The organism is Halomonas organivorans (genome assembly GCF_014192055.1).
GTDB classification, from domain to species: Bacteria; Pseudomonadota; Gammaproteobacteria; order Pseudomonadales; family Halomonadaceae; genus Halomonas; species Halomonas organivorans.
In genome coordinates this window covers 1-57,336 of sequence record NZ_JACHXM010000002.1, presented here as the reverse complement: position 1 = coordinate 57,336, position 57,336 = coordinate 1, and the positions used below count along the sequence as shown (strand labels likewise).

At 63.0% G+C, this 57,336-nt stretch carries 48 protein-coding genes and 1 pseudogene (1 of these 49 only partly in view); 27 read left to right on the top strand and 22 right to left on the bottom strand.

Annotated features, from left to right (window positions below):
- The 9 genes from FHR96_RS02815 to FHR96_RS02775 all read left to right on the top strand — a co-directional run.
- A protein-coding gene (locus tag FHR96_RS02815; protein ID WP_221195679.1) for a quaternary amine ABC transporter ATP-binding protein crosses the window boundary here: on the top strand, window positions 1–405 show its end. Its footprint begins 744 nt before the window's first position; the window shows 405 of its 1,149 coding nt (coding positions 745–1,149); the start codon falls outside the window, past its left edge; it ends in the stop codon at window positions 403–405.
- 33 nt (window positions 406–438) lie between these two features.
- A complete protein-coding gene (proW, locus tag FHR96_RS02810; protein ID WP_183386147.1) occupies window positions 439–1,392 on the top strand; it encodes a glycine betaine/L-proline ABC transporter permease ProW in 954 nt (317 codons plus the stop codon).
- Window positions 1,393–1,461: 69 nt separating this feature from the next.
- Complete coding sequence (gene proX / locus FHR96_RS02805) at window positions 1,462–2,475, top strand: glycine betaine/L-proline ABC transporter substrate-binding protein ProX (protein WP_246392754.1); 1,014 nt, start codon at window positions 1,462–1,464, stop codon at window positions 2,473–2,475.
- A 245-nt stretch (window positions 2,476–2,720) separates the two neighbouring features.
- Window positions 2,721–3,611, top strand: a complete 891-nt coding sequence (gene dapA, locus FHR96_RS02800) for a 4-hydroxy-tetrahydrodipicolinate synthase (RefSeq protein WP_183386145.1) — start codon at window positions 2,721–2,723, stop codon at window positions 3,609–3,611.
- A gap of 24 nt (window positions 3,612–3,635) precedes the next feature.
- Entirely contained in the window at window positions 3,636–4,964 is a 1,329-nt protein-coding gene (locus tag FHR96_RS02795; protein ID WP_183386144.1) for an NAD(P)/FAD-dependent oxidoreductase, read from the top strand.
- 37 nt (window positions 4,965–5,001) lie between these two features.
- Window positions 5,002–6,507 carry an aldehyde dehydrogenase gene (locus FHR96_RS02790; RefSeq protein ID WP_221195678.1) on the top strand — a complete coding sequence of 502 codons (1,506 nt, stop codon included), beginning with the start codon at window positions 5,002–5,004 and terminating at the stop codon, window positions 6,505–6,507.
- Between the two features lie 84 nt (window positions 6,508–6,591).
- Window positions 6,592–7,707: an FAD-binding oxidoreductase gene (locus tag FHR96_RS02785; protein ID WP_183386143.1), complete on the top strand. Its 1,116-nt coding sequence runs from the start codon at window positions 6,592–6,594 to the stop codon at window positions 7,705–7,707.
- A 192-nt stretch (window positions 7,708–7,899) separates the two neighbouring features.
- Window positions 7,900–9,561, top strand: a complete 1,662-nt coding sequence (locus FHR96_RS02780) for a BCCT family transporter (RefSeq protein WP_183386142.1) — start codon at window positions 7,900–7,902, stop codon at window positions 9,559–9,561.
- Between the two features lie 163 nt (window positions 9,562–9,724).
- Window positions 9,725–9,877: a hypothetical protein gene (locus tag FHR96_RS02775; RefSeq protein ID WP_183386141.1), complete on the top strand. Its 153-nt coding sequence runs from the start codon at window positions 9,725–9,727 to the stop codon at window positions 9,875–9,877.
- A gap of 70 nt (window positions 9,878–9,947) precedes the next feature.
- On the opposite strand, the gene FHR96_RS02770 is transcribed toward FHR96_RS02775, so the two are convergent.
- Window positions 9,948–10,877: a LysR substrate-binding domain-containing protein gene (locus tag FHR96_RS02770; protein ID WP_183386140.1), complete on the bottom strand. Its 930-nt coding sequence runs from the start codon at window positions 10,875–10,877 to the stop codon at window positions 9,948–9,950.
- A 181-nt stretch (window positions 10,878–11,058) separates the two neighbouring features.
- Here FHR96_RS02770 and FHR96_RS02765 point away from each other — a divergent pair, with 181 nt between their 5' ends.
- The 3 genes from FHR96_RS02765 to FHR96_RS02755 are packed head-to-tail and all read left to right on the top strand — an operon-like array spanning window position 11,059 to window position 13,647.
- Complete coding sequence (locus tag FHR96_RS02765) at window positions 11,059–12,162, top strand: mandelate racemase/muconate lactonizing enzyme family protein (protein ID WP_183386139.1); 1,104 nt, start codon at window positions 11,059–11,061, stop codon at window positions 12,160–12,162.
- Window positions 12,125–12,916, top strand: coding sequence for an SDR family NAD(P)-dependent oxidoreductase (locus tag FHR96_RS02760; protein ID WP_246392753.1), 792 nt, complete (start codon window positions 12,125–12,127; stop codon window positions 12,914–12,916). The genes FHR96_RS02765 and FHR96_RS02760 overlap by 38 nt, the downstream gene beginning before the upstream one ends.
- Window positions 12,913–13,647, top strand: coding sequence for an SDR family NAD(P)-dependent oxidoreductase (locus FHR96_RS02755; RefSeq protein ID WP_183386138.1), 735 nt, complete (start codon window positions 12,913–12,915; stop codon window positions 13,645–13,647). Before FHR96_RS02760 ends, FHR96_RS02755 begins: the two co-directional genes overlap by 4 nt.
- Before the next feature lie 83 nt (window positions 13,648–13,730).
- Here FHR96_RS02755 and FHR96_RS02750 read toward each other — a convergent pair whose 3' ends face one another.
- The 3 genes from FHR96_RS02750 to FHR96_RS02740 form a co-directional block, all read right to left on the bottom strand.
- Window positions 13,731–14,735 carry an Ldh family oxidoreductase gene (locus FHR96_RS02750; RefSeq protein ID WP_183386137.1) on the bottom strand — a complete coding sequence of 335 codons (1,005 nt, stop codon included), beginning with the start codon at window positions 14,733–14,735 and terminating at the stop codon, window positions 13,731–13,733.
- A 30-nt stretch (window positions 14,736–14,765) separates the two neighbouring features.
- Window positions 14,766–15,119 carry a cupin domain-containing protein gene (locus FHR96_RS02745; RefSeq protein WP_183386136.1) on the bottom strand — a complete coding sequence of 118 codons (354 nt, stop codon included), beginning with the start codon at window positions 15,117–15,119 and terminating at the stop codon, window positions 14,766–14,768.
- A 64-nt stretch (window positions 15,120–15,183) separates the two neighbouring features.
- On the bottom strand, window positions 15,184–17,220 hold the full coding sequence (locus FHR96_RS02740) for an NADH:flavin oxidoreductase (RefSeq protein ID WP_183386135.1): 2,037 nt from the start codon (window positions 17,218–17,220) through the stop codon (window positions 15,184–15,186).
- Between the two features lie 157 nt (window positions 17,221–17,377).
- Between FHR96_RS02740 and FHR96_RS02735 the strand changes: the two genes are divergently transcribed.
- Entirely contained in the window at window positions 17,378–18,166 is a 789-nt protein-coding gene (locus FHR96_RS02735; RefSeq protein ID WP_183386134.1) for a pyrroline-5-carboxylate reductase family protein, read from the top strand.
- Between the two features lie 35 nt (window positions 18,167–18,201).
- On the opposite strand, the gene FHR96_RS02730 is transcribed toward FHR96_RS02735, so the two are convergent.
- The 5 genes from FHR96_RS02730 to FHR96_RS02710 all read right to left on the bottom strand — a co-directional run bounded on the left by FHR96_RS02730 (window position 18,202) and on the right by FHR96_RS02710 (window position 24,188).
- The gene (locus FHR96_RS02730) at window positions 18,202–18,852 is read right to left on the bottom strand and encodes a TetR/AcrR family transcriptional regulator (protein WP_183386133.1); all 651 of its coding nucleotides are present in this window, start codon (window positions 18,850–18,852) and stop codon (window positions 18,202–18,204) included.
- 390 nt (window positions 18,853–19,242) lie between these two features.
- The gene (locus FHR96_RS02725) at window positions 19,243–19,980 is read right to left on the bottom strand and encodes an SDR family NAD(P)-dependent oxidoreductase (protein ID WP_183386132.1); all 738 of its coding nucleotides are present in this window, start codon (window positions 19,978–19,980) and stop codon (window positions 19,243–19,245) included.
- A 245-nt stretch (window positions 19,981–20,225) separates the two neighbouring features.
- Window positions 20,226–21,917, bottom strand: a complete 1,692-nt coding sequence (locus FHR96_RS02720; RefSeq protein ID WP_183386131.1) for a BCCT family transporter — start codon at window positions 21,915–21,917, stop codon at window positions 20,226–20,228.
- 142 nt (window positions 21,918–22,059) lie between these two features.
- Window positions 22,060–23,310 (bottom strand): M24 family metallopeptidase, encoded by a 1,251-nt coding sequence (locus tag FHR96_RS02715; RefSeq protein WP_183386130.1) that lies wholly within the window; start codon window positions 23,308–23,310, stop codon window positions 22,060–22,062.
- A gap of 2 nt (window positions 23,311–23,312) precedes the next feature.
- Entirely contained in the window at window positions 23,313–24,188 is an 876-nt protein-coding gene (locus FHR96_RS02710; protein ID WP_183386129.1) for a HalD/BesD family halogenase, read from the bottom strand.
- Window positions 24,189–24,290: 102 nt separating this feature from the next.
- Here FHR96_RS02710 and FHR96_RS02705 point away from each other — a divergent pair, with 102 nt between their 5' ends.
- The gene (locus FHR96_RS02705; protein WP_183386128.1) at window positions 24,291–25,226 is read left to right on the top strand and encodes a LysR family transcriptional regulator; all 936 of its coding nucleotides are present in this window, start codon (window positions 24,291–24,293) and stop codon (window positions 25,224–25,226) included.
- 99 nt (window positions 25,227–25,325) lie between these two features.
- On the opposite strand, the gene FHR96_RS22550 is transcribed toward FHR96_RS02705, so the two are convergent.
- Window positions 25,326–25,721 (bottom strand): BCCT family transporter, encoded by a 396-nt coding sequence (locus FHR96_RS22550; RefSeq protein WP_343066317.1) that lies wholly within the window; start codon window positions 25,719–25,721, stop codon window positions 25,326–25,328.
- On the bottom strand, window positions 25,636–27,021 hold the full coding sequence (locus FHR96_RS02700; RefSeq protein WP_281378362.1) for a BCCT family transporter: 1,386 nt from the start codon (window positions 27,019–27,021) through the stop codon (window positions 25,636–25,638). The genes FHR96_RS22550 and FHR96_RS02700 overlap by 86 nt, the downstream gene beginning before the upstream one ends.
- A gap of 359 nt (window positions 27,022–27,380) precedes the next feature.
- Between FHR96_RS02700 and FHR96_RS02695 the strand changes: the two genes are divergently transcribed.
- The 6 genes and pseudogenes from FHR96_RS02695 to FHR96_RS02675 all read left to right on the top strand — a co-directional run bounded on the left by FHR96_RS02695 (window position 27,381) and on the right by FHR96_RS02675 (window position 33,510).
- Window positions 27,381–28,571, top strand: coding sequence for an aromatic ring-hydroxylating oxygenase subunit alpha (locus tag FHR96_RS02695; RefSeq protein WP_183386127.1), 1,191 nt, complete (start codon window positions 27,381–27,383; stop codon window positions 28,569–28,571).
- Between the two features lie 57 nt (window positions 28,572–28,628).
- Window positions 28,629–30,071 (top strand): aldehyde dehydrogenase family protein, encoded by a 1,443-nt coding sequence (locus FHR96_RS02690; RefSeq protein WP_183386126.1) that lies wholly within the window; start codon window positions 28,629–28,631, stop codon window positions 30,069–30,071.
- Window positions 30,072–30,081: 10 nt separating this feature from the next.
- Window positions 30,082–30,243: pseudogene (locus FHR96_RS22410) on the top strand (rubredoxin); the annotation flags it as partial.
- Window positions 30,232–31,473, top strand: coding sequence for an NAD(P)/FAD-dependent oxidoreductase (locus FHR96_RS02685; RefSeq protein ID WP_246392769.1), 1,242 nt, complete (start codon window positions 30,232–30,234; stop codon window positions 31,471–31,473). The pseudogene FHR96_RS22410 and the gene FHR96_RS02685, both read left to right, overlap by 12 nt.
- A gap of 97 nt (window positions 31,474–31,570) precedes the next feature.
- The gene (locus tag FHR96_RS02680; RefSeq protein ID WP_183386124.1) at window positions 31,571–32,890 is read left to right on the top strand and encodes an NAD(P)/FAD-dependent oxidoreductase; all 1,320 of its coding nucleotides are present in this window, start codon (window positions 31,571–31,573) and stop codon (window positions 32,888–32,890) included.
- Between the two features lie 257 nt (window positions 32,891–33,147).
- Window positions 33,148–33,510: a cupin domain-containing protein gene (locus FHR96_RS02675; protein ID WP_183386123.1), complete on the top strand. Its 363-nt coding sequence runs from the start codon at window positions 33,148–33,150 to the stop codon at window positions 33,508–33,510.
- A gap of 524 nt (window positions 33,511–34,034) precedes the next feature.
- On the opposite strand, the gene FHR96_RS02670 is transcribed toward FHR96_RS02675, so the two are convergent.
- Together FHR96_RS02670 and FHR96_RS02665 are read right to left on the bottom strand one after the other, a co-directional pair.
- Window positions 34,035–34,679: a cupin domain-containing protein gene (locus FHR96_RS02670; protein ID WP_183386122.1), complete on the bottom strand. Its 645-nt coding sequence runs from the start codon at window positions 34,677–34,679 to the stop codon at window positions 34,035–34,037.
- Window positions 34,680–34,860: 181 nt separating this feature from the next.
- Window positions 34,861–36,312 carry a benzaldehyde dehydrogenase gene (locus FHR96_RS02665; RefSeq protein ID WP_183386121.1) on the bottom strand — a complete coding sequence of 484 codons (1,452 nt, stop codon included), beginning with the start codon at window positions 36,310–36,312 and terminating at the stop codon, window positions 34,861–34,863.
- 1,013 nt (window positions 36,313–37,325) lie between these two features.
- Here FHR96_RS02665 and FHR96_RS02660 point away from each other — a divergent pair.
- A complete protein-coding gene (locus FHR96_RS02660; protein WP_221195677.1) occupies window positions 37,326–38,528 on the top strand; it encodes a hypothetical protein in 1,203 nt (400 codons plus the stop codon).
- On the top strand, window positions 38,528–39,877 hold the full coding sequence (gene qhpG / locus FHR96_RS02655) for a flavin-dependent monooxygenase QhpG (RefSeq protein WP_183386119.1): 1,350 nt from the start codon (window positions 38,528–38,530) through the stop codon (window positions 39,875–39,877). The genes FHR96_RS02660 and qhpG overlap by 1 nt, the downstream gene beginning before the upstream one ends.
- A gap of 47 nt (window positions 39,878–39,924) precedes the next feature.
- Here qhpG and FHR96_RS02650 read toward each other — a convergent pair whose 3' ends face one another.
- The 6 genes from FHR96_RS02650 to peaA form a co-directional block, all read right to left on the bottom strand.
- A complete protein-coding gene (locus FHR96_RS02650; RefSeq protein WP_183386118.1) occupies window positions 39,925–40,578 on the bottom strand; it encodes a S8/S53 family peptidase in 654 nt (217 codons plus the stop codon).
- A complete protein-coding gene (locus tag FHR96_RS02645; RefSeq protein WP_183386117.1) occupies window positions 40,569–42,278 on the bottom strand; it encodes an ATP-binding cassette domain-containing protein in 1,710 nt (569 codons plus the stop codon). The genes FHR96_RS02650 and FHR96_RS02645 overlap by 10 nt, the downstream gene beginning before the upstream one ends.
- A gap of 70 nt (window positions 42,279–42,348) precedes the next feature.
- A complete protein-coding gene (peaD, locus tag FHR96_RS02640) occupies window positions 42,349–43,434 on the bottom strand; it encodes a quinohemoprotein amine dehydrogenase subunit beta (protein WP_183386116.1) in 1,086 nt (361 codons plus the stop codon).
- Entirely contained in the window at window positions 43,431–43,805 is a 375-nt protein-coding gene (qhpC, locus tag FHR96_RS02635) for a quinohemoprotein amine dehydrogenase subunit gamma (protein WP_183386115.1), read from the bottom strand. Before qhpC ends, peaD begins: the two co-directional genes overlap by 4 nt.
- A complete protein-coding gene (gene peaB / locus FHR96_RS02630) occupies window positions 43,802–45,229 on the bottom strand; it encodes a quinohemoprotein amine dehydrogenase maturation protein (RefSeq protein ID WP_183386114.1) in 1,428 nt (475 codons plus the stop codon). The genes qhpC and peaB overlap by 4 nt, the downstream gene beginning before the upstream one ends.
- 9 nt (window positions 45,230–45,238) lie before the next feature.
- A complete protein-coding gene (gene peaA / locus FHR96_RS02625) occupies window positions 45,239–46,807 on the bottom strand; it encodes a quinohemoprotein amine dehydrogenase subunit alpha (RefSeq protein WP_183386113.1) in 1,569 nt (522 codons plus the stop codon).
- 414 nt (window positions 46,808–47,221) lie between these two features.
- Between peaA and FHR96_RS02620 the strand changes: the two genes are divergently transcribed.
- The 4 genes from FHR96_RS02620 to FHR96_RS02605 all read left to right on the top strand — a co-directional run bounded on the left by FHR96_RS02620 (window position 47,222) and on the right by FHR96_RS02605 (window position 49,715).
- The gene (locus FHR96_RS02620) at window positions 47,222–47,809 is read left to right on the top strand and encodes a TetR/AcrR family transcriptional regulator (RefSeq protein ID WP_183386112.1); all 588 of its coding nucleotides are present in this window, start codon (window positions 47,222–47,224) and stop codon (window positions 47,807–47,809) included.
- A 73-nt stretch (window positions 47,810–47,882) separates the two neighbouring features.
- The gene (locus FHR96_RS02615; protein ID WP_183386111.1) at window positions 47,883–48,656 is read left to right on the top strand and encodes an MBL fold metallo-hydrolase; all 774 of its coding nucleotides are present in this window, start codon (window positions 47,883–47,885) and stop codon (window positions 48,654–48,656) included.
- A 37-nt stretch (window positions 48,657–48,693) separates the two neighbouring features.
- Window positions 48,694–49,116, top strand: a complete 423-nt coding sequence (locus FHR96_RS02610) for an ester cyclase (RefSeq protein WP_183386110.1) — start codon at window positions 48,694–48,696, stop codon at window positions 49,114–49,116.
- A 50-nt stretch (window positions 49,117–49,166) separates the two neighbouring features.
- Window positions 49,167–49,715, top strand: a complete 549-nt coding sequence (locus tag FHR96_RS02605; protein WP_183386109.1) for a cysteine hydrolase family protein — start codon at window positions 49,167–49,169, stop codon at window positions 49,713–49,715.
- A 104-nt stretch (window positions 49,716–49,819) separates the two neighbouring features.
- On the opposite strand, the gene FHR96_RS02600 is transcribed toward FHR96_RS02605, so the two are convergent.
- On the bottom strand, window positions 49,820–51,718 hold the full coding sequence (locus FHR96_RS02600; RefSeq protein ID WP_183386108.1) for a sigma-54-dependent Fis family transcriptional regulator: 1,899 nt from the start codon (window positions 51,716–51,718) through the stop codon (window positions 49,820–49,822).
- 238 nt (window positions 51,719–51,956) lie between these two features.
- Window positions 51,957–52,838 (bottom strand): LysR substrate-binding domain-containing protein, encoded by an 882-nt coding sequence (locus tag FHR96_RS02595; protein ID WP_183386107.1) that lies wholly within the window; start codon window positions 52,836–52,838, stop codon window positions 51,957–51,959.
- 455 nt (window positions 52,839–53,293) lie between these two features.
- On the opposite strand from FHR96_RS02595, the gene betT reads away from it, so the two are divergent.
- The gene (betT, locus tag FHR96_RS02590; protein ID WP_183386106.1) at window positions 53,294–55,306 is read left to right on the top strand and encodes a choline BCCT transporter BetT; all 2,013 of its coding nucleotides are present in this window, start codon (window positions 53,294–53,296) and stop codon (window positions 55,304–55,306) included.
- Window positions 55,307–55,452: 146 nt separating this feature from the next.
- Here the strand turns inward: betT and FHR96_RS02585 are convergent, their stop codons facing one another.
- A complete protein-coding gene (locus FHR96_RS02585; RefSeq protein WP_183386105.1) occupies window positions 55,453–57,051 on the bottom strand; it encodes a BCCT family transporter in 1,599 nt (532 codons plus the stop codon).
- Window positions 57,052–57,336 lie beyond the last annotated feature (285 nt).

The window sequence follows — 57,336 nt, the reverse complement described above, 5'->3', positions numbered from 1 at the left end:
ACGCCCCAGGAGATCCTCAACAACCCAGCCTCCGATTATGTTGAAGCCTTCTTCAAAGGCGTCGACTCCTCCAAGGTGTTGCGGGCCGGCGACGTGGCCCGTTACGACTCGGATATCGTGATTCGTCAGCCGGTGGGGTCGCCCGACGACATCCAACCCACGCCCTACGCCTACCTGACCGGCGAGGACCGGCGATTCATCGGCTTGATCGACAGCAGTGGGGGAGATGCGCCGCGTCAACTGGCTCCCGAGCAACTGAGCACCGTCACTTTCGACACTCCTCTGCACGATGTGCTGGACCTCGCCGCTTCCGTTCCCTATCCGCTGCCCGTACTGACGTCTGAGGGGGCCCTGCATGGCACGCTCACCAAGGACTCGATTCTTAAGTCGCTCAGCCGGCATTGATCACACAACAACACAGGAGGGTAGGTAGTCCGCATGTCCGAACTGACCATTCTCGACCCGTTTCAGGTACTCCACATCCCGCTGGGCGACTGGGTGGAGGCCAGCCTCAACTATCTCGTCGACAACTTCCGGGGTGTGTTCAGGGCCGTGCGCTGGCCGATCGATCAGGTACTCGATGGCATCGAGGGGCTGCTTCAGTCGATACCTCCCACCATCGGCATCCTGCTCGGCTCCCTGCTGGGCTGGCAGGTGGCGGGTCGGCGCATGGGCATCTTCTGCGCCTTCACGCTGATCCTGCTGGGCTTGATCGGCGTATGGTCCGAATCGATGACCACCCTGTCTCTGGTGCTGACGGCGGTCTTCTTCTGCGGCCTGTTCGGCGTGCCGCTAGGCATTCTGTGTGCCCGCCATGATCGCCTGGAGAAGGTGGTCAGGCCGGTGCTGGATGCCATGCAGACGCTGCCGGCCTTCGTCTATCTGGTTCCTGTCGTGATGCTGTTCGGTATCGGCAACGTCCCGGGAGTGCTGGTCACCATCGTGTTCGCTCTTCCACCCCTGGTGCGCTTGACCAATCTCGGAATCCGCCAGGTGCCGGCCGACAAGATCGAGGCGGCGCGAGCCTTCGGTTGCACGCCGAGCCAGATGCTGCGCCGCGTGCAGCTGCCCCTGGCTACGCCGACCATCATGGCCGGGTTCAACCAGACGCTGATGCTGTCTCTTTCGATGGTCGTGATCGCATCAATGATCTCCGTCGGTGGCCTGGGCCAGATGGTGTTGCGCGGTATCGGGCGCCTGGATATGGGCCTGGCCACCGTGGGCGGTCTGGGGCTGGTGCTGCTGGCTATCTTCCTGGATCGCTTGACCCAGGCGATGGGGGAGCGAAGTGCGATCGCCGGCGATCATCGACGCTGGTTCCAGAAGGGCCCTCTGGGCATCTTTCTGCGTCTGTTCGGGATCGGCAAGTTGGCGCCCCGTGCGGATGCCTGACGCCATGCACGCCGTCACCAGGCGTGCCTCGTTTAGCCATGTAATGACAACAACAGTAAGGAACTCATGATGACAACTGCACTACATCGCAGGGCTTGCCCGCTGGCCGTTTCTCTGCTGGGAGTCTTGGCGGCAACCACCGCCGTGGCGGATGCAGATAAGCCGGGCGAAGGCGTAACGGTCACGCCGATCTTCCCGACCATTACCGAGGAACACTTTCGTGGCCAGGTGGCCGTGATTGGGCTGCAGGAGCTGGGATACGACGTCGAGACGCCCAAGGAGACCGACTATCCGACCATGATGATGGCGCTGTCCTATGGCGATGCCGACTTCACCGTGCACCTGTGGGACAAGCTTCACGAAGGCTTCTACGAGCGGGCGGGCGGTGACGATACCATGGTCAAGGTCGGCGACGTGATGACCGGTGTCAGTCAGGGATATCTGATCGACAAGAAAACCGCCGAGGAGTATGACATCGACTCCCTCGAGGATCTGCGCGATCCGGAGGTCGCCGCGCTGTTCGACACCAACGATGATGGCAAGGCCGATCTCACCGGCTGTAACCCCGGCTGGGGGTGTGAGGTAACGATCGATCACCACCTTGCTGCCTACGACCTGATGGATACGGTCACCCAGAATCGGGGGTCCTACTTTGCCCTGATGGCCGACACCATCACGCGCTATGAGCAGGGACAGCCCATCCTCTATTACACCTGGGTACCGCAGTGGATCACCGCCAAGCTGGTGCCGGGGAAGGACGTGGTATGGCTGGAAGTGCCCTACACGGACCTGCCGGATGGCAACAACGACGTCAATACCGAAGTCGATGGCAAGAACCTGGGCTTCGCCGTCGATACGATCAAGGCGGTCCTCAACAAGGATTTTGCCGAAGAAAACCCGGCGGCTCGTGAGTTCCTGTCTCACCTGTCGATCAGCCCCGATGCCGAGAGTGCCCAGAACCTCAAGATGCAAGAGGGCGAGAGCAGCGAGGAAGACATCCGTCGCCATGCCGAACAATGGGTCGACGCCCACCGCGAGGAGTTCGACGAGTGGCTGAACGAGGCGCGCGCTGCGGCCGAATGAGGTCTGCGAATTGTTCTCGAGTGAATGAAGAGCATGGGAGAGAGAAAGGCAATGGGATGCACGAGGGTGCATCCCATTGTGTTTTCTGACCTCGCACTGGACACAGAGCCGGTCATTCCAGCCATAACGTCCAGTCATGAATTGGCGATAAAAAAGGTTTCTTTCGCGGTGATCCCCTCGCTGTTTACTCTGACGGGCATGGCCAATCGGCTATGCCGACATACTTCATACAACTAGGTGACGATATGAATTTCGATGGTATCTGGACGCCGGTCGTGACTCCCCTCGATGCGCAGGGCGCCATCCAGCTGGATGCCCTGGGGCGCGTGATCGATACCCTGATCGAGCAAGGCGTGCATGGCCTGATCATCGGCGGGACCACCGGCGAGTACTATGCCCTTACCAAGGACGAGCGTAAGCGGGTCTTCGATTACGTCGTGGACCATGCCCAGGGGCGCATTCCGCTGATGGCCGGCGTCAACGCCACCACGACCGAAGACAGCCTGGCACTGGGCCAGCATGCCAAGGCGGCCGGCTTCGACGCCATCCTGGTGGCGGCACCCTATTACTGTCAGCCGGCCCAGGACGAGCTGCTCGCACATATCCAGGCCGTTGACGACGCTCTCGACATGCCGATCATGCTCTACAACTTCCCCGATCGCACCGGCGTTCCGATGGAGTTCGATCTGCTCGACGCCCTGCGCGAGCGTCCGAACATCCAGGCGATCAAGGAGAGCACCGGCTCCGTCGAGCGCATGCATGAGCTGGCCAACGAGCATGCCGACCATATCCAGCTCAGCTGCGGCATGGACGACCAGGTGCTGGAATTCTTCGTCTGGGGCGCTCGGAGCTGGGTGGCCGGAGCGTCCAACTTCCTGGCGCCGGAACACGTTGCCCTGCACAAGGCCTGCGTGATCGATCAGGACTTTGTCGCCGGCCGCCAGCAGGCCGCTCGCCTGCTGCCGATCCTCAACCTGCTCGAGCAGGGCGGCAAGTTCTGCCAGTACATCAAGTACGGCTGCGAGCTCGCCGGCACGCCGGTGGGCAACGCACGCCGCCCTCTGCTGCCGCTGAGTGAGACCGAAAAGGCGGCCTTCAAGCGCGCCTATGAAGCACTGGTCGCACATCGCGGCTGAGCCCTGGCGCCGGAGGCATCTTCCATGCAGCTGACATGCAACAAACTGCCCCAGAATGACGGGCACTGTGGCTGGTACGAGACGCTGCCTGCGCCGGGGCCCTCGACGCCGCTGAAGGGCGAGGTCAAGGCCGACTGGGTGGTGCTGGGCGCCGGCCTGGCCGGCCTGGCCGGCGCCCGGCGTCTGGCCGAGCTTCAGCCGAATGCCTCCATCGCCCTGGTGGACGCGCGTCGGGTCGGCTTCGGGGCCGCCGGCCGCAACTCCGGCTTCATGATCGACCTACCTCATGACCTGAATTCGCACGACTATACCGGCGACCGTACCCAAGACCTGCAGCAGATCTGCCTCAATCGCTCGGCAATCGACTATATGCGGGGCATCGTCAAGGGGCACGGTATCGAGTGCGACTGGCGTGAACAGGGCAAGCTGCACGGAGCGGTGGAAGACCATGGGCTGCGGGCCCTGGAGGCGTTTGCCAAGGGCCTGACGGGGCTCGGCGAACCCTATCGCGAGCTCGATGCCTCGCAGATGAAGGCGGTGACCGGCACCGACTTCTTCAAGGCCGGGGTGCATGCGCCTGGCACCGTGCTGGTCCAGCCGGCGGCGCTGGTGCGCGGGTTGGGCGACACGCTGCCCGAGAACGTGCGGCTGTTCGAGGACAGCCCGGTACGCCGCATCGAGGTCGGCCAGCCGCATACGCTGGTCACCGACCAAGGGCGGCTGCAGGCCCCGAGGCTGGTGCTCGCCAACAATGCCTACGCGTCGCAGTTCGGCGGTTTGGGCCTCAAGGGGCGCATCCTGCCCGTCTATACCTACGGCAGCATGACGCGCCAGTTGAGCGATGATGAGTTGGCCATGCTGGGCGGAGAGCAGAGCTGGGGCCTGATCCCGGCCGACCCGATGGGTACGACCCTGCGCCGACTGGCCAGCGGGCGCATCTGCGTGCGCCACACCTTCACCTATAACGCCTGCATCAGTGCCGATACCGGCAAGATGGCGCGCATCCGTGCGGCCCATCGCCGGTCGTTCGAGCAGCGCTTCCCGATGCTGCCGGGCGTCGAGATGGAATACACCTGGGGTGGCGCCCTGTGTGTCACCCGCAACGGAGGCACGCCCTTCGGCGAGCTCGCCCCGGGGGTGTACAGCGCCCTCTGCCAGAACGGCCTGGGCCTCGCCCGCGGCACCATCACCGGCAAGCTGGCCGCCGAGTATGCGCTAGGCGTCGAGAGCGAACAGCTCGACATCATGCTCAAGCAGCCCAAGCCTGTTGCCAACCCGCCGGAGCCCTTCCTCGGCCTGGGGGTGAGCTCGACCCTCGCCTGGAAAGAGTGGAAGGCCGGCAACGAACTCTGATTTACCCTCACGATTCACGACCCGGAGGAGCAAAACAATGTCCGATATCCTCACCAAGGACGCCATCGCCCAGCAGGTCGAGCGTCTCGAGTTCCGTAATCTAGCCTTTATCGACGGCCGCTTCGTCTCTTCACGCTCTGGCGAAACCTTCGAGACTCTGAACCCAGCCACCGGAGAGGTGCTGACCCAGGTTGCCGCCTGCGGGGAGGAGGACGTGGACCTCGCCGTGCAGGCGGCCCGTCGCGCCTTCGAGGCAGGGGTCTGGTCGGACTTGGCGCCTGCCGAGCGCAAGTCCATCATGCAGCGCTTCGCCGACCTGATCGAGGAGCATTGCCTGGAGCTGGCCGTGTTGGAGGCGCTGGAAGCGGGCAAGCCGATCGGCGAATGCTTCAACGTCGACATTCCCGATACGGCCAACACCATCCGCTGGCATGCTGAGGCCGCCGACAAGCTCTACGAGGCCGTGGCACCCACCGAGAAGGGCGTAGTAGCCACCGTGACGCGTGAGCCCATCGGTGTGGTCGGCGCGGTGCTACCGTGGAACTTCCCCGCCATGATGGCCGGCTGGAAGCTGGGGCCGGCGCTGATCACCGGCAACAGCGTGGTACTCAAGCCCGCCGAGCTGACGTCGCTCAGCACCACTCGCCTGGCCGAGTTAGCGTATGAAGCTGGTATCCCTGCCGGTGTGCTGAACGTGGTAACGGGGCTCGGCCATGTGGCCGGCAAGGCCATTGGCCTGCACCCCGACGTCGACCTGGCTGCCTTTACCGGCTCCACCGAGGTGGGGCGTAAATTTCTCGAATACTCGGCCGCCAGCAACCTCAAGCGGGTGGTGCTCGAGTGCGGCGGCAAGAACCCGCAGGTGGTGATGCCGGACGTCGGCGATCTCAAGGCCGTGGCGGGCGACGTGCTGGCCTCTGCGTTCTGGAATATGGGCGAAAACTGCTCCGCCGGTTCGCGGCTGATCGTGCATCGTTCCATCAAGGATGCATTGCTCGACGAGATGCAGTTGCAGCTTGCCTCGGATTGGAAAATCGGTGATCCGCTGGACCCGGACGTGCAGCTCGGCGCCCTGATCGAGCAGGCCCACATGGACAAGGTGCTGTCTCACATCGAACAGGCCAAGGCCGAGGGGCTCAAGGCGGTTACCGGCGGGGAGCGAGTCCTGCTTGAGAACGGCGGATACTTCGTACCCCCAACCATCTTCGACGACGTCTCGCCCGAGGCCGCCGTGGCCCGCGAGGAGATCTTCGGCCCGGTGCTGGCGGTGATCCCGTTCGATACCGAGGAGGAAGCCATCGCCATCGCCAACGACACCTGCTATGGCCTGGCAGCCTCGCTGTGGAGCGAAGATCTCAACACCGTTCATCGCATGGCCGGAGCGATTCGTGCCGGCACCGTGTCCGTCAACTGCTTCTCCGAGGGTGACATCACGACCCCGTTCGGGGGCTACAAGCAGTCCGGTTTCGGCGGCCGTGACAAATCGGTCTACGCCCATGATCAGTACTGCGAAATCAAGACCACCTGGATCCAGCTCGTTTGATGCGCTGATCCGTCAGTAGAATGACAAGAGCCTGACCCGTCACTCCCAGCCCGGGAGTGGCGGCTTTGCCGTAGGATGTGCCTCATGACTACCAGCTTTGCCAGTTCCGAATTCCTCAATCCCGTCAACACCCAGACCTGGGCAAATGGCCGCCACGTGGTGCGCTGCCTCAAGATCATCCAGGAAACCCGGGATGTCAGGACTTACTGTTTTAGTATGCAGCAGCCCGTGCTGTTCTTCTTCAAGCCGGGCCAGTTCGTGACGCTGGAACTCGAGATCAACGGCGAGCAGGTCATGCGCTCTTATACGATCGCCAGCGCGCCCTCGATTCCCTACAGCTTTTCCATCACGGTGAAACGCGTACCGGGGGGAGCCGTCTCGAACTGGTTGCATGACAATCTTCAGGAGGGGGATGTCATTGCCGTCCATGGTCCGGTCGGTCAGTTCAACTGCATCGACCATCCGGCGGAAAAGGTATTGTTCCTATCCGGCGGCGTTGGTATCACCCCGGTCATGTCCATGGCGCGCTGGTTTTTCAACACCAATTCCGAAGTGGACATGGTGTTTGCCCACAGTGCTCGGACGCCAAGTGACATCATCTATCGTGCCGAGTTGGACTACATGTCCACGCGCATCGACAACTTCAAGCTGCATCTAATTTGCGAACGCAGTGAGACGGGCCAGATCTGGGGAGGTTATCGTGGCTACCTGACCCAGGAAATGCTTCAGCTCATCGCTCCGGACTTCCTTGACCGCGAAATCTTCTGCTGTGGGCCGACGCCCTATATGCGGGCGGTACGTCAGCTTCTTCAGGCGGCTGGCTATGACTTTTCTCACTACCATGAGGAGTCATTCGGGGCCACGCCGGCCTCCGATATCGCCGTGGCCGAAGAGCATGCGGCCGAGGCCCAGGAGCGCGAGGAAGAGGCCGTCGAGAACGCGCACTGGGTCACCTTCCAGGACTCGGGAAAGTCGGTGCAGGTGGCCGATGGCACCACCCTCTACGAAGCCGCTGCCAGTGCCGATCTCAATATACCCAAGGCCTGCGGCATGGGTATCTGCGGCACCTGTCGGGTGCGTGTGCTCGATGGCCAGACGACCATGGATCATAACGGCGGCATCAGCGAGGAAGAAATTGCCGAAGGCTATGTGCTGAGCTGCTGCACCGCCGTGAAGGGCAGTGTGGAAGTGGAATACTGACCATCATGGAATGCCGGGCGCCCTGAGCTTCGAACGCCTCGGGTGCACGAAGGTTCGCCTTCCGCACCCTCCGAGGGTTCATGCCCCTTGTCCATTATCGCGAGGTCGTGCCCATATCCGGGCTAGGGTATTTCTGGTGGGGACCGTCAGGATTGACATATCCACCATTATCGCCAAGAAGGAGAAACTCCAGTGACGAACAACAACAAGGCCTCACAGGCCACGACCGCAGGGGAGGGCATTCCCTCTCCCGAAGGTCCGGCCAATGTCATCGATACCGATTACGTGATCGGACAGGATAACATCGCCTTCAGGCGCTTCGGGTTCGACCTGGATGTGCATGGCAAGGTCTTCAGCATCTCGGCGCTGACCATCCTGTTCTTCGTGATCCTCACCCTGGCGCTGCAGGAAGAGGTGGAGCCGATCTTCGATGCTGCTTTCGGCTTTCTCACCGGCAGCCTGGACTGGTTCTTCCTGCTGTCCACCAACATCATTCTGATCGTGGCCGTCGTGCTGATCTTCACGCCTCTCGGCAAGGTGCGGATCGGCGGGGCCCTCGCCAAGCCCGAGTTCAGCTATGTCGGCTGGTTCGCCATGCTGTTCGCCGCCGGCATGGGCATCGGGCTGGTGTTCTTCGGCGTCAACGAGCCGCTGACCCACTTCGGCACCTCCCTGGCCGGCACCACCGTCGAGAACGGCGTGCGCACCGACTGGGCCCCGCTGGACGGTGCCGCCGGCGATCAGCAGGCCGCCATTTCGCTGGGCATGGCCGCCACACTCTATCACTGGAACCTCCACCCTTGGGCCGTCTACGCGATGGTGGCCCTGTCGCTGGCGCTGTTCTCCTTCAACAAGGGGCTGCCGCTGACCATGCGCTCGATTTTCTACCCGCTGCTGGGCGAACGCGTGTGGGGCTGGCCAGGCCATCTCATCGACATCCTGGCGGTCTTTTCCACCCTGTTCGGCCTGGCCACCTCGCTGGGTTATGGGGCGTCCCAGGCGACGGCGGGGCTTCACTACCTGTTCGACATTCCCGACGGCAACGTCACCATGGTGCTGCTGATCATGGGCATCACCCTGGTGGCGCTGATGTCGGTGATGGCCGGGGTCGACAAGGGCGTCCAGCGACTTTCCATGATCAACATGGTCATGGCCTTCGTGCTGTTGCTGTTCATGATCGCGGTGGGCCCGACCCTGCTGATCCTGACCGATTTCTTCGGCAACCTCGGCTCCTACCTCAGCCACCTGCCGGCCCTGTCCATGCCGTTCGGTCGCGAAGACGACAACTATCGCCAGGGCTGGACCGCCCTTTACTGGGCCTGGTGGATCTCCTGGTCACCGTTCGTCGGCATGTTCATCGCCCGCGTCAGTCGCGGTCGCACCGTGCGCGAATTCCTGATCTCGGTGATGATCGTGCCCACGCTGGTCTCCACGCTGTGGTTCACGGCCTTCGGGACCACGGCCATCGACCAGGTCATCACCGATCACTTCGATGGGGTCAAGAATGCGGTCGTCGAGCTGCAGCTGTTCGTGATGCTCAGCCAGCTGCCTTGGACCGCCATCACCTCCTTCGTCGGTATCTTGCTAGTGATGGTGTTCTTCATCACCTCGTCGGACTCCGGCTCGCTGGTGATCGACTCGCTCACCGCTGGCGGCAAGGTGGACGCCCCCAAGGCGCAGCGGGTCTTCTGGGCCTTGATCGAGGGCGCCATCGCCATCGCGCTGCTGCTGGGCGGCGGCTTGGGGGCCCTGCAGACGGCGGTGCTCGCCACCGGCTTGCCGTTCACCCTGGTGCTGCTGGCGGCCTGCTTCGCGGTGGTCAAGGGGCTGCGCAGCGAGCCCAGGAGCGGCTAGGCGAAAGCAAAGCGTGGCCTGACCGTGGCTCCGTCTCAGGCCTGGCCATCGCCATAAGGCACCGACATCGCGACGATGTCGGTGCCCCAGGTGTTGACCACACCTTTGCTCAAGCTGCTGATTCTGCTGATGGCCAATCTTCCCGATCCTGACGGGAATGATCATGGATGACATGAGCGTCGCCGCCTTCCTCAGCCCGCTGCTGTTGCCGGTCATGGAATGGATCGACATCTATCCGGTGCACTTTGCCTCCAGCGTGGGTACCAGTATCGTCATCGGCTGCTACGGTCTGCCCATGGCCTCATCTTGTCCATGAGCTGCTGGACTGGCTGGTCGGGACGTTCCAGGTTCTTCGGTTACGCCCCGGGGGTGTGGCGCCTTCACGGCTATGCCCTCAGCTCCTGCGTCTGGGCCATCAGCCAGTCGCGGAGTATCTGCATTTCCGGGGAGTTGGCGCGCTCGCGACGGCAGACGAAATAGTGCTTCCTGTCCTGTGCGTCATAGCTTTCCTTGACTGGCCGAACCAGCCGGCCCTCTTCCAACTGCTGCTGCACCAGGTGGCGCCAGGCGAGGCCAACCCCCACTTCCTGATACACGGCGTCCAACAGCATTGTGAAGTGGCTGAAGTTCATTTCTTTTTGTTTCTGTGCTCCATCGATACCAAACAACCCGAGCCAAAAGTCCCAGTCAAGCGGCGTCCACAACCTGGCTTTCCAATGGCCTGCACTCAGGTTCAGCAGCGTAACGTCCAGCAAGCCTGCAAGCGTCGATATATGAGGGTGCTGCTCCAGAAATCCGGGGGTACATACCGGAAATATTTCTTCCGAAAAAAGGTACTCTGCCACGTATTGCGGGTGTTCCTCGAGCCCGAGCATGATGGCGGCATCAAACCCTTCCCGATAGCTGGCGTTGCCTTCGCCACTGATCAGGTGCAACTGCAAGTCCGGATACTGGTGGTTCAGCATCTTGAACCTGGGCATGAACCACAGCTGGCCAAAAGCCGTTGTCGTGACCAAGGAGAGATATCCCTGACTGTGACGACGTAGAAGGTCCCGCGAAACCGCGGCGAGATTCTGCAAGGCGGGCGATGCCGCCAACTGCAATGTCTGTCCCTCCTCTGTCAGTTCAACTGTGCGATTGCCACGGATGAACAACTTCAATCCATAGAAGGTTTCCAGTGTCTGAATCTGGCGGCTCACCGCCGCCTGGGTCACACACAGTTCCTCGGCCGCTGCCTTGAAACTACCGTGGCGGGCAGCCGCCTCGAAAGTGCGCAGGGCATTGAGTGGCGGGAGTCCAAGTCTGGAGCTGTTCATCGCTTTCCACCATCTCAGCCGGCCTTAAACGAAAAGCCATTTTGCCACATTTCTTTCTGTGAATGACGCTCGTATCGCTTAACAAAAGGTTTAGCGAAGCCTACCCATAACTCGTTTGTCCGAATGCCTCGGTATCACTGATCATCGAGATCATCCACAATACAGAAGGGGGATCAGTGAAATGCGACTGCGTGAGATTCATATCTACAAGCATGACCTGCCGGTCAAGAACGGCCCCTATACCATGGCCAATACAAAGGTCTGGTCGCTGGATACGACCCTGGTCAGGTTGGTGGCAGAGGACGGTACCGAAGGTTGGGGTGAAACCTGTCCGGTCGGTTCCACCTATGCCGAAGCTCACGCGGAAGGGGCCCGAGCCGCTCTGAATGTGATGGCGCCGGGCCTGATTGGAGCGGAGCTATGGCCGCTTGTGCTGCAGCGCAAGATGGGCAGCCTTCTGAACGGGCATAACTACGCAAAGGCGGCGATCGATATCGCCGCTCATGATCTTATCGGAAAGCGGCTTGGCGTCAGCGTTGCCGAATTGCTCGGCGGTGTTGTTGTAGATCGAGTGCCCACCTATTACTCGACCATCGTCGGTGACCCGGATGAAACCGCCCGCATCGCTGCCGAGGTTCGCGATATGGGCTATCCGCGTATTCAGGTCAAGGTCGGTGGCCGTCCTGTCGAAACCGATATCGAGACCATCCACAAGGTCTGGGACGTCATCCGAAGCAGCGACATGCGCATGGCTGTCGATGCCAACCGTGGCTGGAATACACGTGATGCGCTGCGCGTAAGCCGTGAGTGTCCCGATATTCCTTTCATAATGGAGCAGCCCTGCAACACCGTGGAGGATCTCAGGAAGATCCGGCCACAGGTATCACGCGGCATCTACATGGACGAGAGCGGCATCGACCTGAATGCCGCAATCACGGCGATAGGAACGGGGCTGGTCGACGGATTCGGTATGAAGATTACACGCATCGGCGGCCTCCAGAACATGCGCACATTCCGGGATATTTGCGAGGCCCGTAACTTGCCGCACACCTGCGATGATGCCTGGGGTGGGGATGTGATCGCCGCCGCCTGCACCCAGATTGCCGCCACAATGCGGCCTGATTTGTGCGAAGGAGCATGGGTCGCCGCTTCATATATCGAAGGAAATTTCGATCCAGAGAACGGGATCAGGATTGAAGGTGGCCACATCAGGCGGCCGACCGGTCCGGGATTAGGTATTCGTCCAGATGAAGCGCTTTTTGGCGCTCCTATCGCCAGTTTCTGATAAGCACGAGGAAATACAAATGAGTTTCTCAGGAAAAACTGCTCTGGTCACTGGCGCGGCGGGCGGAATCGGGGCCGCGGTCGTCGCGAGCCTGCGCGAGCAGGACGTTCGGGTAGCTGTCGCGGACCGCGATGTTTCGGGAATCGAGGCAGAGGTGCATCTCCCCGGCGACCTGCTTGACACGAATTATGCCGATGGCCTACCGCTTGCGGCTCATGCCGCATTGGGCCGTCTGGATATCCTGGTCAACAATGCCGGGGTGATTTCCCGTGGCCCGGTGACCGAAACGACAGATGCCGATTGGCACTTGTCGGTCGGGGTCAATGTCGAGGCGCCCTTCCGAATCTGCCGCGCTGCGATCCCGCTGATGGCCCGTCAGGGAGGTGGTGCCATTGTCAACACGTCCTCTTGCTGGGGCGCTAAGGCGCCGGGGTCGAACCATGCGCTTTACTGCATGACCAAGGCGGCCATTGCCTCGCTCACGCAATGTATGGGTATGGATCATGCCCATCAGGGTATCCGCATCAATGCGGTCTGCCCCAATGAGGTGAACACCCCGATGCTGCGCACAGGCTTCGCCAAACGTGGTTTCGATCCGGACCACGCCATCGCCGAACTGGGAAAGACCGTTCCGCTCGGCCGCATCGCCGAGCCAGAGGATATCGCGGACGTTGTGCTTTTCCTGGCTTCGGATGCGGCACGCTACCTTTGCGGTACTCTGATCGAGATCAACGGTGGGAAGCCTGTCTCATGATGCGTTTCCAAGACAAGATAGCGCTCGTAACCGGTGGCAGATCCGGTATCGGTCAGGCGATTGCACGCCGGTTGAGGGATGAGGGTGCGCGTGTATTTACCGCGCAGCGCAGTCAGGACACCGAGTTTGAATGGCTGCCTGCCGATTTCACCGACCCGACAAGTCCGGCGCAGGTTGTGACTGAGCTGGTCTCGCGTGCCGGGCGGTTGGATGTGCTGGTCAACAATGCCGGCCTGATGCAGGAATCCTCGGTCGAGGCGATGAGCTGTGAGGATTGGCAGCGTAATCTGATGGTGAATCTGACCGCCCCATTCTTGATGATCCAGGCCGCGCTGCCGTACCTGCGCAGAACGCAAGGCAGTATTGTGAATGTAGGATCGATCGAAGCCCTGGGGTCGAACCCGGGACATGCCGCCTACTGTGCCTCGAAGGCGGGACTACATGGCTTGACCCGAGCGGTGGCCGTTGATCACGGGGCCGAGGGAATCCGGTGTAACGCGATCGCTCCCGGCTGGATCGATACGGACCTGAATGTCGACTTCATCGAGAGCATGCCCGATCCGGTTGCATTCCGCCGAGATATCGCGCGTATTCACCCGGTAGCACGGACAGGGAAGCCGGAAGAGGTCGCGTCTCTGGTCGCTTTCCTGGCCGCGGGAGAGGCGGGGTTCTGCACCGGGCAAATCTATACCGTCGATGGCGGTCGGACAGCGAAGCTGAGCCTGCCGTGAAAGCTTAATTTGCCCGCGAGGGCTCCTCTCGCGGGCAAAGGCCGGATTGTGCATCGTTGTCCGGCGAGTGCCCGGGTATTTGATCACTCGGGACCCGGCAAGTAACGACGGATCGCTTCCAGCACCGGCGTATCGATAACCACACCTTCTTCTTCTCTGATGTTGTCGTGCACCGGGCGGCGGCCGGGCACATAGGTTCCCTGGGCACTGAGCCGATCGAGTTGTCGGCTTAGCCGCAACGCAAAATGCTCGTCGATCAACCTGGGTTGGATGGCGATGATCGTCATGCCCGCGTCGACTGAGCGTCGCCCCTCCTGGGGATCCGCCATGTCGAGCGACCATGAGGCACCGGACAGTCCGGCGGCGAGACACTCGACCATCAGTGCCACGTTGGCGCCTTTCGTGCCCCCGAAAGCCAGCAGGGTGCCACGCAGGGCCGCCGTGGCATCGGTGGTGGGGCGCCCCTCGGCGTCGAGGGCCCAGCCCTCGGGTATTCTGCGCCCCGCGTCGGCGGCCTCCGCCAGGTTGACGAGGGCCGTGGCGCTGGAGGCCTGGTCGATGACCAGCGGCGCGTGCGAATCGGACAGGGGCGCGGCAAACGCCATCGGGTTGGTACCGAAGACGGCCTTGCCACCCGTCGTGCCGGCGACCACGGCGGGACTGTTGGACACGGCTAGGGCGATCAGCCCCTCGATGGCGAGACGTCGCACGTAGTAGCCCAGCTCGCCGGTGGTGAAGCCGTTGTGCTGGGTGAAGAGTGACACTCCCAGTTCCCGGGTGCTGGCGACCAGCATGGGCATGGCCAGGTCGAAGCCGAGCTGGGCGGTGCCCCCATCCGCATCCGAGTGGAGGATCGCCGGCAGGGGATGGGTCAGTGTTGGCTCGGCCTCGCCGTTCAGCCGACCCGCACGAAAGCCGGTGAGGTATTGCAGCAGGTGCGGAAATCCCACTTCGGGACGGCCATGCAGCGCGGCCGACACCGTTGCCGTTGCCAGAGAGCGTGCGGTGGCAGGGTTGGCGCCCGCGGAACGGCAGGCCTGCTCGGCCAGTCGTTCCGCCTCACTGGCGGAAAAGGTCAGCTGAACCAAGGAGTGCGTCCTCCTGACGACATGAGTGGATCAACGGGAAAAGATCAGCAGTACCAGCCCGCCGCCATCGCTGCCGGCGATATGGTTGGTGTTCGGCTCTCGCACGATGAAATTCCCGCTCCGGTAGTGGTGGTTCTGGTCGTAGAAGTCACCCTCGATTACGTAGAGCTGCTCACGTCTGTCGTGAGCGTGATAGTCCGAGAAGGCACCGGGTGCCATCCTGATCAGCATGGTCTCGGTGTCACCGCTGTCGTCACAGTAGAGGATCTTGTGCTGGAATCCCGTGATCCCGCTCTCCTGCCAATCCAGTGAGTGGGTGTCGGTGACCTGGAAGCGTTCCTGGTCGGGGCGATTCGAGCGGGGGGCTTCAAAGATATCGTTCACGGCTGCGTCCTCCTCGAGGAAGTGATGAATACGCCGGTCGACTCGTCATTTCCGGTGCCAGGGATCACAGGTCCTTGACCAGTCGCAGGGCATCGTAGATGGCCGCATGGGTGTTGCGGGACTCAACGGCATCGCCGATCCGGAACAGCTGGAAGCCGCCGCTTGGGTTGCGCACCACGGCCTGGGGCCGGCCGGCGATCAGGTCGTCGTAGTTTACTTCGCCGCCATTGGTGGAATGGGGCTTCAGCTCGAAGTAGATGTCGGCCATCGGCACGATGCCGTAGTTGACCACCACCTGGTCGATACGACGTTCGTGATCCAGGTCCAGATAGTCGCTGGTGATGCCGGCGAGCAGCTCGTTGCCGTCGCGCTCCAATGATTTCAGTCGGTAGGTGGGCGTGAAGGTGACATTGGGTCGTTGCAGGGCGCGCATGTAGGGCACGAGGTTCATCGCCATGATGTCCGCCGCGAAGGTTCGATCCGGCGTCATGATCTCTAGCTCGGCGCCAGTCGCGGCGATGATCTCCGCCGCCTGCATGGCGGCGTTGTCGCCGGTCTCGTCGAACAGCAGCACCCGCTTGCCCGGTGTCACGTGACCGGAGATGACGTCCCAGGTGTTGACCACCAGGTCGCTGCCGACCTCCGGCAGGTCGTCCTGCGGATAGCCGCCGGTGGCCACGATTACCGCATCTGGCGATTCGGCGAGCACCTCCTCGGCTTCCGCCCAGGCGTTGTAGCGGATCTCGACGCCCAGGGCCTCGCAGCGCGCCAGGCGCCAATCGATGATGCCCATCATCTCACGACGGCGCTCGTTCTGGGCGGTGAGGCGTACCTGGCCGCCGGCATCGCTGGCGGCTTCCAGCACGATGACCTCATGGCCCCGTTCGCCGGCCACCCGGGCAGCTTCCAGGCCCGCTGGGCCGGCGCCGATGACCACGATCCGGCGCTGTTGAGCGGCTCTGGGAATGTCATGCGGCATGGTGGTTTCTCGCCCGGTAGCGGCATTGTGAATGCAGTAGGCGGCGCCGCCCTGGTAGATGCGGTCGAGGCAGTAGTTGGCGCCGACGCAGGGGCGGATCTCTTCCTCGCGCCCCTCGATGAGCTTGCGCACTAGGTGGGGATCGGCCATGTGGGCGCGGGTCATGCCGATCATGTCCGCCTTGCCGGCGGCGATGGCATGGCGGGCCGTGGCGACTTCCTGGATCTTGGCGCCGTGAAAGGTGGGGAAGTCGATCCGGCGCCTAATCTCGCCGGCGAAGTCCAGATGAGGTGCGCTGGGCATGCCCTGGACGGGAATCACGTCGGTCAATCCGGGGTCGGTGTCGATATGTCCGCGGACCACGTTGAGGAAGTCGATCAGGCCGCTGTCCTTCAGGCGTCGCGAGATCTCCATTCCGTCGTCGGCCGTGAGTCCGCCAGTGAGCATCTCGTCACCCGTATATCGCACTCCGACGATGAAGGCGTCGCCGACCCGCTGGCGAATGGCTCGCAGTACCTCGAAAGTGAAGCGCAGACGGTTGTCGAGATCGCCCCCGTAAGGGGCCTCGAGGGTATTGGTGAGCGGAGACCAGAACTGGTCCATCAGGTGACCGTAGGCCTGCAGTTCGATGCCGTCGAGTCCGGCCGCCTGCATGCGCTCGGCAGCATCAGCATAGTCGCGGATCAATCGCTCGATGTCCCAGTCCTCGACTTGCTTGGGAAAGGCGCGATGCGAGGCCTCGCGGCGGTGGGAGGCCGATACCGCCGGTAGCCAGTCGCCCTTGTCCCAGCGGGTACGCCGACCCAGATGGGTGAGCTGGATCATCACCGCGGTGCCGTGCTGGTGACAGGCCTCAGTCAGCTCGCGCATCCAGGGCACCACCTCGTCCTTGTAGGCCAGGATGTTGTTGAACACCGGCGGGCTGTCCTTGGCCACCGCCGCGGACCCGGCCGTCATGGTCAGACCGATGCCGGCCCTGGCTCGCTCGGCGTGATATTCCCGATAGAGCGCCTTGGGCATGCCGTCCTCGGGGTATGCCGGCTCGTGGGCCGTCATCATGATCCTGTTCTTCAGTGTCAGGTGCTTGAGCTGGAAGGGTTGCAGCAGCGGATCGCGCGTCATGGCCGGGTCTCTCTCTTGTTATGCGCTTGACAGCGTTCAAAGCGAATGTACACACTCGTTCTCTGGATGTACATAGGTGTACATTCTGTTCGAAACACGTCGCCTGGCCGACCTCGACACCTGATCGAGGAGGGCCGGTCGAGGGGAGAGCCAAGTGATGCATGAAGACACCGTCGTGGGGATCATCGGAGGCCAGGGTTGGATGGGGCGCTCGCTGGGGTTGGCCTGGCTGGAACAGGGGTTACGGCCCCCTGAACGGCTGGTCATCTCCTCACGCTCCGGCGGTGACGCCTATCGCGACTGGCCCGAAGTTCGTTGTGTCCAGGACAACCGAGCGCTGGTCGACCTGGCAGATGTCATCGTGCTGTCGGTGCGCCCACAGGATCTCGAGCGTGTCGATATCGACGCCGGTGACAAGCTGGTCATTTCCCTGTTGGCCATGGCCTCCTGCCAGACAGTTGCCAGCCGGGTGGGAAGCCAGCGGGTGGTGCGTGCCATGCCGAACGCTGCGGCGGAGATCCATCGGGGCTATTTCCCCTGGTATGCCACGGCGCAGGTCAGTGATGTCGAGCGTCGGCTCGTTCAGACGTTGCTGGAGAGTTGTGGCACGGCACGGGAGCTACCCAAGGAGAGCGCTCTCGACTATCTGACGGCGTTGAGCGGCGCTGGACCGGCCTATCCGGCGCTGCTGGCGCAGTCGATGCTCGACCATGCCAGGCATTCGGGCATCGCCGATGACATCGCGCTTGAGGCTGTTATGCAGACCCTGGTGGGAGGCTCCCTGCTGCTGGAAAGGGAAGGTGCCGATCCCGGAGACATGGTGGAGCGGCTGATCGCCTATGACGGCACCACGGCCAAGGGGCTACGCGCGATGATCGATGGAGGGTTCAACGGGATTCTTCACAGCGGGCTCGAGGCCGCCCACGAGGCGGCGAAAGAGGCATGAAGGAGACGGGCTGAGCCGGGAGCGTAAGTAAGGCATCAGCCTGCGTGAGTGTCATCTGTCGGCACATACCCGTGTCGGGCATGGAAGCGTCGCAGCTCGTTGTGCGGTGGCGTCTGCCCGGTGAAGATCTCGACATAGGCGGGCATGCGTCGCATGCGGACCTCGAGGGTTTCCTGGGTGTTCATCGAGATATAGCCGATCTGGGTAAGATAGATGGTGCGTCCGCGTACGTTGGCCGCCAACGATTCATAGCCGTGTCGTACGAACATCCCGGTCAGCGCCTCGATGCGTTCCTCGTCGGCCGCATCGATCTCCCTTGCGACCTCGTCCGACTGCAGGGCCCAACTGCGTATCGCGAATTCCAGCTGTGAGTCGAACAGATCGGGATCCAGCCAGCAGTCGAAGACGTTGAGAATCGCCTCCACGATGCCCTCGGCGTAGGCCTCGGTCTGCCGGATCAGCCCTCGGGTGTTCTTCTCGCGCCAGCGTTCGATCAGGGCGTTGAGCAGTGCCTCACGGTCCTTGAAGAACCAGTAGAAGCTGGTGCGGGCGACATTGAGCCGCTTGGCCAGCGCCAGGATCCGCACGCTTCCCACACCGGACTCGAGCAGCAGCTCGAAGGCGGCATTGAGCCAGGCGTCACGCGAGCCTCTCCATTTCATGTCTTGACGAGCGGCAGGGGGCATCGAATGGTGTCTCCGGTTCAGGCCAGCGAGGCTGGGCGTGCAAGATGCTTGCAGGAGAGTACACCAGTGTCGAATTTATGTACATTTGGTTGGAGTTGGCGTCGTTCCATCAACTCTGCCGGACGACGATTTCGACAAAGCAGAACCATCAGGAGGAGCCTGTCAGGCCGTAGACGAGTGTGAGTTGTCGTCGCGTACTCAATACTTGCTGACGGGATCGCTAGTCGCGACCGTGCCTCATCCAAGGATGAAAGGCCAAGGCCCGATATTCGGGCGTGGTGACTCCGCTTTGGCGGGTGTTGTGTGTAATCGTGCAGGATTAATCTGATCGCCTGGCGCCTTTCCTCGCCAGGCGAATGTGTGCATCAGATGGCAGTAGTGAGGGGATGATCACGGCAGGCTCAGCTTGGCCGTTCGTCCGCCATCCACCGTATAGATCTGCCCAGTGATGAAGCCGGATTCTTCGGCGGCAAGGAAAGCAACGAGGGCGGCTACTTCCTCCGGAGCGCCGGCACGGCCGATCGGGTGAATGCGCCCAATGTCACGCCGAAAGGCCGCGGGATCCGGCTGGCTGGCACCGAACTCGAGGTTGAGCTCCGTATCGATCCAGCCGGGCGCCACGGCGTTGCAGCGAATGCCCTCATGACCATGGTCCACGGCCACGGCGCGCGTCAGGCCGTGAAGGCCGGCCTTGGTCGCGCAATAGGCCGCATGTCTCGGGTTGGCACTCAGCCCTTCGACCGACCCTGTATTGACAATGCTGCCACGCGTTTGACGCAGATGCGGCAGCGCCGCTCGGATCATCAGGAAGGGAGTGGTCAGATTCACGGCGAGATTGCGCTGCCAGGCTTCGAGGCTGGTATCCTCAATCAGATCTTCTTGCATCATCCCGGCGTTGTTGACCAGCACATCCAGGCGTCCGGTGCGTTCAACGACCTCCGTGACCACTCGTTCGGGCACCGTCGGATCCGAGAAGTCAGCCGCAATGCCGTTGAACCGCTCATCCTCGCCTCGCTGCGCGGTGATGACGGTAGCTCCTTCGTCCTGCAGTCGACAAGCAATGGCTCGGCCAATTCCGGAGCGGCCGCCCGTGACGAGCGCTACCTTGCCTTCAAAACGCTTTACCATTCGTCTCTCCTTCTGCGCGAAACGCGTGATATCTTGCTCTTTAATAAGATGCCGCTTCATTAACCGAGGCGAAAGAGGGATGACCTGGCGCTGGTTTAAAGAAACGGCATTACTATCGGCTCTATATCGCTAATTGTTCACATTGTGAAAGCGTTGTCTATCGGAAATAGAGCGCTCTCAGTGTCGAGGAACCTCACTGTATGTCGCAGCAATATGCGTCGACCTTCGGAGGAGCGAATGTTTCATCATGCCTCGGCCAGGCGGCAGGAGCGAGATTCGGCTATCAACCCCTTGACGATGGTATAGCAGGCAACGAGCAGTACTACTGAGAAAGGCAAGCCGGTCGATACTGCTGCCGCCTGCAGCCCGTTGAGGCCGCCACCCACCAGCAGGGCGATGGCGATAGCGCCTACCATGATGCACCAGAAGATGCGCTGTGGCCTAGGGGCATCCAGTTTGCCGCCGGCGGTGATCGAGTCGATCACCAACGAGCCTGAGTCGGATGATGTCACGAAGAACACGATGGCCAGCAGGATACCAATCGTTGAGGTGATCAGGGTGAACGGCATCTCGGAGAGCATGACGAAGAGCTTGAGCTCGATCGCAGCATCCTTCACGCCCTGGAAGTTCTGGGTGATCAACTGGTCGATGGCGGTGCTGCCGAAGGATGTCATCCATAGCGACGAGACAAGAGTTGGAATCAGCAGCACGGCAATCAGGAACTCTCGCACCGTGCGGCCGCGGCTGACACGGGCGATGAACATGCCGACGAAGGGTGACCAGGAGATCCACCAGCACCAGTAAATGGCGGTCCATCCCTGGGTGAAGTTGGCGTCTTCCCGCCCGAAAGGTTCCGCCAACGCTGGGAGATAGGCCAGATAGGAGGTCAGGTTATCGTCCAGGCCAGAGGCGATGAAGGTCGTAGGTCCGAAGACGATGACGAACCCCAGGAGCAGGAAAGCCAGCCCCATGTTGATCTTGGAAATGCGCTGCACGCCCTTTTCGAGGCCCGCGCTCACCGAGAGTAAGGCGATGCCGGTGATGACCGAGATCAGCAGGGTGATGGTGGTATCGTTGTTGGGAACGCCGAACAGGTATTCCATGCCGGCGGTTGCCTGGGAAGCACCGAGGCCCAGCGCCGTGGCAAGGCCGAACAGGGTCGAGAATACGGCCAGGATATCGATCAGGTGGCCCGGCCAGCCCCATACGCGCTCCTTGAGCAGGGGGTAGAAGATGGCGCGCACCGAGAGCGGAAGCCCCTTGTTGTAGGCGAAGATGCCCAGCGACAGAGCCACGATCGCATAGGCCGCCCAGGGGTGCAGGCCCCAGTGATAGATGGTAGCAGCCATGCCCAGTCCGATGGCCTTGGCCTGGTTGCCTTCGGCCGCGCCCAGCGGAGCCCAGTCTGTCCTGGCACCGTCGTCGCCGATCGTGACTCCCGCCAGCGATGAATCGAAGTGGCCCATCGGCTCGGCGACGCCGAAGAACACCAGGCCGACACCCATGCCTGCGGCAAACAGCATGGCGAACCAGCCGGCATAGCTGTAGTCGGCTTTTGCACGTTCGCCGCCGATGCGGACCTTGCCCAGCGGGGAGAGCACCAGTCCGAGGCAGACTAGTACGAAGACGTTGCCGCTGAGCAGGAATAACCAGGTAAAGTGTCCGGTGACCCAGTCTCGCATGGCCATCAGTAAGGGGACGGCCTGTTCGTTAAGGGCCAGGGTGAGCACCACGAAAGACAGGATGACCAACGAGGAAATCGTGAACACCTTGCCATGGAGATCGAGGTCGATGCCGAAAGGCTTTCCCGAGATATTGTCCTGGCCGATGACGTAATCGGTGTCGATGATCTCCGTATTTCCCTCGGGTAGGGGGATGCCATTTTTTTCCTGGTCGATGTGGTCTTCCAGGATGTTGTGATCTGTTGTGTGGGTCATTATATTTTCGGTATTTTCTGAAGAATTTTCGCCACCTTTTGATCTAATACCTTGCGCTTTCTTATGGTAAGTGTGACGTCGTCATGGAGGCTATTGTCGTTAATACTCCCGTTTTTATCGATATTGTTATATTGTCGCTGATCTAGCGTAGTGTTTCCTCGAAAGGGAAATTTGAGAGGATTTCCGTTCCCGAGCCGGTGATCAGGACCTGCTGCTCGAGCTTCACGCCTTCCTCGCCGCCCTCTGCGCCGATAAAGCTCTCGACGCAGAGGGTCATGCCGGGCAGGATTTCGCCGTCGTAGCCCGCCTGCTCGAAATCGGCATGGTGGTAGAGATAGGGATACTCTCCGGTCATCCCGACGCCGTGGGCGGATACATAGTAGCGGTTGGCGAAGAAGCGTTCGGGAATTGGCCAGGCCTCGCGTGCGTAGTCCCGGAAACTCATGCCGGGGCGCAGGATCGAGAGATTGTGAGAGACCTGTTCCAGGGCCGTTTTGTACAGGTCGCGCTGGCGAGAGGTCGGCGCCTCGGGGCCGGCATGGAAGGTCCTCGAGAAGTCGGCATAGTAGCCGAAGCAACCGACCACATCAGTGTCGAGGGCCACGAGCTCGTTTCTGGCGATACGCTTGGCGCCCGTCTCCTGGAACCAGGGATTGCTGCGCTGGCCAGAATTGAGCAAGCGTGTCTCGAAATATTCGCCGCCGCCAGCGATGACGGCCTGGTGCAGCACCGACCATAGCTCGTTCTCGGTCATGCCTGGCTGCAGGGCCTCATGCAGTGCAGCTACGCCGACCTCGGTGCAGGCTAGCGAGGCCCGAATGCATTGGAGCTCCTCTTGGGTCTTGATGGCCCGAGCGCGCTCGACAGCTCCTTGGGCATCCGTCAGCTCGAATCCCTGCGCCAGCAGGCCGCTGACGATCCCAGGGGGTAGCCGTTCGGTGCCGATACGCGCGCCACGTCCCGCCAGCTCCCGCAACCACGCTCCCATCTCGAGCGTCCATTGGCGCTCGGCCTTGACCAGCCCGTCGGCGGTGGCCACGTAACCGGTATTGGCCGAGCTGCATACCTGGTCGAGGGTCGGGAGCCCCCTGGCAAGATGCTCAGCGCCGCCCATCTCGAACAGGATGGTTCGGTCATGGGTGACCAGAAGATAGCGTGCCATGCCGTTGCGGGCGGCGAACACCTGCATGTTGCGTGCCCCGCAGGCATAGCGAATGTTGACGGGGTCATTCAGCAACAGCGCTTCGAGCTCGAAGCGCTGCATCTGCGTACGGACGCGCTGCAGGCGGCTCAGGGCCAGTGCGTTCTCGTCCACGTCGACCCGTGATGCATCCAGCGCGAGCTGTCCGATGCCGGCCAGGTCGCTACGTTGCACGTGCCAGTCCAGTTCCATGATCAGTCGTCCAGGCCGTCGCTGCGCGCGTTCTTCTCGGCGTCGATGTGGGCCTGCAGGACGCGGCCGTGGACCTGCTGCGTCCGCTCGACTCGGCCGATGAAGCCGGGTTCCTTGGCGTAGCCAAAGATCGCGGTATGGCGCTCCCCCTTGCCTGCGATGACGCGGTGCATCGAGAACCGGCCCTTGAAAATCTGCAGGTCGCCCAGTTCGAGCGCCAGGCTGTGGACCTTGTCGCGCTTGCCGTCGAGCACGTTGCGCACGTCGTCGTAGTGCTCGTCGCCCGGCTCGCGCAGATCGGGGCAGTATTCGAACTCACCGCCGCTGTCAGCCTTTTTGGTTAGCAGGCTGACGATGAACTCGTTGGTGTCGTAGTGCCAGGGCAGGGAAGAGCCCTCGGGCATGATGTTGGCCACCACGCCGGCCAGCGGATCGTCGAAGGTATAGAGCTGCGCTTGCTCGAGGCAGTCGGTAATGAAGCGCTGGAAGGCCGGGTGGTGGTAGAGGGCCAGGCAGATGCCGTCCGTCGGAAACCAGTCCATGGCCACGAAAGCGTTGGAGAACGGCGCGAAGCGACGACGCGGATGGTCTGCCGGCAGCGACGGCTCGTCGCTATTGAAGTACGGGGTGATCTGGCCGTGGGAGAAGTGTGCCTTGTCGGCGATCCCGGCGACCTCGGCCTCAAGCTGAGCGTGATATTCGGGGCGAATGAAGCCGTCGATACGCGCGCAACCCTTGTCGTTCAGGGCGGCGCGGATCTCGGCCAGGCGTCGCTGGTAGCGCTCGCTCTCGGGGCGATCGATGGGCCAGGCGTCCAGGTCGACGCAGTCGATGCCCTGGTGGAGGGCGCGTTTTGCCTGCCGTTGATCGGTACTCATCGCGGGTCTCCTTGCTAGGCTATGGTTCAGTGATGCTTATGATAATGTGCGAATAACCTGCGAATTAAATGGAAGATTCATGGTTAAAAATAAGGTGAGCTAATGAATGTGTTGGATCGAACCCACTGGATGCTACTCGCGGCACTCAAGGAGAGCGGCTCGATCACGCTGGCGGCGTCCACACTTAACATCACCCAGTCCGCGGCCAGTCAGCGTCTCCGCGAGGCCGAGCGTCGACTGGGTGTGCGACTGGTGATCAAGCAGGGGCGTGCGCTGGTGCTGACCGAGGCGGGAGAGACCATTGCCACGGCAGCTCGCGCGGCGGCGCCGATGCTGCAGTCGGCTGAATCGGATGCCATCTGGCAGGGCAAGCGCAGCGTGAATCGCGTCAGGGTGGCCTGGTCGCACTTCGACTCCTCGGGCCTGGCCTCGATGCTGCTGCGACTGGGGCGCCGGATGGAACCCAGGGTGGACCTGGAATTCGTGCGCGTGTCCGGTGAGCGGCCGGCCGCCTCGCTCGGCAGCGACGTGGCGGACCTCATGCTGCTGCCCGGAGCCATCGAAGTGCCGAATCTGGATAGCCGCCGCCTGTTCCGAGATCGCCTGGTGGCCGTTGTGGCGGCGAATTCTCTGCTTTGCTCTCGACAGGCTCTGTCGCCCGAAGACTTCCAGGGTGAGCGATTCCTGACCTACGGGCTACGTCCCGAGCCCGGCTGGGAGTACGATCTCTTCTTCGAGCGTGGTCGGCGTTTCCCGACGGAAGTGTCCCGCATCGAATCCATCGAGCTGATCTGTTGCCTGGTAGCCAGCGGGGAGGGGATCTCGATCCTGCCGTCCTTCTGCGTGAGCCGGTCGGCCTGGGCGCCCGGACTGAGGTCCATCGAGCTGGACGGCCCTCCCATCGTGTTCGAGTGGATCGCCGGCTTCACGCGAGGGGAGGAGGCGACGCCGTCGCTGGCCGCCAGGCTGGTGGAGGCGATCATGTCTGACCTTGGTGTCGACTCGCCTGTTGGTCGACGTCAGGACAATTCTGAGTGACCCCCAACACGCGACTCTGGGCGACTCCCTGCAGCTCATTACCTGGCCCGGCATCTGCCGGGCCAGGTGACACGGGTTACTGATCGCCGTTGTCAGGACTCAGGCATCGGCCGATGAGGCGGTGCCGACGGTGGGCTGCGTCGATGGGGGCATCACATCGATCTTTCCGCTGTGATGATCCAGGTTCGTGCTGTCCGGCCTTGCCTGTGGCGGCAGCATGGCAGCCGCAATTGGCTCCCGTCTCAGCGTTCGGTATAGGCCCAGCGACATGATCAGGATAAAAACGGCGATCGGTAGGCCGGCGATGATCGAGGCGGTCTGAATCGTCTCGAGTCCGCCCGCGTAGAGCAGAGCGCCAGCGATGCAGCCGATCACTACGCCCCAGATCACGCGGATAGGCTGAGGGGGTTCAGGGCTGCCGACGCTGTCCAGGGTGCATAGCACCAGGGTGCCGGAGTCCGCCGAGGTGATGAAGTAGGTGGCCAGCAGCAGCACCGCCAGGATCGATAGCAGATCGCCGAAGGACCCCCGGATCCAGGCTGTCGAATAGAGTGAACAGCGCCAGGGTGGTGTCCTCTTGAGTGGCCTGTAGTACCGCGCCGCCGTCGAATGTCGTTTGGGCGCCGATGTCGCCTGCCACCACGGCCTGTTCATGGACATGGCGAGCCTGCTGTTCCTCGAACAAGGCGCTGCCGCCGAACACCGCCATCCATACGAAGGTTACTAGCGTCGGCACCAGCAGAGCACCGCCGACCAGCTCGCGAATGGTACGGCCCCGTGAAATGCGGGCGATGAACATGCCGACGAAGGGTGCCCAGGTCATCCACCAGGGCCAGTAGAACGCCGTCCACCAGTTTTGCCAGCCGCTGTCGCCGTTGGCATCGCTCCACAGGCTCATGCCGATCAAGTGGTCGGCGTAGTCGCCGGTGCTCTGCAGCAGAACGTTGAGAATGTAGCGCGTCGGGCCGATGGCTAGCACGATGACCACGATGACTACCGATAGCAGCATGTTCCACTCCGAGAGCAGGCGGATGCCGCGGCCGACACCGGACATCACCGAGGCGATCGCCAGTAACGTGATCACGGCGATCATGAAGAGCTGGATGCCGATGCCGTTTTGTATGCCGAAGACGTGATGCAATCCGCTGTTCATCTGGATCACCCCGAGGCCCAGCGACTGGGAGACGCCGAAGGCGGTGATCGCCACGGTGAGGATATCGACGGTATGGCCGATGGGCCCGTAGATGCGCTCGCCGATGAAGGGGTAGAGGATCGAGCGCAGGGTCAGCGGAAGCCCCTTGCGATAGGAAAAGTAGGAGAGGGCCATCGCCACAATGATGAAGGTCGCCCATGGGTGCAGACCCCAGTGGAAGAAGGTCAGGCGCATGGCCATGCCGGCCGATGCATCGCTCATGCTTTCGGTAAAGGGATTGCCAGCATAGTGCAGCATGGGTTCGGCGACTGACCAGAAGATCAGCCCGATGCCCATGCCGCCGGAGAACAGCATGCTGATCCAGGACAGGAAGCTGAATTCGGGGCGTTCGTCGTCCTTGCCGAGTCGGATGTGACCGAAGCGGCTGACCATCAGGTAGAGCAGGAAGATCAGCACGGCGGTCACCAGGCCCAGATAGAACCATTTGGCGTTGTCGAGGACGGTCGTCGAGACCTCCTGAAAGATGGCTCCTGCGCGCTCGGCCAGCACGGCGCAGAAGATTACGAAACCGATGACCAGCACCTTGGAGGCGATGGTCACCGTGGGGTTGAGGCCCTTGAACGGGCCACTTTCTGATCGCATGGCGTCACTCTCGGTTGTTATTACTCATGTCGTCGTCGGGGACACGGGGCTCACGGCGGCCCGCTGCGCAGACTGAGGGGAGCGAGAGTGACGAACAATGCATTTTTTGTCATCTATAGATGACGTTTGATCATCGATCAGGCTTTCGATAATACGATGTTTTTTTGAAGGGAGTTCAAGGATAACGGCAAATAATCATTTTATCCATTCGTCTAATAGATGAGTTTTTGTCATTAAAAGATGTGGAAACATCGATTGTCGCTGTCTTGGCGTAGCCCCCAGACTCGCCCTCCACCAGCCGGATACCCGGCTAGGGCCAAAACAGAAATTAACGCCCGACTACCGTGAGGACGCCAATGATGACCGACCTGACCCAAGCCCTGATTCCTGCTCAGCAGCTCGACGAAGTGCTCGCTCCGATCGAGCAGGCCACCGGCATGCCCAACGCCGCGTATACCAGCGGGGCCTTTTTCAACGAAGAGCGCGATCGCGTGATGGCCGGTACCTGGGCCTGCGTGGGGTTTGCCAGCGATCTGGTCAAGAACGGCTACGTCAAGCCGGTCGACTTCATGGGCTTGCCGCTGGTCATGATGCGTAACAAGGACGGCGAGACCCAGGTCTTTCACAACGTCTGCAGCCACCGCGGTATGCAACTGGTCGCCGAGGAGGGCGAGGTACAGGGCGTGATCCGCTGCCCCTACCACTCCTGGACCTACGATCTGAACGGCAAGCTGCGCGGCACCCCGCACATCGGCGGCGTCGGCCAGCACAAGGTCGAGGGCTTCAAGTGCGAGAAGCACGGCCTCAAGCCGATCCGCAGCGCCGTGTGGATGGACATGGTGTTCATCAACCTCGACGGCCGGGCCCCCGAGTTCGCCGAGCACGTGGCGCCGCTCGAGAACCGCTGGCGCGACTTCATCGGCGATGATGGCTTCCAGTTGCTGCGTCGCGTCAACATGGGCGGCAACCTCGAGATCACCGTCAACTGCAACTGGAAGCTGGCGGTGGAGAACTACTGCGAGAGCTACCACCTGCCCTGGGTCCATCCGAGCCTCAATACCTACTCGCGGCTCGAGGACCACTACAACATCCAGTTCGGCGAGCATTTCTCCGGTCAGGGCAGCCTGGCCTATCGGCTCTCTAACGTGGCCGGCACTCGCCTGCCCAAGTTCCCGTCTTGGCCGCAGGACAAGCTGGAGCACGCCGAATACGTGTCCTTCTTCCCCAATGTGCTGCTCGGCATCCAGGCTGACCACGCCTTCGCCATGATGCTCGAGCCGGTCTCCGCCGTGCAGACCGTGGAGCACCTGCGGGTCTACTACGTCGGCGATGAGGCGACCCAGGATGCCTATGCGGCTTGCCGTACATCGACTCTGGAGTCCTGGCGGGTAGTGTTCGGCGAGGACATTGGCGCCGTCGAAGGCATGCAGCGCGGTCGTCAGTCACCGGGCTTCCAGGGTGGTGTCTTCTCGCCGGTGCTGGATCATCCGACCCACTTCTTCCACCAGTGGGTGGCCCGCCGCGTGCGGGGCGATGCAGAGGCCGCCTGAGCCCTGCCGCCTGACCGTGAATGTCCTGTCCGACCACGATGTTTGGAGTTTCCCCCGATGAACACGCTTGACCGCTACTACAACTACATCGATGGCGCATGGAAAGGTGCCGAGGCTTGGTTGGAAGTCATCGATCCTGCCAGCGATACGCCCTTTGCCGAGATCGCCGAGGCCGGTATCGAGGACGCCGACGCGGCTATGACGGCGGCCCGTCGCTGTGTGGACTCGGGCGCGCTGAGTTCAGTGCGCCCGGCTCAGCGCGTGACCTGGCTGCTGGCCATCGCCGAGGAAATCAAGGCGTTGACCGAAGAGGCCGCCGAGGTTCTGTGCCGAGAGAACGGCAAGTCCCTGGACGTCGCCCGAGGCGAGTTCGAGGAGTCCGCCCGCTACTTCGAGTACTACGCCGGCATGGCCGACAAGATCGAAGGCACTTCGATTCCGCTGGGCGACGACTACGTCGACTTCACCAGCTACGAGCCAATGGGCGTCTCGGTGCAGATCGTGCCCTGGAACTTTCCGCCGTCGATCTGTGCCCGTTCTCTGGCCCCGGCCCTGGCCGCCGGCAACGCCGTGGTGATCAAGTCGCCGGAAATCTCGCCGCTGGCGATGACCTTCCTGATGACCGCCTGTGAGCGAGCCGGTCTGCCCCAGGGCGCGGTCAACCTGCTGTGCGGCAAGGGCTCGGTGATCGGCTCTCACCTGGTCAAGCATCGCGATGCCAACCAGATCGTCTTCACTGGCTCGGTGCCGACCGGTCAGCGCATCCTGCGCGACGCCGCCGAGCGCGCCACGCCCAGCGTCATGGAACTGGGCGGCAAGTCCGCGGCCATCGTCCATGCCGACGCCGACATCGAGCAGGTACTCGAGAGCATCCAGGCGGGTATCTTCTTCAACGCCGGTCAGGTCTGTTCGGCCATGTCGCGACTGCTGGTGCATCGCTCGCGCTATGACGAGGTCATCGCCCGAGCCCGGGCGCTGGCCGAGGGGCTGTCCATCGGCCCTGGGGTCGAGAATCCGGACCTGACGCCGCTGGTGTCTCGGTCACAGCTCGAGCAGGTCGAGGGCATGTGCCGGCGGGCCATCGAGGCCGGGGCCACCTGCGTAACCGGTGGCGAGCGGGTCTCCGGTACCAACGGCTACTTCATGCAGCCGACGCTGTTCGCCGACGTGGCCATCGACAGCGAGATCTTTCAGGAAGAAGTCTTCGGTCCGGTGCTGGTGATCCATCCCTTCGATACCGAGGACGAGGCCGTCGAACTTGCCAACGGCACCGAGTTCGGCCTGGTGGCCGGGGTCTTCGACACTCGTCTCGACCGGGCCCTGCGCACCGCGCGACGCCTGCGCGGTGGCCAGGTGTTCATCAACGAATGGTTCGCTGGCGGCATCGAGACGCCCTTCGGCGGCGTCGGGCTGTCTGGCTTCGGTCGCGAGAAGGGGCAGGAGGCGCTCTACAGCTACGTCCAGACCCGCAACATCGCCGTTCGCGTCAAGGGCGCGTGAGGAGGTTCCGATGAAGAAGTGGCTGTGCATCATCTGCGGCCTCATCTACGACGAGGCCGAGGGCTGGCCGAGCGACGGTATCGCTCCGGGCACCCGCTGGGAGGACGTGCCGGACGACTGGCTGTGCCCGGACTGCGGAGTGGGCAAGGCGGATTTCGAGATGATCGAGATTACCGATGATGCTCCTGCGGCAGTATCGGCGTCTACGCCGCTGGCGGACGCCGTGGCGGCGCCGGCACTCCCTACGGGTCCGCTGGTGATCGTCGGCAGCGGCCATGCCGGCTACGGGCTGGCCGAAGCGGTGCGTGCCCGCGATGCCGAGCGCGAGATCCACGTGGTCACGGCCGACGACGGTGCCCTTTACTCCAAGCCGGCACTGTCCAATGCTTTCGCCCTGGACAAGGACGCCGAGGCGCTGCTCGACGAGTCGGCGATGTCGATCGAGCGTCGCCTGAACATCCGGGTGCATGCTTTCTGCCCGGTGAGCCGCATCGATGCCGATGCCAAACGGCTCGTCACCCGACTCGGCGAGCTGGACTACGGCCAGTTGGTGCTGGCCACCGGTGCTAGCCCGATCCGTATCCCGGTGGAGGGAGCCTCCGAGGCACTGCTTTCGGTCAACGACCGCGGTGACTATGCCGCCATGCGTGAGCGTCTCGAGGCACTGGGTCGCAAGGCACGGGTGGCGATCATCGGTGATGGCCTGATCGGCTGCGAATTTGCCAACGACCTGGCCCAAGCCGGTCACGGCGTCGAAGTGGTGGGGCTGGCGGATCGTCCGCTGCCACGGCTACTGCCCGAAGCGGGAAGCGAAGTGCTGCGCGCATCGCTTGCTGGGCTTGGCGTGGCCTGGCACCTGGAGCGTTCTGTGGCCAGCGTCGCCGTTGGTAGGAACGGTTATCGGCTGACCCTGACCGATGGCGTCGAGCTCGAGGCGGATCTGGTGATCAGTGCCGTGGGGCTTTTGCCCAATATCGAACTGGCTAGAGGGGCTGGCATCGACTGTGGACGTGGCATTCGCGTCGACGAACGGCTCGCCACCTCGTTGCCGGATGTCTTCGCCCTGGGCGACGCCGTAGAGATCGGCGGTCAACTGCTGCCTTACCTGGCGCCGATCAATGCGGGGCTGCGCGCTCTGGCGGCCACGCTCACGGGCGAGCCGACGGCGGTCAGCTATCCGGTGATGCCGGTGATGGTCAAGACGCCAGCGGCACCGGTCTGCGTGGTGGTGCCGCCGTCCGGCGCCCAGGTGAGCTGGCACGTCAGCGCTACCGACGATGGCGTCGAGGCCGGCGGCTACGACGCCGAAGGCCGGCTGATTGGCTTCGCGCTGGTCGGCGACGCGGCCATGGCGCGGCGCAGCGACTGGGTCAAGGCCTGTGGCCAGTTGCAGGCCGCCTGACTCGGCCCAACACGCGGCGTCCACTGGGCGCCGCCTTCTTTCGAACCACCGGCCTGGCCGGTGATGACGTCGCGCCCCGGCGCGGCGGAGGTGCAGAATGTCACAAGCAACTCTTCCTCGTGACGACAAGTGCAATGGTTGGTATCAACTGCTCGATGACCCGAGACCGGCTCGTCGACTGAATGCTTGCGAGAGCGCCGACTGGCTGGTGATTGGCGCCGGCTTCACCGGGTTGGCCGCGGCCCGCCGCGTCGCCGAGCTGCGGCCCGGCGATCGTGTGGTGGTGCTGGAGGCCTTACGGGTGGGGCAGGGCGCCTCAGGTCGAAATACCGGTTTCGTCATTGATCTACCCCACAAGCGCGATCTTGAGGGTGACGATCTCGAGCGCAAGCAAAAGTTGCTGTCGCTCAATCGCGGTGCGGTGGATGATCTCGAGGAGTTGATCCAGCGTCACAGTATCGGGTGCGACTGGTCGCGTGCCGGAAAGTACCAGGGGGCGGTGGGGGAGCGAGGCCTCAAGTACCTCGATCACTACGAGCGCCTGCTCCAGGAATTCGACTACCCTTACCGTCGGCTGGATCGCGACGAGCTGGCGCCGATTCTCGGCACCCGGCACTACGCTTCGGCCATCTATACCGCCAACACCGCTCTGATGCAGCCCGCCGCCCTGGTGCGTGGCCTCGGCGAGACCCTGCCGGAGAATGCCGCGCTCTACGAGCATACCCCGGTAGTTGGCTTGTCCCACTCGAGCGGCCAATGGTGTGCGATCACGCCTGAGGGCGAGGTGCGTGCCACGAATCTGCTGCTGGGCTCCAACATCTATGCTCAGGAGTTCGGTTTCCTCAAGCACCGGGTGCTGCCGGTGATGACCTTCGCCAGCATGACCCGGGCGCTGACGGACGACGAGATGGCGCTGTTCTCGACCGCGCCTCACCATTTCGGGCTGACGCCCGCCGACCATGCCGGCACCACGCTGCGACTGACCCCGGATCGGCGGCTGATCGTGCGCAATCAGTACCGTTTCGTGCCGCACTACCACGACAATCTGGCCGAACGCACTCGCATTCGCCAGGGGCACCGCGAGTCCTTTGAGGCTCGTTACCCGACACTGTCTCATGTGCCGTTCGAGGCTACCTGGGGCGGGGCCTGCGGGCTGTCGCGCAACTACACGGCCTTCTTTGGCAAGGTTGGCAACAACGCTTGGATGTCCGGCGTCCACCAGAGTGTGGGTGCGGCTCGGGGCACGATCTCCGGCAAGCTGCTGGCGGAGCTGGCGACCGAGCAGGATTCCGCGCAGCTATCCGACATGTTGGCAGTCTCCGGCAAGCCGGCGCTCAATCCCCCTGAGCCTTTTCTGAGCGTCGGGGTGAAGATGCGCATGAAGCAGGCGGCCTGGGCCAGCCGCAGCGAACTCTAAGCTGAAACGGTCTGCGCTCGGCAATACGGCGTTAAAAATCGGCTCAAGCTGCTCATTTACGACTAGTAAACTCCGCGCTCTCTCCGATTTTTGCCTTGCGACTCACATGGATGTGGGAAGTGCGCTGGCCCGCAGGGAGCGGGCCTAGCTCTTGCCTTCGCTCGGCAACGTTTCAGAGACCGGACCAGTAGAGTGGCGGATACGCTGACGCTTATCCGTCCTGCGCTCCTTTTGATCAGATCCAAGCAAGGACCACCATGAGCGATACCCCCATTCGCGCCCTCAAGTTCGACCATCGCGACACCACCTTCCGCCATCGCGGCGGACCGCCCGGACACGCCGAGATCGGCCGCACCGTGGATACCGCCCTGAGTGAGACCATGGGCGCCGGCTTCGCCCGCTGGGAGGGTGCCGAGGTGGCCTGGACGGTGCTCTATGACGAGGTGATCTTCGTCATCGAGGGCGAGCTCGAGGTCACCGCCGCCGGGGAGACCCATCGCATCGAGCCCGGCCAGATGCTGTGGATTCCCGAGGGCACCGAGCTCGTCTACGGCGGGCATGCCTTGTTCGGTTATGCCCTCTATCCGGGCAATTGGAAGGTCCTGCATGGAATGAACTAACCGGGCCCTTGAGTATGCCGACACCTCGGGCGGCCCAAGGTAACGTCGACCGAGTAGGCATGCCAACAACGACCACACTTTTGACGTGGGATTTCGGTCACGAAAGCCAAGTCTCATGTCAGGGAAGGGGGGGGTACTACTGCCCCCTTCGTCTCGACGTCGAAGGAGGCCTCGTCTAGGTAATGGAATGTGACTGCTCCATCTGCCGAATGGCGAGCTTTCTGCATTGGATCGTGGGCGTCGATCTGCCTAGTATGTCCCGCCCGTGGCAGGGCTTGATCATGAGCCTGTCGATTTCTTCGCCTTGGAGACGACACCGATTCACCCTGTAGCGTGCCGGAGCCTGTGGCGAGGACGACGCTGCGGTATAATGCCGCAGAAGCGGCAGCACTAGTGCCGTGCCTCACCACTGCCCCCATATATAACTTGCGAGGTAATCGTTCTTGGCGTGCATGGCGCCACGCTTGCCGGGGCCAGCCGTGCCTGGCATGGAATTGTATCTGAAAATTTCTAACACATTTTTATCAATCAATATAGCTACGGTCTACATCTTTAGATGACATGTCATCCGGAAGGCAATAACCGTTGATCACCAAGGCTCGTGTAAAAGTCCTGGAGAGTGGGGCATGTATCTCTCCAATTCTCCAACGACGCCAGCTTCCCGCCGGGTAGCGATCTTGACCATCGATGATTTCTCCCGTCAGGACGAAGAAGTCTTCGCATCCCGGATGATTGTGTGGCTTCATGCGTGAGCCAGGCTGCCAACTCGTTAATATCACCTTATGGTGCGAGTCGTTCATGCTCACCATACTGGTGCCTTGGGTCACGCCATTCACCCAGGCGCGATCCTCAGGGCGCTCGATTACCGGGCCGCCGTTCAGGGGCGTGTCAATCGACCAACAGAGCAGACGTGCCCCTTCGGGGCCTCCGATGATCCTCCTGACGTCTGCCTGGCCGACATAGGTGCCGGCCTCATACATGTCATTGGCGCACGAAACACTACCGGTCAGCACGAACAAGTCGTGTGTGGTGCAGCTTGAATTGCTGAATGACTCGCCGCTTGGGATGTCCACGACGGATGTCGGCAAGACGTCTTCGGGAGAGGTCAGGGAAATGGAGTTAAGCTTCCTGGCAATAGGCGCGCTGAGATCGAGATGTTCATGGTGCATGGGGTGTGCCTCCTGAAAGGCTCTTGACTATCGAATTGAGGAAAGCGGATATCCTGGATCGTATTTGCCGGGCTGCAGCATTCATATTGATCATCCTTCGTGCCCGAGCTGCGTTGCCAGCCACTATAGAATCCATTGATACCCGGCCCTAGGATGGGCCGGGTATTCGTTTGAAGAGGATCTAGAAGGGGTACTGGATGCCTCGATCCATGACACTGACCCACTGTGTAGTGGTGAATTCCTCGAGGTTGGCTGGGCCGCCAAAGCGCCCACTGGTGCCCGAGCGGCCCATGCCACCGAAGGGCACCTGGAATTCGTTGTTCACGGTCTGGTCGTTGATATGCACCATGCCCACTCGGATGCGCTCAGCGATGTTCTGGGCACGTTCCGTGGAGCCGGAGTGGATGGCGGCGGCGAGCCCATAGGGCGAGGCATTGACCAGCTCGATGGCTTCCTCATCTGTGTCGAAGACGGTGATGGGGGCGACAGGGCCGAAGATCTCCTCGGCGAAGGCGGGCATCTCCGGCGTTACCTCGGCGAGCACCGTGGCGTCGAAAAAGTTGCCGTTACGCTTGCCGCCGGCCATCACCTTGGCGCCCATCTCGACAGAGCGGGTCACGATCTCCTCGACGCGGCTCGCCTGGGCCTCGTTGATCAGCGGACCGAGGTGTACCTGCTGCTGCCAGGGGTCCCCCGCGACCAGGCCGCTGGCGCGCTCGGCGAGCTTCTCGAGATAGCGCTCAGCCACCGAGCGGTGCACCAAATGACGTCCTGCCTGCATGCAGATCTGGCCCTGGTGAAGGAAGGCGCCCCAAGCCGCTGACGAGGCAGCAGCTTCCAGGTCTGCATCGTCGAGGATCACCATGGCGTTGTTGCCGCCCAGCTCCAGGGCGCACTTCTTGAGCATCCGTCCGCAGGTTTCGCCGATTCTTTCGCCCACGCCGGACGAGCCGGTGAAGGAGATCATCTTGATCTCCGGATGCTGCACCAGGGCCTCGCCGACATCGGCGCCACCGGGCAGCACGTGAAAGACGCCCTTGGGCACTCCGGCGGCCTCGAGGATCTCTGCCATCAGGGTACCGCCACTTACGGCGCTATCGGGGGCCGGCTTGAGGATTACGCAGTTGCCCATGGCAAGTGCAGGGAAGACTGACCGCATGGCAAGCAGGATGGGGAAGTTCCAGGGGGCAATGACTCCGACCGTGCCAATGGGGACACGTTTCCAGTAGTTGCGTCTGCCCGGGAGGCTGGAAGGGAAGATCTGGCCGGTAGGTTGCATGGGCAAGGCCGCGGCCATCTGCGCCTGTTCATAGGTGGCCTGCAGTTCCCACTCGGCCTTTGGTCCGATGGAGCCACACTCTCGGATATTCCAGCGGTTGATTTCCTCGGCTCGCTCCTTGAGTAGTGCCGCGGCGCGTCGCAGGATCTCGGCCTTCTGATCGAAAGCAAGTTCTGCCCAGTGCCGCTGTGCTTCGCTGGCGATATCGGCTGCTCTGCTTACGTCCTTTGCGGTGGCGGTCTGTACCTTACCAAGGATCTCCCCGGTGGCCGGTTCGATCACCTGTGCCTGAGGGCCGTCGGCGGGCTGCCATTGGCCCACATAGAGCTGAGATTCCCAGAGTGGCGTCGACATTTTGCAGTCTCCAGTTGTTGAGTGGGATGGGTGTTGGCCTGGTTATGCCGTGGACAGAGATCTTGCGTCACGGCAAGAACGCCTTCCCTCGGAGGCATCCGAAAGGGGGGAGACACCGGCGAAAGCGTGGGACCACACCGCATTTCTGTAGGCCGGGCGCTTGGGGGCCCTGTTGTCTCAAGCGTGTTTGTGATGATTGATACGCTCTAGCGATGCGAGAAGCGTGCCAGGCTGCATGCGGTATACGTATATCTTTAAAAACATGGAGTTATGCGGTCGCACTCTCAGCTCGGCTAGCGTTTCTGAATTTGGCATTGCTCAGGATGAGAAAAGGAATGTCCTTCCTTCTCAGTGTGAGACGGTGTCTCGCTCTGTTCGGTTGCCGTTGATTCCAGCGTCATATGGCCTTTCAGAAATACTTATGACCAATCAATGCTTTCTTGGTAGGAGTATGATGGCAGTGCACTCTGAGAGTGGAAAAGAACAGGTGTTAGGTTTATGGAGGTTGTTTATATAACAGCGGGTGACAAATATGGAGATACATGCTGCATGCATCGATGCTTAACGTTCGAGTGTTGATTCTTTAGATGACGGACAGTTTTTTCTTTCCCTCTAGAGTACCTGAATCATCTTGAGAATGTTAAATCTCAAATTGAATCACAATGGCGATATGTTCAGCGCGAAAGGGAGGCTTGTTTTAAAAAAATATATTTTTTCCAGTGGCTTGCGGGATGTTGTGGTTTGGCATTGTCCTTGCATTATCCCTGGGGCGGGCGCCGATAATATGCATGACCCACTCAATTGACATGATCCTTCTAATGATCAAATGAACCCTTGGCGCTCCACAGATACAGAGGCATGAAAGCTTCTAGACAGAAATCCAATAACGGACAAGGTGACTCGTGTATCAATCCATGCTTGCAAGGAACAATAAAACAGCCTTGGGTAGCCTATTGCTGGTCGCTGCCTTACCCGCCCAGGGGTATGAGATGACTGATCTGGGACATTCGACTGTGAATGTCGATGTCCAGGCCCTGATGGGCGTCTTTCACAGTGATCGTGGATATGCCTCCGGGGCCGCCGAGGCCGGGCGCCACCGCTGGCAGGAGGGCGTGCTGACCCTTGGCGCCGAGCTCAGCCCCAAGGCGGACGGCCTTTATGGCCGGGTCAGTACGGTGGGCACCGGTACCTGGGGCGATGGTGACGCCGCCGGCTTTACCTCGGGGAATGAGCGGGAATTGGACCTGGAGGACGCATTTCTAGGTTATCGCAGTGAATCGCTGGGGGCGCCTGATTCGCCCTGGAGCCTGGATATTTCCATGGGACGTCAGCCGATTACCCTGGGAGATGGTTTCCTGGTGGCCGGTGACTCCCTCAGCCTGGGCGATGCCCTGGGCGATGAGCTCGACCGCGGCGGTGCCTATTATCTGGCCGGGCGCAAGGCCTTCGACCGCACCGCCGTGGCGTCGCTTGGACACGCAGGCTGGCAGGGCCAACTGGCCTGGTTCGAATCGGATAATGTGGCGCAGGCCAGTACCGAAATGGCGGCCTTCAGCTTCTCCCATGATCATGGCAGCGGCCTGGTCGAGGCCAGCTACCTGCGCGGTCTGGGCGTCGACGAGGCCGAGGCCAGCGCCTTCCAGTCCCAGCGTGATGGCATGGACGTCTATAGTCTACGCTTCGAACAGCGTCTGGTGGACGAGGCGCTGACCCTGCGTGGCGAGTTCGCCCATCAGCGCAAGGACACTCAGGAGAACGCTGGATACCTTGAGCCGGCCTGGACCTTTGCCGAATTGCCCGGCCAACCCACCCTGTCCCTACGGTACAGTCGCTTCTCCGAGGCCTGGGATCCACTCTTTTATGGCGTCACCCGTGGCTATGGCACCTGGTTTCAGGGCGAGGTGGCGGGCAACTATGCTGGCCCCTTCAACAGTAACGCCGAGGCGTGGCGACTGGGCCTCACAGGGTCAGTTGACGACACGCTTTCGTTGGGCCTGCTGGCCTACGACTTCGAGACCCGGGACACGACCAGTCAGCCCGATATGGGCGGCCGCGAGCTCAATCTCTACGCCGAGTGGCTGCCCAACGACTGGCTCTATGTCTCCCCGCTGCTGGGCTGGTACGCTCCCGACAGGAGCGCGGCGCAGGGCGGTATCCAGCTCGGCGACGATGACACGTCTTCCTATGCCCAACTGCTGGTGGGAGTTTTCTTCTGATGACCCGAGCCGAGCCCAGCGAGGTGCTGATCGCCGGGGGCGGCCCTGCCGGGGCTGCCTTGGCCATGCTGCTTCACAGGGCCGGCCGGCGGATCACGGTGGTGGGGCGCTGTCGCGACTACCGCGCCATCGAGGGGATTTCTCGGCGCAGCCTCCAGGCCCTTCAGGGCCTGGGGCTGGACCGGGCCGCCGCCTGTGCGGTGGGCCCTCTACCACGCCGGGTCATCTGGGGTGGAGAGGCGCGGGCGCCGAACGCCGAGTGGTTGCTACCTCGCCCGGTCTTCGATGCCGCCCTGCTGGTGGATCTTCGCGATGCGGGTATCCCGGTGATCGAGGCGCGAATCACCGGCCTCGCGAGTGATGGCGATCAGGCTCGGCTGACCCTGGCTGATGGCCGGGTGCTTACCGCACCCTGGGGGGTGGAGGCCCGGGGGCGGGCGATGGCGAGGCGGCATTTTCACGACACGGCGCCATGGTCGACCCCGGCCTGGATCCTGTGCGGTGACGCCTCTGAAGCAACGCCGGCTAGTGCCGCCTTGTCGCTGTCCGGCGGCGGCTGGGCCTGGTGGTCGCGCCTTCACGGCCAGCAGTATCTGCAGCTGGCCCTGCCGGAGCCGACCCTTCAGCAAGCCCGCTCCGATCCCGACGCCTGGTTGGCCGCCCAGCCAACCCTGGCCACGCTATGGGGCGCCGCCAAGATCGACCACCATTATCGGCGCCCCGGCATGCCGGGACGCACCCGGGTCCGGCATGAGCGAGTCTGGCGTCTGGGGGATGCCGCCATGGCCATCGATCCCCTCTCCGGCCAGGGCATCTTCAATGCGCTCTCCTCGGCCCATGGCCTGGCCCCGGTCCTCCATAGCCTGCTTGAGGGCCAGGCCATCGCTCCCCTGGAGCGTTTCCACCAGCGTCGCCAGGATGCCCAGTACTGGCGCTTCGCCCGGGCCGGGCGCGATTTCTATCGCCAGGCCATGGCAGCCGAGCCGTCGCCCTATTGGGCGGTGCGCAGCCACTGGCCCGATCACCAGCTCATGCATCTGCCCGAGCCCTGGGCACGAGTGCGGGTGAAGCGCGGCCCGGCCATCGTCGGTACCCGCATGGCCGAGCGGGAGTTGGTGACTACTCCGGATCAACCGTTGGGCATCCAGGCGGTGGCGGGCTTGCCCCTGGCACCGCTGGTCAGGGCCATGCAAGCCGATGATCATGACCTGGCGGCGAGACTGCTGGCCGAAGCGGGTCCCGCGGCCTCGGCGGTGATCCACTGGTGGGCCGATCATTCTGACTGGCCGGTTCTCCCTGGTTCAGGCCTCGCGGTTGACACGCCGGCGTCCCGATTCGAAGAGCGGTGACAGCGTATGTTCCCCCCTGTCGGGGCGAGGCCTAGACTGTCATCCGGTCACCGCATTAGCGATTCGCCGACTTCCTTTGCTAGCCAATAGCCCAGGGCATGGGCCGCGGCGAAGCTGGCCCCGCCCAGGGGTGACGGTGTTCCCGCCGGTGGCGGCCCCGTCATCCAGGGCTGCCAAGGGCTCTCCACGCTCGCTCTTCGCGCCGCCCAGACGCAGGCATACCAGCGGCCATCGCGTCCCTGGCGCGGCGGGCCCGGCAACAGGCCCGCCGCGCCGCTGACCGCGATCACCCCGGGCCAGGCCGCGGGGTAGGTGGGTGCCCCGAAGCGGGGGCTCGAAGCGATGATCCGTGTGCCGGCGACCTGCAGTCGTTCCACCGCGGTCTGCAGGCGGTCATCGCTGCGGGGAAGCCCCAAGCTGCACAGCAGCCAGGCCGGGGGGGCCGTGGCGTACCATTCGAAGGCCGCCGCCAGGTCAGCGGCATCGGCAGTCAGACGCGTCTCGAACAGCTTGTAGAGAGCGATCTCCAGCCGCGATAGCGGCAGATAGTGGCCCAGGGTGGCGAGGATGGCCCGCCCATGGCCCAGCCGATCCTCGGCGTCAGGAGAGCCGGGTGAGTGGAAGCGTACCAGGGCCGTGCCCGCAGGCACGCCGCTATCGATCAGACCCAGGCTCGGCGTCTGGGTCGATATCAGAGGCACGACGCCGACTCCGAGACCGCGACCAGTCGCCCCGTCGCCAGACGGTAGCGGCCATCCAGATTCCTGAAATTGTCCCCTTGATGACTGATAATCAGCCGACTGGTATCGGCCAGCACCTGGTCGAGCAGGGTGTCGAAGGCTCGGGCGGCCTCAGGGTCGAGTGCCGAGGTGGGTTCGTCCAGCAACACCAGCCGGGGCTTCTTGAGCAGTGCCCGGGCCAAGGCCAACCGCGCCCGCTGGCCGCCGGAGACCCTGCCGCCCAGATCGCCCAGCTCGGTGTCCAGACCCAGGGGTAAGCCGTTGAACCAGTCGGAGAGGCCGACCCTCGCCAGGGCCTCGATCAGTTCGTGGTCCTTGGCCTCGGGCGCCAGAGCGCGCAGCGTCTGGGCCAGGCTGCCTCGCAGCAGGCTCGGGTGCTGTTCCACCCAGGCCACCCGCTTGAGCCAGTGGTGGCGGGAGAGCTCGACGAGTGGCACGCCATCCACGCGGATCGCGCCTTCTTCGGGCGTCTCCAGGCCCAGCAGCAGGCGAATCAGGCTGCTCTTGCCGGCCCCGGAGGGTCCCTCGATCAGCACCTTGGTGCCCGGTTCCAGGGTGAGCTCCACACCGTCCAGTAGCCATTCCGTTTGACCGGAGTGGCGGAAACGCAGGTGTTCGAGACGAATTTCATCGGGGCCGCAGGGGCGCTTTCCCAGGTAAGGATCGCGCATGGCCGGTTCGTCGAAGAGCTCGGCGAGGCGTTCGGCGCTGACCCGAGCCCGCTGCCAACCGCCATAGAGACCGAGTAGGCCGCCGATGGGTGCCATTACCATGCCCAGGTAGGCCAGCAGTGCCACCAGCTCGCCCAGTTGCAACCGTCCCTGGATCACCAGATAGCCGCCGAGCAGCAGCACCCCGGCCCGGGCCAGGGCGAGGATCAACTGTGGTCCCATGTCGCTGAGGAAGCCTACCCAGCGCACCGCCAAGAGGCGGCGCAGCTGTTCGTGACCGAGCCCCTGAAGGCGGTTGAGTCGCGAGGCTTCCAGAGCCTGGCCCTGAAACCAGGGTCCGTGGGCCAGGGTATCCTGCCAGAACCCGGAGATATCGCCACTCTGCTCGCGCAGTGCCTGTTGGCGACGGGTGAGCGCCGGCCGCCAGGCGCGAAGCCAGAGCCATTGAATGGGTACCAGAACCGCTATCAAGGCCATCAGCAGGGGACTGAAAACGCCGATCATGGCCAGGGCGCCCACCAGCCCCAGCAGGTTGGAGAGTCCGCCCAGCAGGCCATCCAGGGCGAAGCCCTGGAGGACCGACAAGTCGCCGTCGAGTCGGCTCATCAGGTCGCCTCGTCCCCGGGCCTGCCAGCGGGCCGGGGCAAGGCGCAGTAGATGACGCAGCAGCGAGCGGCGCAGCGACAGCAGCAGCCGGGCGGAGAGTGCCACGTGCTGCAGGCGGGTCACGCCCTGCAGGGTCAGGGTCACCAGGCCCAGCAGCACCAAGGCGGTCACATAGGTCACGACCCATGTGAAGTCGCCTTGAGTCAGGCCTTGGTCGATCAGCCGCTGGGTCAGTAGCGGTGGCAACAGCGCGAGCCCCGTGGTGAGCAGACTCAATGCCAGGAGCCGGGCCAGCGCCAGTCGCCGTGCCTTGAGGGGCCGGTAGAGCCAGCCCCAGGGCAACGCCTGGCTGGACTTGCGGCCACTCCCTGGTCTTGTGAGCATCGGCCTTTCCCCCCAACAAAAGGGCCGGTGACTCCAGGAGCCCCGGCCAACAGGGATGCGCGTCACGGTCTCAGAAGCGCGCCACCTTGAGAGTAGAGAAGCTCATGTCGCCTGGCAGCTGTATGCGCCCCAGGTCGTTGAGTTCATCATCATAGATGGCGATATCGTGGGAGGCCCCGCCCACGTAAATCCGCGAGCCATCGTAAGAGGTGTTGATGCTGTAGTAGGTATGATCGAGCTCGACGGCATCAACGGCTTCCTTGGAGCTACTATCTATCCTGGTGATGTGGTTAAAGACACCGTAGTAGATGTCCTTGTCGTTGGGATCCGGGACGATGGAGTAGAAGAGCGTCTCGAAGGGCACGATCTCTTTCCGCTCGGTTTCGCCAGTGGTCAGGTCGACCCGGTTAACCCCCCAATACCACGATTCATCCTCCGTGCCGGGGTATTTGGCGACGGCGTAGGGCCTGATGAAGTCGTTGGTGACCTCGCCAAGGGTCCATATCGAGAGGGAGTCGACGTCCCCGTAGTCCGGGTCATCCCAGCTACGGTTGGCGATGGCGGTCTCGATCTCGCCCGAGGACGGGTCCATGCGATAGATGTCCGGTCCTGCCAGGTAGAGGCTGCCATCCGCACCGGTTGCCATGATCAGTACCTGGCGGGGGGCAGGGAAGGTGGCGATGGGCTCGGCGTCGAGGCCTGCGGAGGTATCGTATACGGCCAGCTGTGGCTCGAGCACCCGGTAGTGATCGAGGTTTTTCTCGACACGGTCCCAGATGACGTAGACTCGCTTTCCATCCGGGCTGACGGCGATGGAGGTCATGGCCTTGGCGCCGATGTTGCCGTGCGGGCCGTGAGCGTGGAACACTTCATCGCAGTTGGTGAGATCGACGCCGACCACGTCTTCCCAGCGGTCATGCAGGATGTAGGCCGTGCGATTGTCCGGGGAGAGCTGCAGCGTGCCGGGGCCGAAGTCACCCTCGATGTCACAGGTGCGCACAATCTCCTGAGCCACGGGGTCGATCACATGTAGCTGGTTGGGATGTGCCATGGTGACCAGGTACTCGCGGACCTCGTCGGTGCCGGTCTCCGCGGCCAGCAAGGGTTGTCCTGCCAGGGCCATGAGGCCAGCCAGGGTAAGGCTGAGTCGCTTCATTGCTGATTTCCTCCCGGATAGACGGCACTGCCCGGATCGAGGCTGTCCAGCTTGCGCCAGTCGTCCTCGGCACGTGGGGCCCCTTCGGCCCAATCGGGATAGGTGTTCATGGTGTCCGGCACCTGGGCGGGCCACCAGCAGGGGTCGGCGCAGCCGTAGAGGTCCGCCTCCATGGGCTGGCACAGCGAGGCCACGCCGCCGAAAGGGTCCACCTCCCAGCCCGGATCGAAGCTCGAGGTACAGCCGGCCACGGTCTGCATGGCCTGGACTTCCTCCAGCGCCTCGGGAGTTGCGGCGCGTTCCATGGCGCGCGCCTTGCGGTTGAGTGGGGCCAGCCCCAGTTCAGTCAAGCTCTTCTTGTTATCGCTCATGCGCTCTGCCTCCCGGCCAGGGGGCCGTCGAGAAATGCGGGGTTATGACGCAGGATGCGCGCGTAGGCCTGGATGCCAAAGTCCACCCAGTCGCGCATCAGGTCGCAGTAGTGGTAGGTGGGGGTCATGGGATCGCCGTAACGGGCATAGCTCTCGTGGTAGCAACCGCCAGAGCAGAGGTTGCGGATCCGGCAGTCGGCACAGCCCCTTTCGCTGCGATCCGCCCGGGCCTCGACGAACTGCTTGAGGCCGTCATGGTCCAGGCCATCGTCGACGTTGCCGAAGGTCGGCATGTCGGAGCCGGTGAAGCGGTGACAGAGGTGCACGTCGCCGGCGTGATCCACCGAGACCAGCCCCAGGCCGGCGCCACAGGGCACCGCCTTGCTGCGCCCCTCCCAGAGATCGGTAAGCAACTGATTGAAGTTGCCGAAGCCGATGTCGCGCCCCTCGAGGGCGGCGGCCACGGCGCGTTCGCCGAGCGCGACCATGCCGTCGAAGACCGTCTGCAGTTCCTCGCTGGTGAGGTTGTATGCGGCCATGTCGCCGGAGGTCACCGGGGCGAAGCCCGCCTCGGCGAAGCCCAACTCGTTGACCAGGTGGTCGTGGATGCCGATCACGTCGGTCACCCCCCGGGTCAGGGTGACCCGGGCGCCCACCGGCCGCGAGCGGTAGTTGGCCAGCAGCGGCTTGATGCGCCGTGCCACAAGATCGTAGGTGCCCTGGCCGTTGACGGCGATGCGGTTCTTGTCGTGGATCGCCTTGGGCCCATCCATGCTGATCGTGAGACCGAAGCGGTGGGCGTCGAAGAAGGCGATCTTTTCCTCGGTCAGCAGGGTGGCGTTGGTCGTCAGGGTGAAGTCCACCGCCTTGCCGAGGCCGTGGATGCGCTGCTCGGCCCACTCGACGACCTCGCGGATCAGCGGCATGTTGCTGAGTGGCTCACCGCCGAAGAAGACGATGTTGTAGCGATCCCGCTGGGGCGCCTCGCGCAGCATCAGCTCGATGGAAGACTGGGCCGTGGCCAGATCCATCTTCTTGCCGTCACGGGGATTGTCGAGATCTTCCTTGTAGCAGTAGCTACAACTCAGGTTGCAGCCGGTGTTGACGTTGAGGACCACGGTGGATAGCGGGAACTGTTCCACCTCGACCGTGGGGTTGTAGGCCTGCACCGCGCCATCGGTGATCAGCTTCAGCGCCTTGAGCTGCTCCAGGCGCGCCCTGACGTCCTCGTGGCCGATGTCCTGCGACAGGTGACCGGGCAAGGCACCTGGATCCAGGCCTTCTGCACGGTCTGCCAGGGAGAGCAGTTCCTCGCTCAGGGCGTCCGGGGCGAACAGGCTGGTGGTGGGGATATGGAACCAAAGTGGTTCTCCTTCCACCTCCACCCGATGCAGGTTCTGGGGTATGGCTTGCAAGATTCCCATGGTGGCCTCCTAGCGCAGCGGCGGGTTGTTCCAGCGTTGCACGGTGACGATCAGGTGGGCGTCGTCCTGGACGTCCTCCTGGCCCACTACGCTGGCGGTAACCCGCAGGTTGCCGGCGTTGTTGGTGTCGAATCGGCGCAGCGGATTGGGGCCCGCGCCGCCGGGGGAGAAGATGCCAGTGGCGGCGTCCAGGGTGCCGGCATACTTGACGTCCTCCTCGTCCTCGGCGATCTCGTCCCAGGGGGCGACGCTCCAGGTCACCGGCACCCGCCCCAGGGGGATGTCGTCGCCCTCGGGGTTGTCGAGGTAGCCCTGGGCACTGAATACGCCGCTGACCGCCGGGGTAGCCTCGCTGGCGACCCGCGCCACACCGAGATCGGGACTCAACTCCAGGCGATCCACGGTCTGGTAACCGGCGAGCAGCGTATCGGCATCGGCCTCGCCCACCTGCACCGGCAGCCAACCGGGGGTAAGGTCGGAGGCGGTTTCTACGTCGAGCACCACCCGGCTGTCGCTGCGCTCGACTACCTCGTGCACCGTCACGCCCTCTCCCAGGTCGATGCCGCCTTTGCCCAGTCCGTGACCCAGCAACACCAGGCGCCCCCGCATGCCGGCCTGGAGTGCCGCCGGCTGGCTGGCCACCAGGGCAGGCGTGGCCACCTCGTCGGCGGGCAACATCTCCACCTGGATCCCGAAGGCCTCGTCACGGTCATCGAAGATGCGTCCGTTGGGGCGGTCACCGGCAAGATCCAGCACCTGCTTGAAGTCGTGGCCGTTGAGGTTCAGGTTGGCTCGCCACTCGTAGCCGGTGTAGACCATGGCTTGGCCCTCGCCGTCGAGTTGGCGGCCGTCGGTGAAGGCGCCGTCCAGGGTCAAGTCATAGGCGTCCTCGCCATCGGCTGCGGTGATGGTGACATCGGCATAGAAGTCGCCCTCGCCGGGCCAGTGGCCCCACAACTGCCAGTCGCCATCCGGAGAGTCGATCCCGTTATCCTGCCAGGCCTGCCAGGCCTCACTCTCCAATCCGTGACTGTCGCCCAGCCAGGGGGCGATATCGTTCAGGGCGATATCGAGCCAGTCGCGGTCCCGGGCCATCGACTGATATTCCAGGGTCGGGAACTGCCCGACATGGAAGTGCACAAGCCGTTCCCACTCCTTCTGGGGACGGCGTTGCAACAAGGGGCGACCACCGGTGTGGCAACGTGCGCACATCGCCTGGAAGGTGGGATGGTCGAAAGACTCTACCCGGTTGAGGCGGCGCTCGATCAAGGCGCGCTGGGGGGCGCTTTCCTCGGGAGCAAGGCCCCGTGTGTCTGACAGGTACTTGACGATGTCACGGCGCGCTTCCATGGGCACTGTGACGCCGTGCATGGTCTGCATGCGTATGATCGTCATGTCCCAACCCTCAGGCGTCTTGCGCTGTTGGCTGATGCGGCTCCAGCTTTCTGGGCCGTCCTGGGGCTGGTGACAACCCGAACAGTATCGATTGATGGCGTCGCTACCCGGAGAAGCCTGGGCAAGAGCCGGCGGCAGCAGCAGGGCCAGGCCAGTCAGTCCGGCGGTAAGTAGAGGATTCATCGGGGCGGTCTCTCCACGATTGTTTTTTGTCTGTCATGGTCGATCGAAGGTGTTGTTTCCAGCGACCTGAGTAACCTCGCTAAGAAATAGCAAGTATCGTGCCAGAGTTGTTCTTGGAGATATTCCCTTTTTTATCAGTGGGTTAATGGTTTTGTGCAGTGTGACTAGTGACCGCTTGTCTCAATTTGAAACTCCCGTGTCTCAGCGGGAAAGGTCAGGCGGCTGGGTTCTTGTCGCGACGAGGAGCTCCGACCGTAGGCGCGTGGATATCTGATCTGGAGCCTTCGGCAAATAGAGAGGGGAAGCGATGTGGTCTGGGCGATGGGCAGCATCAGTAGCGGTTCTCTTGCAGTTGGGGACCGATTGGTCCAGAATAGCGTGCATTGGTCCTTCTGAAAACAGAGTGGCAAGGCGATGGCACGACCACAGGCATTCAATACCACCGAGGCCCTGCATCAGGCCATGAATGTGTTCTGGCACAAGGGCTACGAGGCGACCTCGATGGCCGATCTCCTCGCGGCGACGGGGCTCAGCAAGAGCAGCCTGTATGCCGCCTTCGGCGGCAAGCGCGAATTGTTCGTGGCCGCGTTCGATGCCTACCGCGAGGCACGCGAACGGGAGATGCGCCGGATGCTCGCGCATAGGCCGGCACGGGAGGCCATCGAGGGCTTCTTCCGCAAGATTGTCCTCGATGCCGGAGACGGTGACCCCTCGCGTGGCTGCATGAGCATCAACCAGGCCGTCGAGATGGCGCCTCGCGACCCCGAGATTCGCGGGCGTGTCCTGCAGGACTTCACCCTGATCGAAGAGGCGCTGGCTGAGGCGATCGCACGCGGCCAGGCCGAGGGCTCGGTCGGCGACGCCTACGACGCGCGCCACCTGGCGCGCCTGCTGGTGCTGGCCTTTCCCGGCCTGCAGATCATGGTGCGCGCCGGCAGCGACAGGGCACGGCTCGACGACTCCCTGAACTCGCTGCTGTTCATGCTCGATCGAGACCACTGACACCTCGTCTTTTTTTGACCATTCTGGACCAACCGTTCCCGAAATGCTGATACACCCGAAGGAGACCCTGACCATGAAACTCCAGCAGATCCGCAACGCCACCGTGATCGTCGACTATGCGGGCAAGCGCTTTCTCGTCGATCCCATGCTCTCGCCCAAGGGCGCCTTTCCGGCGTTTCCGGGCACCGTCAACGATCACCTGTCCAACCCCCTGGTGGACCTGCCCATCCCCATGGGAGACATCCTCGCGGTCGATGCCGTCATCGTGACCCATACCCACGAGGACCACTGGGACGACACGGCCAGGCAGCACATTCCCAAGGACAAACCGCTGTTCGTGCAGAACGAGCAGGATGCGGAGGCGATCCGCGCCGAGGGCTTCTCCGACGTGCGGGTGCTTGGCGTCGACAGCGACTTCGCGGGCATCTCGCTGATCAAGACCTCGGGGCAGCACGGCAGCGACGCGATCATGGCCTCTCCCGCGGGCGAGCTGCTGGGCGAGGTCTGTGGCGTGGTATTCGCGCATCCCGAAGAGAAGACCGCCTATCTCGCCGGCGATACCGTCTGGAACGCCCATGTGCGGGACAGCCTGGCGACGCACCGGCCGGAGATCGTCATCCTCAATGCCGGCGATGCCCGCATCCCGGAGCTCGGCTCCATCATCATGGGCAAGCAGGATGTCCACGAGGTCCACAAGGCGGCGCCGCAGGCCACCCTGGTCGCGACCCACATGGAGTCGGTCAACCACGCCACGTTGAGCCGTGACGAGCTGCGGGCCTTCGCCGCCGAACAAGGGATGAGCGAGCGGCTCCTGGTGCCCGAGGACGGCGAGACCTGCGTCCTCTGAACTCTTTCCATTTACTGCCAAGCAGCGAGCCAACGACATGTCTACCGAAGTGAACAAGCAAGTGGTGTGCCGGTTCTACGAGGCCCTCCAGAATGAGGACTACGCTGCCGCGGCGGCACTGTGTCACCCGGACTTCGTGTTCTACCTGCAGATGGATACCCCCATTCACGGAGCCGATGGCTTCATCGCCTCGGAAAAGAAGAACTTCGATGCGTTTCCGGGCTTCAGCTTCCGGATCGAGCAGCTGATCGCCGAGGGTGATCGGGTGGCCGCCTACCTGGTCTTCGACGGAGTGCACACGGGCGGTCCCGTCGATGGCATCGCGCCGGCGGGAAGACACCTGCGCTTCTCGCTGCTGATGCTGCTGACGATCGCCGAGGGGAAGATCATCGAGAAGCGCGCGCACTTCGACCGCAGCGACATACGCCGTCAGCTGACCGGTGAGCCCGCGCTTCCGTGAAGGCATCATCCGCCCGTCCCGAACCGACCACAATCCGAGAGAGGAACACCATGAGCCAACGCGCCATCATCGTCGTCGATATCCAGAACGAGTACTTCCCGTCCGGCAAGCTGCCTCTGGTCGGCATCGAAGCGGCCGCGGCCAATGCGGCCAGGGTGATCCAGGCCGCACGCGCCGAGGGCGATACGGTCATCAATATTCGTCACGAGTTCCCTGATCCTCAGGCGCCGATCTTCACGCCGGGCAGTTCGGGCGTCGAGATCCATCCGGCCGTCGTGCCTCAGGACGGTGAAGCGGTGATCCTGAAGCACTCGCCCAATGCGTTTCGGGAGACGGACCTGAAGCAGCGACTCGATGCCGAGGGAGTCGAGGACGTCGTCGTCGTCGGGGCAATGAGTCATGTCTGTATCGATGCGACCAGCCGGGCGGCCGCCGACTTCGGCTACCGGGTCACCATCGTGCACGATGCCTGTGCGACCCAAGACGTCGAATTCGAGGGGCTGACCGTACCCGCGGCGCAGGCTCATGCCACCATCATGGCGGCGCTGGCCTTCGCCTACGGTACCGTCACGACGACCGGCGACTTTCTCGCCGCCTGAGCGTGTTGGCCCTGAGGTGGTGCGGCCGACAATGATCATGTCCCGGAAGGAGGGATAGCAGGGCAGGGCCGGCCGACTGGTTATATCGCCTTTGGCTGGTCCTGCTACGCCTTACGTTGCTTGAGTCGTCGATAAAGGGTGGCACGGCTGATGCCGAGCCGCTTGGCGGCAGCGTTGACGTTGCCTTCCTCTTGTGCCATCGCCTTTTCGATGGCCGCCCATTCCAGCGTTTGCAATGTTCCGACCGCTCTCCCGGACAAGGGGGAAGAGCGGGTCGTCGTGGTGCGCAGGAGATCCATCGGCAGGTGGTCAGGTTCGATCGTTACCTGGGCGTCCTCGGCCATGACGTCGGCATAGGTCAGGGCATGGCGCAGCTCGCGGACATTGCCGGGCCATTCATGGGCCAGCAGGATGTCCAGGCTGGCCACAGACAGCTGGCGTCGGCCTTCGGTGACCTGGTCGCACTGGCCGATCAGGAATTCGCGTAGCCCGGTACGCTCCCGCAGCGGGGGAATCGATAGGGGCATGCCCTTGATGCGGTAGAGCAGGTCGTCACGGAACTCGCCTAGAGCGACGGCTTCGGTCAAGTTGCGATGGGTGGCGCAGATCAGCTGGAAGTCGATGCGTTTGGTGGTTCTGCCCCCGAGCCGTATCACTTCCTGGGTCTCCAAGACTCTCAGTAGCCGGCTTTGAAGCGCGAGGGGCATATCGCCGATCTCGTCCAGGAAGAGGGTGCCCCCATCGGCTTGCTCGATCTTGCCGGGGGCTCCGCCGCGGCGAGCACCGGTGTAGGCGCCTTCCATGTGGCCGAAGAGTTCGCCCTCGATCAGGGCCTCGGGGATGGCGGCACAATTGATCGCGACGAACTCACCACTGTGCTTGTCGCTGTTGCGATGGAGCGCTTGGGCCATCACCTCCTTGCCGGTGCCGGTATCGCCCTGGATCAGGATCGGCAGTCTCTTGCTCATTGCCCTGAGTGCCAAAGTGGTCTGGGCGTTCAGGGAGGGATCACCGAAGTCGGGCGTACGAGGTACGGGGGGCGGCGAATCATTGACGGGACGGCGTTGCGCCGATCCCTGGATGAGACATGGCGTCTGCTGGCTGAAGGGATGCAGGGAGAAGGAGAGGCCGGAATGAGCTTGACCCAGAATGGGAGACTGCCGGCGGCGGGCGGCGTCCACCACGGATTCGAAGCGAAGATCGAACAGATCCTGGAAGCCACGCGGGCCATCGGTGGTCGTCAGGCCCATCACTTCGCGCACGCGAGGGGTCATGCCAAGGAGTTCGCCTTCAGCGCCCAACGCGATCAGCATATCGTCGGAGGCCGGCTCCTGCAGCTCCCAGTCCAGCCGGAGTACCAAGTAGGGCTCCAGCATGGCCATCAGCCGACGCTCGATGGTCTTCGCGCATTGGGTCACGAGCGAGAGTGCACTGCCCTGAACGAGGGGATGCTCACGGGTGATATCGATCGAGCCGATGGTCCGGCCCTGGGGGTCGATGATCGGTGCGGCGGCACAGTGGAGAATATGGTTGGCGCTGAGGTAGTGCTCTGGACCAGAAACGGCGACCGGTCGGCCTTCCGAGAGTGCACAGGACATCGCCGAGGTGCCGATACGTTGTTCGGAGAGATTGACGCCCTGGCGGAAGGCCTGCTTGACGAGCCTGTCAGCACGGGAGCTACCACGATAGGCACTCAGGGCATGGCCTCGGTGATCGGTGAGCAGCAGGGCATAACCAGCGCCGCTGACCGTGCGATTCAGTTGCTCGAGTGGCTCGTTGGCGGCCTCCATGAGCGTACGGCTCGCTTCCAGAAGTTCAGCGAGACCGGATCGAGCCAGGGTGTCGTACTCGACCCGCTCTGTGACGCTCTTGTGCTGAGCCGTGCAGCGCTGCCACGAATTGAGGATGGCATCGTCGACGAGTCCGGTGGGGAGCTGCCCGCGCTGGAAAAAGGCCTCGCGAGCCTCTTTGGAGCGCTGGATGGAAGAGCTGGGCATGTTCATGTGTAGTCTCCACTCGGTGCCAGGATTTTTGTTCTCATGCCGCTATGGATGGATTCAAGCGAGAGTCTGGGCCGACCTGCCTACTCTACACTCCAAAGCCAATCAGGGCATGGACTCGGTTACCTACGGAAGACATGACCTCGCGTTCGCCGCTGTGCCCTTAGTGCAGCTCATGGCATGGAAGCCCCATGAGACGATATCGGTGTTTGTCGTTGATGCGTCGCGAACGCGAGGACGATTAGCGAGCCGATCGGCTCTTGATATGCGCCTGCAGCTGAATGGCCAGCTGTTGGGCCGCCTCACTGGGGCGACCGGGGCTGCGGTGCAGGGTGATCTCCGTGGTCTGAAGCTCCGGCAGGCCTTCTTCCAGGCCCAGGATTCTTAGCTCTTGGCCCATCATTGAAGGCGTCAGCACGGTGATCGCAAGCCCCGCCCGAACCGCGGCCGAGAGTCCTGAGAGGCTGGCGCTGGCGTAGGCGATGCGCCAAGGGATGCCTGCTGCCTCGAGGGCGGCGATGGCCCGCTCGCGAAAGATGCAGACGCCTTCCTTGGACACCGCGAGCGGCAAGGGGGAGCGTTGGTGGGTGTCATAGCCGGCGGCACCTGCCCATACCATCGGCTCGCGGCACAGCACCTCGCCGCCGGGGCTGTTGGGCTGACGCGTCGCGACCGCCAGGTCCAGGGCGCCCGCCTGCACGTCCTGCACCAGATCGACGCTCAAGCCGCAGCGTACTTCCAGCTCGACGCCTGGAAAGCGCGCCTCGAACGCCGACAGCGCCTCGGGAAGATAGATGACGTAGTCGTCGGGGATCCCCAGACGTACCACGCCATCGAGCCGCTGCTCGCGAAGGTCCTGCCAGGCGAGGGCGTTCTGGCGCAGCATCTGACGGGCATGCGCCAGTAGGCGCTCACCGGAAGGCGTGGGCAGGGCGAGCCGCTGCCCACGCTGCAGCAGCTGGCAGTCGAGCGTGTCTTCCAGTCGCTTCATGTGGGCGCTGACGGTGGATTGCGCCATGTGCAGCCGTTCGGCCGCCACGGTGAAGCCACCGCTTTCCACCACGTTGACGAAGGTATTGAGCACGACGAGATCCAGGGGGCGCGGGACGCCGGGAGAGGTCATCACGTTTCCTGATGGTTCTATCAAAAAGCTTCGTTTCCATGATACGGCAATCTTGCCCAGAATGCCGGCCCGACATCCCCGGCCCATCGCGGGCCTTCACGACTCGGCGTGCAGGCCGGCGCCCGGCCGGACTCTCGGCCACATCGCCTGCGCCGGCTGCCCATGGGGGCGCCGACCGCGGCCCCAGGCGTTCGATCGGCCGCGAAACGCCCGGCCAACCATTCCGACCCGTCACGCTCCCCGGTTGCCCTCCTGAAGGAAGCCGGCGACGGCTCGAAGCCAGCCGCTCTCGATGAGAGGCGGGGCATTCGGACCGGGTGGCGCGCCCGGCCTTCGCTCCTGCCTCCAGGGCCGACCGGAAAGATTCGACCCATACGGACGACCGGGCTCGTGCGTCCGGCGGTGCCTCTCGTGCGCCCGGTCGTATCATCACCACTCACATGTGAAAGAGAATTATGCATCACAACGGAAGCGGCCCGGTGGCCGGCATCAATCCACCGGTTTTCTATCCATCGGCCGGCATCATACTGGCCTTCGTACTGTTCACGGTCGTCATGCCCGATACCGCCGGTGCCTGGTTCGGTTCCCTGCAGGACTGGATCATCAGCACCTTCGGCTGGTTCTACATGCTGGCCATGGGCATCTACCTCGCGCTGGCACTGATTCTGGCCTTCAGTCGCTACGGTCGCATCAAGCTCGGCCCCGATCACAGCGTACCGGACTTCAGCTACGTCTCCTGGTTCGCCATGCTGTTCTCCGCCGGCATGGGCATCGGCCTGATCTTCTACGGCGTGGCCGAGCCGGTCTTCCACTTCGCCGGCCCGCCAATGGGCGAGCCCGAGACGGCCACGGCCGCGCGTGACGCCATGCGCCTGGCCTTCTTCCACTGGGGCATGCATGCCTGGGGCGTCTACGCCATCGTCGCGCTGGCGCTGGCCTACTTCAGCTTCCGTCATGGCCTGCCATTGCGCATCAGCTCGGCGTTGTATCCGCTGATCGGCAAGCGCATCCACGGCCCGATCGGGCATGCCGTCGACGTCTTCGCGGTGTTCGGCACCATGTTCGGCATCGCCACCTCGCTGGGGCTCGGCGTGATGCAGATCAACGCCGGCCTGAACTACCTGTTCGACATTCCGTCGACCCCCATGGTGCAGCTGGGGCTGATCGCCCTGGTGACCGGCATCGCGACCATCTCCGTGGTCGCCGGCCTGGACGGCGGCATCCGTCGCATCTCCGAGTGGAACCTGCGCCTGGCCGTGCTGCTGCTGGTGTTCGTCGCGGTCACCGGCCCGACGCTGTTCATCTTCCAGTCGCTGGCCCAGAACGTCGGCACCTATCTCTCCTCCGCACTGGACATGACGTTCAACGTCTATGCCTACGTCGGCGACGAGGAGACGGAGTCCTTCATGGGCGGCTGGACGATGTTCTACTGGGCGTGGTTCATCGCCTGGTCGCCGTTCGTCGGCATGTTCGTGGCGCGCGTCTCGCGCGGCCGCACCATCCGCGAATTCGTGCTCGGCGTGATCTTCGTGCCCGTCGGCGTGACCTGCGTGTGGCTGACCGTCTTCGGTGACACGGCCCTGCACGGCATCATGAACGGCGCCATGCCGAACCTGGTCGACCAGGTGTTCGACGACAGCGCTACCTCGCTGTTTCACTTCCTGGATACGCTGCCGCTGGCCAGCATCTCCTCGGTGGTCGCGACCCTGCTGGTCATTACCTTCTTCGTGACCTCGTCCGACTCGGGCTCGCTGGTCATCGACACCCTGACCGCCAAGGACGACGGCGAGCCGGCGGTCTGGCAGCGTGTCTTCTGGGCGGTCGCCGAAGGCCTGGTGGCATCGGCACTGATCCTGGCCGGCGGCAGCAACGTGCTGTCCGCGCTGCAGGCCGCCTCGCTGGCGTCGGCCCTGCCGTTCGCGCCGATCCTGATCCTGGTCGGCTTCGGGCTGTTCAAGGCGCTGCGCATCGAGGCCTGCAAGCGCGACAGCCTGCAGCACGTGGCCAATACTCCCGGGCACGTCGCACGCATCGGCGCCGAGCAGGACTATTCCTGGCAGGATCGGCTCGGCGTGCTGGTGTCCTCGCCACGCCGTCAGCAGGTCATCGATTTCCTCGACGAAACCGTCGAGCCGGCGATGCGGGAGGTCGCCAAGGAGTTCGAGAAGCGCGAACTCGACGTACGCATCACCCGCGAGGAGGATCGCTGCACGATGCGAGTAGGGCACGGCGACGAGGCGGATTTCCTCTATGGCGTGCGCGCTCGTGCCTATGCGGCGCCGTCTTTCACCTACCGTGGCCTGGGCAAGTCAACGAAAGATGTCGACAAGAGCCACTATCGTGCCGAGGTCTTCCTGCATGAAGGAGGGCAGAAGTACAGCATCGTCGGCTACCTTCAATCCCAGGTGATCGGCGATATCCTCGACCAGTATGAGAAGCACCTGCACTTTCTGCACCTGGTGCGGTAGCGCAGGACGCTGACCGACAAAGCTGCCCACGGCCTCGTGGGCAGCTTTTTTTATGTCCATGCCCCGAACCGAGACTTGCTTCCCGGCCCTGGCTATTGCCGGGCCAAGGCCAGGAGGTACTTGATGGTGGAGTTCCGGCTTGTCGGTCAGCTTTCCCGAGGGACCGGCACCGCCTTGGCGATCGGCTCCTCGAGCAGCGAGCGGTACAGGCTGATCGAGATCACCAGGATGAAGAGGGCGATCGGGAAGCCGGCGATGATGGAGGCCGTCTGGATCGTCTCGAGCCCCCCGGCATAGAGCAGGGCTCCGGCGATGCAGGCGATGATGATGCCCCACAGCACCCTGATCGACTGGGGCGGCTCCTGGTGCCCGCCGCTGTCGAGAATGCACAGCACCAGAGTCCCCGAGTCCGCCGAGGTGATGAAATAGGTCGCCAGCAGGACGACCACCAGCAGCGACAGGATGCTGCCGAACATGCCGGGGTCGATGGCGTCGAACATCGCGAACAGCGCCGTGGGCGTGTCTTCCTGTGTGGCCTTGAGGATGGCGCCGCCGGTGAACTCGCTGTCGGCGGCGATCTGGCCGCTGGCCACCGCCTGCTCATGGGCGTGACGGACCTGCTGTTCCTCGTACAGCGCGCTGCCGCCGAACACCGCGATCCACACGAAGGTCACCAGGGTCGGCACGATCAGGGCGCCGGCGACCAGCTCGCGGATGGTGCGTCCCCGGGAGATGCGGGCGATGAACATGCCGACGAACGGCGACCACAGCATCCACCAGGGCCAGTAGAAGGCGGTCCACCAGTTCTGCCAGCCGGTATCGCCGTTGGCATCGGCCCACAGGCTCATGCTCGCCAGGTTGTTGATGTAGCCGCCGGTGCTCTGCAGCAGGGTATTGAGGATGTAGCGGGTCGGGCCGATGGCCAGTACCAGGATCACGATCACCGAGGAGAGCAGCATGTTCCACTCCGACAGCCGACGGATGCCGCGCCCCACGCCGGACATCACCGACAGCACGGCGAAGAAGGTGATCAGGGCGATCATCCCCAGTTGCATCCACATGCCGATCTCGACGCCGAAGACGCTCTTGAGCCCGCTGCTCATCTGGATCACGCCCATGCCCAGCGAGTTGGAGATGCCGAGCGCGGTGATGGCCACGGTCAGGATGTCCACGACGTCGCCGATGCGGCCGTGGACCCGCTCGCCGATGAAGGGGTACAGGGTCGAGCGCAGTGTCAGCGGCAAGCCCTTGCGATAGGAGAAGTAGGACAGCACCAGCGCCACGATGATGAAGGTCGCCCAGGGATGCAGCCCCCAGTGGAAGAAGCTGATGCGCATCGCCATGTTGGCGGCTTCGTCGGTCAGCCCCTCGGTGAAGGGGTTGCCGGCATAGTGCAGCATGGGCTCGCCGACCGACCAGAACAGCAGGCCGATGCCCATGCCGCCGGAAAACAGCATGCTGACCCAGGACATGAAGCTGAATTCGGGACGCTCGTCATCCTTGCCCAGGCGGATGTGTCCGAAGCGGCTCATCATCAGATACAGCAGGAACGCCAGCACGGCGCTGACCAGCCCCAGGTAGAACCACTTGGCATTATTGAGGACGGCGGTGGAGATCTCCTGAAAGATGACGCCGGCCTGATCGGCCATGATGGCGCAGAACGTCACGAAACCGATGACCAGGATTTTCGAGGCGATGGTGACGGTGGGGTTGAGGCCCTTTAATAGGCCACTCTCGGATTGCATGGGGTCACTCTCGATTGTTGTTGCTATGGAAACATCGGCAAGGCGTCTCGCCGATGTCCGTTGTACAGCGCCAGTGAAGGGAAGTGTCTGGATCGTGTGAGAAATTCGGGCCCCGGAAGGCGCTACCCGGCGGGCCACTCGAAAACGGCCTCGCTCATTGCTGAGCGAGGCCGTTCGGTTCCAGGTGCTGTCAGGCCGCCACGCTGCCGTGGGGGTCGATGACGAATTTCTTGGCGGCCCCGCCATCGAAGTCGGCGTAGCCCTTCGGCGCCTCGTCCAGGGTGA

What these genes read in the sequence shown, in the direction of transcription:
- FHR96_RS02735 (WP_183386134.1), top strand. Translation starts at nt 17,378, where the DNA reads ATGCATGAAGACACCGTCGTGGGGATCATCGGAGGCCAGGGTTGGATG.
- FHR96_RS02765 (WP_183386139.1), top strand. Translation starts at nt 11,059, where the DNA reads ATGCGACTGCGTGAGATTCATATCTACAAGCATGACCTGCCGGTCAAG.
- FHR96_RS02695 (WP_183386127.1), top strand. Translation starts at nt 27,381, where the DNA reads ATGACCGACCTGACCCAAGCCCTGATTCCTGCTCAGCAGCTCGACGAA.
- proW (WP_183386147.1), top strand. Translation starts at nt 439, where the DNA reads ATGTCCGAACTGACCATTCTCGACCCGTTTCAGGTACTCCACATCCCG.
- proX (WP_246392754.1), top strand. Translation starts at nt 1,462, where the DNA reads ATGACAACTGCACTACATCGCAGGGCTTGCCCGCTGGCCGTTTCTCTG.
- peaA (WP_183386113.1), bottom strand. Translation starts at nt 46,807, where the DNA reads ATGAATCCTCTACTTACCGCCGGACTGACTGGCCTGGCCCTGCTGCTG.
- FHR96_RS02690 (WP_183386126.1), top strand. Translation starts at nt 28,629, where the DNA reads ATGAACACGCTTGACCGCTACTACAACTACATCGATGGCGCATGGAAA.
- FHR96_RS02665 (WP_183386121.1), bottom strand. Translation starts at nt 36,312, where the DNA reads ATGTCGACGCCACTCTGGGAATCTCAGCTCTATGTGGGCCAATGGCAG.
- FHR96_RS02710 (WP_183386129.1), bottom strand. Translation starts at nt 24,188, where the DNA reads ATGAGTACCGATCAACGGCAGGCAAAACGCGCCCTCCACCAGGGCATC.
- FHR96_RS02680 (WP_183386124.1), top strand. Translation starts at nt 31,571, where the DNA reads ATGTCACAAGCAACTCTTCCTCGTGACGACAAGTGCAATGGTTGGTAT.
- qhpC (WP_183386115.1), bottom strand. Translation starts at nt 43,805, where the DNA reads ATGAGCGATAACAAGAAGAGCTTGACTGAACTGGGGCTGGCCCCACTC.
- FHR96_RS02605 (WP_183386109.1), top strand. Translation starts at nt 49,167, where the DNA reads ATGAGCCAACGCGCCATCATCGTCGTCGATATCCAGAACGAGTACTTC.
- FHR96_RS02725 (WP_183386132.1), bottom strand. Translation starts at nt 19,980, where the DNA reads ATGGTAAAGCGTTTTGAAGGCAAGGTAGCGCTCGTCACGGGCGGCCGC.
- FHR96_RS02715 (WP_183386130.1), bottom strand. Translation starts at nt 23,310, where the DNA reads ATGGAACTGGACTGGCACGTGCAACGTAGCGACCTGGCCGGCATCGGA.
- FHR96_RS02795 (WP_183386144.1), top strand. Translation starts at nt 3,636, where the DNA reads ATGCAGCTGACATGCAACAAACTGCCCCAGAATGACGGGCACTGTGGC.
- FHR96_RS02775 (WP_183386141.1), top strand. Translation starts at nt 9,725, where the DNA reads ATGGATGACATGAGCGTCGCCGCCTTCCTCAGCCCGCTGCTGTTGCCG.
- FHR96_RS02770 (WP_183386140.1), bottom strand. Translation starts at nt 10,877, where the DNA reads ATGAACAGCTCCAGACTTGGACTCCCGCCACTCAATGCCCTGCGCACT.
- FHR96_RS02790 (WP_221195678.1), top strand. Translation starts at nt 5,002, where the DNA reads ATGTCCGATATCCTCACCAAGGACGCCATCGCCCAGCAGGTCGAGCGT.
- FHR96_RS02595 (WP_183386107.1), bottom strand. Translation starts at nt 52,838, where the DNA reads ATGACCTCTCCCGGCGTCCCGCGCCCCCTGGATCTCGTCGTGCTCAAT.
- FHR96_RS02675 (WP_183386123.1), top strand. Translation starts at nt 33,148, where the DNA reads ATGAGCGATACCCCCATTCGCGCCCTCAAGTTCGACCATCGCGACACC.
- dapA (WP_183386145.1), top strand. Translation starts at nt 2,721, where the DNA reads ATGAATTTCGATGGTATCTGGACGCCGGTCGTGACTCCCCTCGATGCG.
- FHR96_RS02645 (WP_183386117.1), bottom strand. Translation starts at nt 42,278, where the DNA reads ATGCTCACAAGACCAGGGAGTGGCCGCAAGTCCAGCCAGGCGTTGCCC.
- FHR96_RS02785 (WP_183386143.1), top strand. Translation starts at nt 6,592, where the DNA reads ATGACTACCAGCTTTGCCAGTTCCGAATTCCTCAATCCCGTCAACACC.
- FHR96_RS02730 (WP_183386133.1), bottom strand. Translation starts at nt 18,852, where the DNA reads ATGCCCCCTGCCGCTCGTCAAGACATGAAATGGAGAGGCTCGCGTGAC.
- FHR96_RS02720 (WP_183386131.1), bottom strand. Translation starts at nt 21,917, where the DNA reads ATGACCCACACAACAGATCACAACATCCTGGAAGACCACATCGACCAG.
- FHR96_RS02610 (WP_183386110.1), top strand. Translation starts at nt 48,694, where the DNA reads ATGTCTACCGAAGTGAACAAGCAAGTGGTGTGCCGGTTCTACGAGGCC.
- peaB (WP_183386114.1), bottom strand. Translation starts at nt 45,229, where the DNA reads ATGGGAATCTTGCAAGCCATACCCCAGAACCTGCATCGGGTGGAGGTG.
- betT (WP_183386106.1), top strand. Translation starts at nt 53,294, where the DNA reads ATGCATCACAACGGAAGCGGCCCGGTGGCCGGCATCAATCCACCGGTT.
- peaD (WP_183386116.1), bottom strand. Translation starts at nt 43,434, where the DNA reads ATGAAGCGACTCAGCCTTACCCTGGCTGGCCTCATGGCCCTGGCAGGA.
- FHR96_RS02740 (WP_183386135.1), bottom strand. Translation starts at nt 17,220, where the DNA reads ATGACGCGCGATCCGCTGCTGCAACCCTTCCAGCTCAAGCACCTGACA.
- FHR96_RS02700 (WP_281378362.1), bottom strand. Translation starts at nt 27,021, where the DNA reads ATGCGATCAGAAAGTGGCCCGTTCAAGGGCCTCAACCCCACGGTGACC.
- FHR96_RS02755 (WP_183386138.1), top strand. Translation starts at nt 12,913, where the DNA reads ATGATGCGTTTCCAAGACAAGATAGCGCTCGTAACCGGTGGCAGATCC.
- qhpG (WP_183386119.1), top strand. Translation starts at nt 38,528, where the DNA reads ATGACCCGAGCCGAGCCCAGCGAGGTGCTGATCGCCGGGGGCGGCCCT.
- FHR96_RS02620 (WP_183386112.1), top strand. Translation starts at nt 47,222, where the DNA reads ATGGCACGACCACAGGCATTCAATACCACCGAGGCCCTGCATCAGGCC.
- FHR96_RS02585 (WP_183386105.1), bottom strand. Translation starts at nt 57,051, where the DNA reads ATGCAATCCGAGAGTGGCCTATTAAAGGGCCTCAACCCCACCGTCACC.
- FHR96_RS02685 (WP_246392769.1), top strand. Translation starts at nt 30,232, where the DNA reads ATGATCGAGATTACCGATGATGCTCCTGCGGCAGTATCGGCGTCTACG.
- FHR96_RS02705 (WP_183386128.1), top strand. Translation starts at nt 24,291, where the DNA reads ATGAATGTGTTGGATCGAACCCACTGGATGCTACTCGCGGCACTCAAG.
- FHR96_RS02670 (WP_183386122.1), bottom strand. Translation starts at nt 34,679, where the DNA reads ATGCACCATGAACATCTCGATCTCAGCGCGCCTATTGCCAGGAAGCTT.
- FHR96_RS02615 (WP_183386111.1), top strand. Translation starts at nt 47,883, where the DNA reads ATGAAACTCCAGCAGATCCGCAACGCCACCGTGATCGTCGACTATGCG.
- FHR96_RS02760 (WP_246392753.1), top strand. Translation starts at nt 12,125, where the DNA reads ATGAAGCGCTTTTTGGCGCTCCTATCGCCAGTTTCTGATAAGCACGAG.
- FHR96_RS02600 (WP_183386108.1), bottom strand. Translation starts at nt 51,718, where the DNA reads ATGAACATGCCCAGCTCTTCCATCCAGCGCTCCAAAGAGGCTCGCGAG.